Genomic DNA, 57,671 nt, shown 5'->3' with positions numbered 1-57,671 from the left:
GACAAAGTCTCACGGAGAGCGTCCCGCTCTGGTATGAGGCTTCGCACGGGAGACCGATAACTCAGCGAGATCCGGGACACGATCAGGAAAGAAGTCGATCAGAGCTGGTCAGAGGTGATCTCAACGGGGCGGCGCGGGCCGGGGAGTCTCCCTCCACCGACCCGCGCCGCCGAACCTTCCGCCGGCCCCGACCGGACCTCCGGAACGACATCCGGCGGGCTCTTCGCTCCAGTCCGCACCCTACTGAATGTCACGCACCGTATCGGTCGTGGCCTTGACTTCGGGCCGGTCTCGGGTCGGCCGCAGCCGTGCTGCTGCTGTCTACAACGTGGCGTCGGCCCGGGAGCCGTGCCCCGCCGCGTCCCCGCCGGGCCGGGGCTCGGGCTGCTCGCCGCCGCCCGTCGGAACGCGGACCATGGCGAAGGCGAGGACCGCGGCGACGGCCCCGAGTACGGCTGCCACGCCGAAGACGACGTTCAGACCGGAGGCGAACGCGTCGCGCACCAGCTGCTCCATCCCGGCGCGTTCACCGGCCGGCGCACCGGCGATGACCGACTGGGCCTGTCCGCCGCTGAGCGCGACGGCCGCCCCGTGCGGGTCGGCCACCCGTCCGTCGTCCTCGAGCACGCTCTCGATCCGCGACTGGAAGATCACGCCGAACACCGCGATGCCGAACGCGAAGCCCAGCTGCCGGAACGTGTTGACCGCACCGCCCGCCATGCCTCCGCGCTCCAGCGGCACCGAGGCCAGCGCCGCCGCCGACAGGCTCGGCGTCACGAGGCCGACCCCCAGGCCGGAGACGACGAGCCCCGCCACCAGGGCGTTGCCGGAGGACTGCGCGTCGAGCATGGCCTGGAGTCCCGAGCCGAGGGCGATGAGCGCCAGCCCCGCCGCGAGGGACGTCCGGGCCGGCCAGGGGCCGAAGCGGCCGGCCAGCGCCGAGACGACGAACGCGGCGGCGCACAGGGGCAGGATGTACAGGCCTGCCTTGACGGGCCCGTAGCCCAGCACGGACTGCATCCACAGCGACTCGAACAACAGGTAGGCGAACGCGGCGGTGTGCAGGATCAGGGCGCTGATCATGATGCCGGTGAACGACGGCCGGCGGAACAGGGACAGGTCGAGGATGGGGTGCTCGTGCCGCGACTCGACCACGACGAACAGAGCGAGAGCGACCACGGCGACGGCGAACATGACGAGGGTGAGCGTCGCGCCCCATCCGTCGGAGTGGGCGCGGATCAACGCGAAGGTGAGTGCCCCGCTCGCCACGGTGAAGGCGAGGGTGCCGAGGACGTCCGCGCGCTGCCGGTCCGCGCTCTTGGCCTCGCGCAGCACGCGCAGCGTGATCAGGACGGCGATGAAGGCGATCGGCAGGTTGACGAAGAAGATCCACCGCCAGTCCAGGTACTCGGTGAGCAGTCCGCCGACCACCGGGCCGGCCGCCGCCGCGATCGCGTTGGTGGCGCCCCACAGGGCGAACGCCACCCCGCGCTCCCGGCCGCTGTAGTGCATGCCGAGCAGCGCGATCGTCGTCCCGAACATCCCCGCGGCGCCGAGCCCCTGGACCGCCCTGGCCGCGATCAGCACCTCCGCGTTCGGGGCGACCGCGCACACCAGTGAGGCCGCGGTGAAGACGAGCAGACCGAAGAGGTACACCTTCTTGCGGCCGATCCGGTCGGCGGAGGAGCCCACGCCGAGCAACAGCGACGCCAACGCCAGGGCGTAGACGTCGACCACCCACTCCAGGTCGGGGAGAGTGGTGTCGAGATCCGCCGCCATGTCGGGCAGCGCCACGGTCACGATCGTGACGTCCACCAGCAGCATGAAGGTGCCCAGGCAGATCGCTGCCAAGGGCCACCACTTACGCATACGAACCCCTTCCCCCGGTCCGGGACCCCACGGCCCCCGTCGACGTGTACTCACCTTCGGCGGCCGGTGCGCCGCGACCTACGCACCGTCGGTGAAGTGGCGGAAATCGACATGGCGGCGCTCACGGTGACGGAAACACGGGGTATCTCGTGGGAACGAGTCGGCCTGCCCGTTTGACCGACTGCAGCACCGGAGCGCTCTCCAGGTGGCTCACGGCCTTCAGCGCGGCGATCCGCGTGCTCAGATAGTCGTAGAAGGCGCCGATGTCCTTGCACACGACGATCGCCACCAGGTTCGACGGCCCGGACGTCGCCGCCGTGAAGGCGACCTCGGGGTGCCGGGACAGTTCTTCGGCGACGTTCACCAGTTCCGCCGGCGGCACGGTGAGCCAGAGCATGATCTTGGCTTCGTACCCGAGGAGCACCGAGTCGATCTCGACGTCGTAGAACAGGGCCCGCATGTCGCGGAGTTGCTCCAGCCGGCGTCTGACGGTCGACTCCGACCAGCCGGTGGCCAGGGACAGTTCGGCGTATCCGGCCCGGCCGTCGGAGGCGAGCACGGCGAACAGCTCGCTGTCGCCCTCGCGCATCCGCAGGCGCAGGCCCCGTGGCGGCGGCTCGGGCAGCCGGGGCCGCAGCAGTTCGGCCTCCTCGTCGGTCAGCGCTCTGGCCTTGCCGTGCCAGCCTCTGGGCCCGCCGAAATAGGTGTGCAGGATGGAGTACGCGCAGACGTCCACCACCCGAGGCGTCCGCGGCAGCTTCTGCAGCAGGAAGGACACGCCCTCCGCACGGGGGGCGCGGGTGAGGCAGACGATCTCCGTGCCGCCGGCGGTGAGACTCACCCAGGTGGTGTCGTCACGTCGTGCCAGTGCGCCGGCGACGCTGCTCACGGCGTCCGGTGTGCACCGGACCCGTACCATCCATTCGTCGTGCCCGAAGCGGCCGACGTCGGCCAGCCCCAGCACGCGCATCGCCCCGGATCCGCGGAGCCGACGGTAGCGCCGCGCCACGGTCTGGTCGGAGACGCCGAGGACGTCGGCGATGCCCTTCAGCGGTGCCCGCCCGTCGAGCTGCAGGGCATGCACGAGGCGGCGGTCCAACTCGTCCAGAGGCTTGACTTCCATCCCCCAAAGGCTAGTTGGGGTCGTCGGCGGGCACGAGGGACAGGCCGGACAGGACGCACGGACGCGACCCCGGTGCGTGATCACAGGCTTTCCGAGCCCTCGTCACCAGAGGTCGCGTCCGCCATGTCCGGCAGGAACCGGACCCCGGCCTCGGCCGGACCGCTCCCGAGCACACGCTGGAGACAGAGGGACACGAAGTAGAAGGCCGAGGCGGTGGCGCCGCCGAGGAGGAAGATCCAGGCGTTGGCGTCGGCGACCGAGCGGTTGGTGAACAGGCCGAGCCGGATCATCGGGTCGCGGGTGGTGCTCCGCTCGACGTAGACGAACGCGACCAGCAGGAGGACGGCGACCGCCAGGGTCGTCAGGGTGGTCGACGAGGTCCACGGATGCCGGTCGGTGCGCACGACACCGAACACGAGCAGGCTCATGCCGCCCGTGGTCAGGACGGCGCCCAGCACGTCCGGGGCGCCGCGGCGCGCGGCGGGCCGGCCGTCGGCGACGCCGCGCCAGGCCAGGGCCGACGCGACGGCGACGATCGGGACGTTGACGAACATCACCCATTTCCAGCCCGCGTACTCGGTGAGCAGGCCGCCGACCAGGACGCCGAGGGCGCCGCCGGCGGCGTTCATCGCGCTCCACACGCCGAAGGCCTTCACGCGCTCCTTGCCGCCGGGGAAGGTCGAGGCCAGCAGCGCCAGCGCGGCCGGAGCCAGCGCGGCGGCCCCGACGCCCTGCAACGGCGCGAGCGGCCCCCAACTGGCCCGGTTCCTGGGCCAGACCGCCGGCGAGCGAGGCGAGGCCGAACAAGGGAGCCCGACCAGCAGGATCCGCTTGCGGCCGAAGAGGTCGGCGACCTTGCCGCCCAGGAGGAGGAGCCCGCCGAAGGTGAGGGCGTAGGCGTGGATCACCCAGGTCAGGCCCAACTCGCTGAAGCCGAGGCCTTCGCCGATCTCTGGGAGTCCGATGCTCACGACCGACAGGTCCAGCGACACCATGATTTTTCGAACTCGTTCTGAAATTCTCACCGGAGCTGCCCGCTGTCGAGCACAGAGGTCGAAGCCCACCGTTTTCGGCGGGGCCTGAACAGAAGGGCATGATGGGACGGTGCCCCAAACCAACGCACCGCACGGCCGGGTCGGCCGACCACCCGTGACCTCCCGCACGCAGATCCTGATCGCGGCCCGTCGGCTCATCGACCGGGACGGCTGGGAGAAGCTGACCATCCGTCGGCTGGCCGCCGAGGTCGGGATCGGGGCGACGACCCTGTACCACCACGTACGGGACAAAGAGGACCTGCTGTTCCTGCTGATCCAGGAATACGGGGACCAGATCCCGCACCCCGGTCTGCCCGGCGAGCCGCGGGACCGGATCATCGCGGCCATCACCGCGGTTCACGACGCCCTCGCGGAGTGGCCGTGGGCCGCGGAGGTCCTCACGGCCGACGGGTTCCTCGTCCGGCTCGGGGACTCGGCCCTGTGGCTCGTCGAAACGATCGTGGCCGGGGCCATCGACCACGGATGCACGCCCGAGCAGGCCGTCTACGTCGTGCGCAGCCTCTGGTACTACACGGTGGGCGAGATCCTCGTCCGCGCGCACTCCGCCCGCCGGCGGGCGCGCAGCGAACAGCCCGCCGACCGCGACGACTTGTCCGACATCCTCGACGCGTCCCAGGTGCCCCGCCTGGCCGCGCTCGGCGACCAGTGGTCGACACTGGCCTCGCGGGACGACTATCCCCAGGGGCTGCAGGCCTTCGTCGACGGACTGCTGGCACAGGCCACGGCGGCGACGCCACCGTCCCCGGGTCGCTGATCGCCGAAGTCCGCACACCCGAAGACCTCCTGCACGGCAGGAGCCCGAACGCTCCCCCGCACCGGAGGTCTTCGCCGTGTTCAAGACCCGCCAGCGTCAACGACGCTCGCGATCAATACGCCCAGCTCGCGGCCAGGGTTGCCGGGACTGTGCGTGCCAGGGCGGTGAGCAGGTCGTCCAGCATCGCCTGGAAGCGGTGGCGAATGAAGAAGTTATCGCCCGGATACTCGTGCAGCGTGAAGGCCTCCGGAGCAGTCGCCCACGCGTGCCAGCCCGCCATCTCCTTCGGCTCGGCGAGGGGGTCGTGGTCGCCGGCGAACGCGGCGATCGCGCACCGCAGCCGGACGGGCTCCTGGATTCCCAGCCCGGTGTAGAGGCGGGCGTCCGCGCGGATCAGGGCGTTGAAGGATTCGAGCATGCGGCGACGGGGTCGGCGATCATCTGCTCGGCGATCCCGGTCCAGTACGGGCGACGGTTGGTCCGGCGCCGAGACCCCGCAGACGCCCAGCAGCGCGGGGCCGCGGTTGGCGCGTTCGAGGGCCCGGCTGAGTTCGAAGGCGTAGCGGGCGCCGCCGGGGTGCCCGATCAGGGCGGTGGGGCGGCTCTCGCAGATCCCGGCGATCTCGTTCGCGGTCTGCCTGACCAGGCGCCGCAGGTCGGTGATCGGCAGCTCGGCGGCGCGGGCCTCGCGGCCCGGTGGCTGGACGGCGAGCACCTCCACGCCCTCGGCGTCGGCCCACGACTGGTAGAAGCCGGGCCTCCGCCGGGGTGCGGCAGGGCGATCACACAGGCCGGCGCCTCCGGGGCCGGCGCGATGGGGCCGGATTCGGCCAACTGCTCCAACCGGTCCAGCTCAAGCACGGCCGGCTCGATCTCACGTACCGCCATTTTCTGCTCGTCCTGCCAACTGAGTGGCTCGATACTTCGGCCTCAACGCACCGATCGAATATCCGCGCGCACCTGGACCGGCGTTCGTGAACCACATTCGTGGTGATCGACCCGAGGCACAGCTCCTGGAATTCCCCGGCGTTCGAGGACAGCCGCGCGGCCGGTTGCGCCTTGGCGATGTCGACGGTCTTGAGCGCACCGTCGTCGTCCTCGACCTCCACGCACGCGTGCGGCAGATCGAGGGCGCCGCCGAGCACGCCGCAGAACCAGCCCCGCCTCGCCTCGGCCCGGTAGCCGGCCGCGCGGAACCGCTCGGCCAGGGGCCGGCTCGCCGCGATGCAGCTCGTCGCGCCCAGCTCGTGCACCAGCTCGTAGTCGGCCTGCGTGGCGACGGGGATCATCTGCCAGCGGCAGCCGGCGTCGAATTACTCGCGGGTCAGTCGCCGCAGTTCGGAGGAGACCAGGGGGGTCCGCGCGCCCAGCGTGGTGAGCGTCGCCGCGTACTCGGCGGACCCCGAGCTCGCCTCCGGCGCCGCGCCGCCGACCACTCGGCCGCCGAACCGGTCGATCGCCGGCGCCTCGAAGCGCCAGGGCGCGACCCCGTCGCACTCGACGCAGTCCAACCGGACCCGGAAGTCCCATGATTTCTTGGAATTACATGCCGAGGGTGTACAGATCGTTCACGTCAAAATGGCGCACGCCCGACCGGTATTCGTACGGAAGACCCGCGTCGACAAGCCTGTCGATGTCAGCCGGTTCACATCGCAACATCTCCTGCGCGACGGACTACGACTGATCCTTGCCGGAATATTCGGCGGGAACGAACTCGATCGAATTCGCCACTTCTTCCCGGGGCGTATTCAAGGTTACAGCCTGGCCTGGCACAGTCCATCGTTCCAGGCGAAATGACCGCGCCGACGACTCGGCGTAATGACGAACATTCCCGCCGACGCCCCGCCATTTCTGACCCCTGACCGCGATCAAGGCCTCCCCAGCCCTGACCGCCAGAGGTCGCGTTTCCGACACCCTTTTAGCGCGGCCGACTACGATGCCGGCCGACTAGATCCAATGCGCATCCCTGGCGATGCGCAACGCGTCAATCCGGTTGCGTGCGCCCAGCTTTGCCACCATCGACGAAAGGTAGTTGCGCACCGTCCCCTGAGACAGATGCAGCCGCGCCGCTATCTCGACCACCGTGTCTCCCCGGGAGACGTGCTCGAGCACGGAGAACTCCCGCTGGGTCAACGGAGAGTCCCTGTTGACCAGCGCGGCGACGGTCAACTCCGGGTCGAACACCCGCTCTCCGCGATGCACCCGGTGGATGGCCTCGAAGAACTGGCGCGGGGAGACACTGCGCTCCACGATGCCGCCGATGCCGGCATCGAATGCCTGGCGGACGATCGACCGGGTGAACGTCGTGCCGAGCAGCATGCTTCTACAGCCCGGAAGGCTCGCGATCTTCTCCGCGATGACGATCGCATCGCTGTCCGCGCCTTCGAAGCTCACGATCACCACATCCGGGCTATGACACTCGGCGAATTCGAGCGCACCGAGATTACTGTCCACCGAGCCGACGACTCGGATCTCCTCGTGCCGCTCAAGTAATGCGGTGAGCGCGAAGCGGGACAGGTCCAGGTCGTCGGATACCAATACGTCGATTCCCACTCGATCCCCCAATGTAGTCACTCGACTTCAGTTACTCGACTTCAGTTACTCGACCGCCCAAGGCGAAACGGCCCGCCGGTGGAACCGGCGAGCCGTCGGGAAAAGGGGCGCCCAACAGGAGCAGCCGGCACGTTCGGTGCCTTTTTCTCGACTGTCCCGTACGAGCATGCGACTCCCCTGAGGCTTGCCGGTGAATCACTCGGACACGCGCGACGGCGGTCCGGCGCAGGCGTCGTCATTCTGAGACAGCTCGGCTGGGCGAAGTATGGACGCCTTCTGTATGACCGCTCCCACCGCCCAGAACGGCAGCGTTCCTGCTCACAGGGTTGACGAACAGGTCCCAAAAGTCGCGCCGAGTGACGTTCGCCTTACGGAGAGTGGGAGGGATCAAAGGTCGTATACAACGCATTTTGATGCTTGGCCGGAGGCCGCCGTCATCCAGGTTTTCGCCAGTCGCCGCGTGTGAAGCTTTCGCGAGCTCTGTCCGCGTCCGGGACGGAGACCGGTCGATTCCGCGGAATGAGAGGCCCAGCGTGGTGCGTGTCCCGGAGTACGTTGCCCGACTCACCGCAGAGGGCGTCACACTGCACGAAGAGGAAGGTCAACTCCGCTACCGGGCACGGAAGGGAATCCTCACTCCGCAACGGCTGGCCTGGCTGCGGGAGAACAAACAGGCGGTCCTGGACCACCTGCGGGCCGACGACCTGGGCCCGGGGCTCGTCCCCCACCCCGACGCCCGGCACGAGCCGTTCCCCCTGACCGATGTGCAGTCCGCCTACCTGCTCGGCCGTAGCGAGGCCTTCGACTACGGAGGCGTGGCCTGCCACGGGTATCTGGAGTTCGCGCTGGCCGACATCGCCGAGGACACGGTCGAGGAGGCCTGGAACACCCTGATCCTGCGGCACGACATGCTGCGCGCGGTGGTGTCGGCCGAAGGCCACCAGCGCGTCCTGCCCCGGGCGCCCCGCTACGAAGTGGCTCACACGGACCTCGGCGGGTGCGACGAACAGCACGAACAGCGTGCCGTCGACTCGATCCGCACGCAGATGTCGCACCGGACCGCACCGACCGACCGGTGGCCCCTGTTCGAGCTGCGCACGACCCGCACCGGCCGCGGCCTGCTGCTGCATGTCGCCGTCGACCTGCTGATCTGCGACTACGGCAGCATCCGGCTGCTCCTCGCCGAACTGCACGAGCTCTGCACGGCGTCGGGCGCCGGGCCGGGCACGGAGCCCGCGCCGCCGGACGTACCGGAAGCGACCTTCCGGGACTACGTCCTGGCGGCGCGCGGCGCACGGGAGGGCGCCCGCTACCGGCGCGACCGGGACTACTGGTGGGACCGGATCGACTCCCTGCCACCCGCCCCGGAACTGCCGCTGCGCACGGGGGCCCGCCATGCGCCGCCCCGATTCCGCCGGCACGGCGCCCGCCTCGACGCGCAGCAGTGGGAGGCGCTGAAGCGGCGGGCGGCCGCCGCCCATGTCACCGCCTCCGGCGCGCTGCTCCAGGCGTTCGCCGAGACGGTGGGCCGGTGGAGCCGGCGCCCGCGGTTCACGCTCAGCCTCACCCTGCAGAACCGGCTTCCGGTGCACCCCCGAGTGGACCGGATCATCGGCGACTTCAGCTCCACCAGCCTGCTCGCGGTGGACCTCGCGGAAGGGGCGAGCCTGGCGGAGCGCGCCCAGGGGGTGCAGGCGCGGCTGTGGGACGACATGGACCACCGGCTCTGCAGCGGTGTCGAGGTGCTTCGGGAGATCGCCCGCCGCCGCGGGCGGGCCGAGGCCCTGATGCCGGTCACGTTCACCAGCACGGTCAGCGGCTCCGGCGGCCCGGGCGAACCGGCGGGAGCCGGCTCCCTCATGCCCGGCGGCGCCCTCGTGCACGGCATCACCCAGACCCCGCAGGTGTGGATCGACTGTCAGATCATGGAGGACGACGGCGGGCTGCTGGTCCACTGGGACGTACGCGAGGGGCTGTTCCCCGACGGCATGGTCGAGGACATGTTCGACTCCTTCGCCCGGCTCGCGCACCGCCTGGCCGACGAGGACGGCGTCTGGCGATCCGCCGACCCCGTCGAACTGCCCGCCGCGCAGACCGGGCGCCTGGCCCGGGTCAACGCGACCCGTGCCCCGCGCTCCCTGGAACCCCTGCACGCCCAGGTCGTGGCGCAGGCCGCGCGCACACCGCGGCGCACGGCCCTCATCACCCCCGGGCGCGACCTGGACTACGCCGAACTCCTCGGCCGGGCCCGGGTCGTGGCCGCCGCGCTCACCCACGGCGGGCTGACGCCCGGCGAGCGGGTGGGCATCGTCATGGACAAGGGCTGGGAGCAGGTCGTCGCCGTGCTGGGCGTCCTGCTGGCCGGCGGCGCCTACCTGCCGGTGGACACCACCCAGCCCGCGTTGCGCCGGAACGCCGTCCTGACCGACGCCGCGGTCCGGCAGGTGCTCACCCAGTCCTGGCTGGCGCCCGGCCTGGACCTGCCGCACGGAATGCGGGCTTCGGCGGTCGACACGCAGCCGGCCGCCGAGAGCACGCCGTCGGCCGACGGCGAGGCTGCGCCCGGGACGGCCCTCGGAACGGCGCCCGGCCCCGACGACCTGGCGTACGTCATCTACACCTCGGGCTCCACCGGCACTCCCAAGGGGGTGATGGTCACTCACGCGGCCGCCCGCAACACGGTGGACGACATCAACTCCCGCTTTGCGGTGGGCGCCGGCGACCGGCTCCTGGGGCTCGCCCAACTGGGCTTCGACCTGTCCGTGTACGACGTCTTCGGGCCGCTGTCCGCGGGCGGCGCCCTGGTCCTGCCCGAGGCGGCACGGCGCGGCGACCCCGCTCACTGGGCCGCGCTGATCGAGGAGCACGCGGTCACGCTGTGGAACTCCGTGCCCGCCCAACTGCAGATGCTCCAGGAGTGCCTGCGCACCGAACCCGCCCTCGACATGGGCCGACTGCGGCTGGCTCTGGTCTCGGGCGACTGGATCCCGGTGACGCTGCCCGACGCCGTGCGGGCGCGCATACCGTCGCTGAGCGTGGTCGCCCTGGGCGGCGCGACCGAGGCGGCGATCTGGTCCATCCACCACCCGGTCACCGACGTCGACCCGGATCTGCGCAGCATCCCCTACGGCCGACCGCTGGCCAACCAGACCTTCCGCGTCCTGGACGGGCGGCTGCGGGACTGCCCCGAGCACGTCACCGGAGAGCTGTACATCGGCGGAGCGGGCCTGGCGCTGGGCTATCTCGGCGATCCGGAGCGCACCGCCGAGCGGTTCATCACGCACCCGCGCAGCGGTGAACGGCTGTACCGCACCGGCGACATGGGCCGGCGGATGGCCGACGGCGAGATCGAGTTCCTGGGCCGGTCCGACGGCCAGGTCAAGCTGCACGGTCACCGGGTGGAGCTCGCGGACGTGGAGGCCGCCCTGCAGAGCCACCCCGCGGTGCGGCTGGCCGCGGCGCTGGTGCAGGGCGAGGCGGGCGCACGCAGACTGGTGGCCTTCGCCGAGACCGCCCGCACCGAGCGGCCCGCGCCCGACGCGGACCTGGCGCGGCGGGCGGCGCAGCGGGCCGGTCGCGCGGCCGGCTTCGACGAGGCCGAGCACGGGGACGCGGTGCGCGCGATGTGCGCGGCACTCGATGATTCCGCCCTGCAGGCGATGACTTCGCTGCTGCGCGAGCGCGGCCTGTTCGCCTCGCCGCGGGCCGCGCACACCGCGGAGGAGATCGTCGCGGCCTGCGGCGCCCACGCCGAGCACCAGCACCTTCTGCGGCGCTGGCTGGGCGCTTTGCAGGGGGCGGGCCGGGTGGCTCGCGACGCAGCCGGCGCCTACCGCGACCTGGCCCCGGTGGACGAACAGAGCCGCGCGGAATTGCGGGAGCGTGTCGACGCGCTGGAGCGCGCCGTCGGCTGGGGCGCCGACCTCGTCCGCTTCCACCGCGACTGCGAGGCGCGGCTGCCGCAGCTGCTCAGCGGTGAACTCCCGCTGAAGGACCTGCTGTTCCCCGAGGGCCGCCTGGACACCGCGGCGGCCGCCTACCGCGCGAACCTGATCAGCCGCTACAACAACGCGGCCGTGGTCGGGGCCGTACGGCACATCGCGCAGGCGCACCGGGGGCCGGGGCCGCTGCGTGTCCTGGAGCTCGGCGCCGGCGTCGGAGGCACCAGCGCCGAGCTGATCCCGGCGCTGGCGGACCTGCCGGTCGACTACCACTTCACCGACCTGTCGCCCTTCTTCCTCAACGCGGCGCAGGAGGCCTTCGCCGCCCACCCGTGGGTGCGCTACGGACTGTTCGACCTCAACGAGGACTACCGGCCGCAGGGAATCCAGCCGAACGGCGCCGACGTCGTCGTCGCCGCGAACGTCCTGCACAACGCGGTCCACGCGGGCCGGATGCTGGAGCGGATCCGCGAGCTGACGGTGCCGGGCGGGTGGCTGGTCTTCGTCGAGGCCACCCGCGACACGGCCCGCGCCATGACCTCCATGGAGTTCAACGACGGTCTCACCGGCTTCACCGACGCACGGGAGAAGACCGGCGCCCCCTTCCTCGACCGGCGGGAATGGCTGGACCTGCTGCGCGAGGCGGGAGCACAGACCGCGCTGTGCCTGCCACCGGAGGACAGCGCGCTCGCGGAGGTCGGCCAGCAGGTCTTCGTGGCCCGGTTCAAGGCCGACCGCGCCGCCCTGACCGCTGCTCAGCTGCGGACGCACCTGGCCGAGCGGCTGCCCGGGTACATGATCCCGGCGGAGCTCCAGGTGGTCGACGCGATCCCGCTGACCGCCAACGGCAAGGTGGACCGCGGCCGCCTGGCGGGCCTCACCCACGCGACGCCGGGCGGCGGCGAGGAGAGCGGCGCGGCGCCCGCGGACGACCTGGAGCGCGCACTGGCCGACCTGTGGTCGCAGGTGCTGCGCGTGCCCGTCGTCGGCAGGGACGCCGACTTCTTCCACCTCGGCGGGGACTCCCTGCTGGTCGCGCAGCTCGTCGGCAGGATGCGCGAGCAGCTCCCGCAGACCGCGCGGATGAGCTGGGACGACCTGCTGCGCGCCGTCCTCAACCGGCCGACCGTCGGCGCGCTCGCCGCCCTGCTGCGTCCGGCGCACCCACGGACCGCGCACCGCCCGGGCGCGACCTCCCCGCTGGTGCGGCTCGGCGACGGCCCCCGCGCACCCGGCGGCGCCGACGGCCCGGCGACTTTGCTTCTCGTGCACGACGGAACGGGCACCGTCGGCCCCTACCGCGCTCTGGCCCGGGAGCTCTCCGGGCGGCTGCCGATCGCCGGACTCGTCGTCGACGACCTCGACGCGTACCTGAGCGGCGCCCCCGAGAGCCTGGTCGGCGCCCTCGCCGACCGCTACGCCCAGGTCCTGCCGTCCGAGGGCCTCACCAAGGTTCACCTGGTGGGCTACTGCATGGGCGGCCTGCTGGTCACCGAACTGGCCGACCGACTGACCCGGGCGGGCGCCGAGGTGAGCGGCGTGTCCGTCATCAGCAGCTACCGGGTGCCCTATGTGGTGGAGGACGATCTGCTGGCCGAGTACGTCTTCGCCCGCATGATGCGCGCCGACCCGGTCGAACTGGGCTACCCCGCCGACGAGTCGGCGACCCGCGCCCTGGTCACGGCGGTCACCCGGCGCCACGGCGACCGGGTGCCGCAGGGCAGCCTCACCGAGGAGTCCCCCGCCGCGCTCGGCCCGGCCGGGACGCGTGCGCTGCACGCCTTCAGAGCTCTGGCGGCGCGGCCTCACGAGGAGCGGCTGCGGGCCATCGGCGCGTATCTGCCGCAGGAGAGCGCGGAGTTGAGCTCGCGTGAACGCCTGGAGCGGGCCTACCGCACCGTCAAGCACAGCCTGGTGGCCGTGGCCACCCATCGGGCCACCCCGTACGCGGGCGCGACCACCCTGATCCGGCAGTCGGGCGAGGCGGAGATCTTCCCCGGCATGCACCGCGACATGGGGGCCTACTGGCAGGGGGTGTGCACCGGCAGCCTGCGTCTGGTCGACGTGCCCGGCGACCACTTCAGCTGTCTGCGCCCGCCGAACACCGCAGCGGTGGCAGACCTGTTGACGCGCGCGACGACAGCAGGCACGGCATGAGTCCCCGGAGCGGCAGACCGCTGATAGGCGTCATCGGCGGCTACGGCGCGGTCGGCCTGAGCGCGGCGCGCAGCCTCGCCGCCCAGGGCCGCTTCCGGCTGCGGATCGGGGGCCGCCGCATCGAGGCCGCGCGCGCCTGCGCCGCCCGGCTCGACGCCCCCGCCGAGGCCATGGCGGTGGACGCCGCGGACACCGACAGTTTGGTCCGCTTCGGCCAGGGCTGCCGCATCGTCCTCAACTGTTCCGGCCCGGCCTATCTGCTGGCCGACCGGGCCCGCCGCGCGGCCTTCGCCGCGGGCGCCGACTACGTGGACGTCATGGACGACGGCAGCGCGGCCGCTGCGGACCCGGATCGCACGGCCGTCCTGTCGGCCGGCCTGTCGCCGGGGCTGTCCGGGCTCCTGCCGGAGCTGCTCGCCCAAGGCCTGTGCCGTGGAGGGGAGTTCACCGGGTGCTACGCGGGGCTCGGCGCCTTCACCCGCACCGGGGCCCTCGACTACCTGCTGAGCATGGAACGCGGCTACGGCACCCCCATGGCCGTATGGCGCGGCCGGGTGGCGCCCGGGGCACTCGGGGTCCTGGAGCACTTCACGGTGCCCGGTGTGCCCCGGCCGCTCACCGCGCATCCGTTTCTGACCGAGGAACTGGTGGGCCGGGCCCGTGTGCTCGGCCTCGACGAGGCCCGCTGGTACAACGCGTTCGACGGCTCCGCGCTGCTCGACGCCCTGAACCGGTCACAGGGCGCGCCTGCGGCGGCGCGTGACCTCGACGCCGGGGCCGAGGCGCTGGTGCGTGCCAGCGCCCTCGACGCGGCCGGACGCACCCCCTACCACGTGCTGTGGGGGCGTCTGGAGGCCTCGGACCAGGAGGGGCGCGCGGTCAGCAGGAGCGTGCTGATCCGGGGCGAGGACGGCTCCCTACTGACCGGCGCGGTCGGGGCGTTCGCCGCCGCCGCGGTGTGCGACGGGCGGGTGCCGCCCGGGGTGCACCGTGCGTCGGCGGTCCTGTCGCCGCAGGCCGTGACGGACTGGCTGCACCGCTGCGTGCCAGGGGTGACCGTGCACCGGACCACCGCATCGCCCTCGGCGGACGTGCCGGACACCGGCGATGGGGCGCAGGTGGAGGAGGGCGTCCTCTGACGCTTCACTCCGCCCGCGCCCCGCCCCTCTACCCGGGGACCGTGCCCACGGCGAGGACGTTGCCTTCGCTGATGTAGCCGTCCGGATGGTCCAGCGGGTTCCCGCTTCCCTCCGCGTCGAGGAACAGCTCCCATTCCTTGCTCAGGCCAAGTGCCTGTGCCTGAGCGGCCAGTTGGGCGCAGGCCGGTCCGTAGAAGTCCCGGGCCGCCGCGGAGAGCGGGGCGAAATGCTCGATGAGGACGGTCTGTTGCCGTACGTCGGCGAGGCCGGCGCGCTTCAGCCAGCGGTACAGCTCGCGGGTGCGCAGCAGCTGGTGTGCGTAGCCCGGTGCGGCGCCCGCGGTGCGGAAGAAGTCAGTGAACAGATAGGGGTCCGCGGGCCGTGCCGTGATCAGGTGTGCGTCCAGGTCCTTGACGGCGACGACACCGCCCGGGCGCACGACCCGACGCATCTCCGTGAGGGCTTGCGCGAGTTCACCGTCGTCGAGGTACTGGACGGTGTTCGAGCACCACACGGCGTCGAGCGAGTCGTCCGGATAGGGCAGCGCCAGCACGGAGCCCTGCCGGACGTCGATGCCGCAGGGGACGTCCAGGGCGCTCATCCGCTGCCTGGCCAGTGCCGCGTTCTCCTCGGCGAGGTCGAGGCCGTCGACGTGCCCCCGCGGGCCGACGAGCTCCGCCAGCCAGGGAAGGAAGTCCCCGCTGCCGCAGCCCGCGTCCAGGACCCGCCATCCCGGCTGGATGCCCGCCTGCCCCAGCAGACGGCCGTATGCGTCGAGGCAGGCGCGGAAGTGTGCGTCGACGATGGTGTGGTGGGTGAAGCCGAGGCCGGTGGAGCTGGTGTAGCCCCATGCGCTGTGATCGTCGGTCAGCATGTCACTGCCCTGGTCCTGGCCAGCAGGGCAGCCAGTTCGCCGTGGAATGCCGTGGGCTGTTCCCACGACGGCAGATGGCCGGCGCCGGGCACGGTCACGAGCCTGCCCTGCGGCAGCGCGTCGGCGGCGGTGCGGGCGTCCTCGGGCGAGATCAATGCGTCCTCCTGGCCGGTGATCACCACTGCGGGCAGGTCGGCGGACCGCAGCACGTTTACGGAGTCGGGCCGTCCGGCGATGGCTCGCTGCGCCCAGGCCAAGGACGCTCTGGGGGCTGCGCCGGCCAGGTCGGACACCTGTCGGACGACGTCGGGTCGCTCGGCGCGGGTGGTGGCGCCGAGCATCTGCGGAGCGGTGGCCGCGACCAGGGCGGGCCCCTGCTCCGGATCGGCCATGGCGGCGGCGAACCGCTCCCGGTTACCGCGCACGGCTTCGGCGTCGGCCGTCGCCCGCGCGGAGACCAGGCCGAGGGCCAGGGTCCGTCCGGGGTGGCGGCGCAGGAACGCCATGGCGGTGTAGCCGCCCATGGACGCGCCGACCAGGACGACGCGGTCCAGGTCCTGCGCGTCGAGCAGGCGGGCCAGGTCGTCGGCGACGACGTCCAGCGACGGGGCGTCCTGGCCGAGCGGGGTTCCGCCGAATCCTCGCTGGTGGGGGGTGAGAACGGGATGGCCCTGCGCTTCGAGGGTCAGCCGCTGGGCGTCCCACATGGTGCCGTCCAGGGAGAGTGCGTGCAGCAGCACCACCGGCGGCTTGGTCGGTGTGGTCATCGCGTCGTGCCTCCCGCCTCGGCGGCGGCGACGAACTCGACGACGTCCGGGGAGGGTTCGGGGTCGCGCAGCCAGGCCAGGGCCACCGGGGCGGGCGGCAGGTCGTGGACGGGGATCACCTCGACACCGGGCGGAGCGATGTGCTCCAGGGACTGGAACGAGATGTGGATCGCGTCGCTCGAAACCAGCAGGGTCATCAGGTCCGCCACCGTCGCCATGTGGTGGGTGCGGCGGATGGGGCGTCCCGACGGGGTGTGGCGGGGCACGACCTTGTCCCACACGTAGTCGGGGAACGAACCGGGGCAGTGGAACGCGTCATGGTCGGCGAGTTCCTCCAGGGACACCGATCCGCGTCCGGCCAGCGGGTGCTGAGCGCCCACGACGACGGCACGCCCGTCGTGCCCCACCGGGGCGCTGACCGCCAGATCGGGCTCTCGCAGCCCGTACTTGACGATCATGACGTCCGTTTTCTTGGCCCGCAGTCCGTGAAAGGGATCGGCGACGTCGTACGGCACCAGCCGCACGGTCGCCTCGTCGTAGCCGGCTGCCTGCACGATGCCGGCGGCCAGATGGGGGGAACCATGGATGCCGATGAGGATGGGCGAGGTGGTGACGGTCGGGTCGGGCATCGGAGATCTCCTCGATCGGTCCGGCAAAGGCCTTCGTGTCGGTGTGCTCAGAACGAGACGGCGCGCACGCCCTGCCAGTCGCCGTCCCGGGCCGAGGACCGTGGCTGCGGGACGGTCGAGACCAGCTGGGCCAGCCGGCTGAGGGCTTCCTGGCGACGGGCCGGCGGCTCGCGCTCGGCGCACTCGGCGGCGTAGACGGCGATGAGGCTGTGGAAGCGGTACTGGTGGCCCGGTTCCTCCTCCAGCAGGTGGTTGGCGGTCAGGAGCGAGAGGAGCCGGCGGGTGGTGTCGCGGTCCGTCTCGGCGAGCGTCGCGGCGATCTGCACCGTGAACGGGCCGCTGTACAGGCCCAGATGACGGAACATCCGCGCCGCGTCCGCGGGTAACGCCTGGTACGACGCCTCGAAGACGCTGCGCATGCTGGCCACCGCGTCGTCCTTCACGGTGAGTCGGTCGAGCCGGCCGTGTTCGGCCGCGTACTGCTCGACCAGCGCGGTCAGCGGGACGTCGGGGTTGGCCGCCAGCCCGTCGGCGACGATGCGCAGCGCGAGCGGCAGTCCCCCGCACAGCGCGACCAGGCGGGCGGTGGCCTCCTCCTGTCCCCCGAGCCGTCCCCCGCTGAGACCGGCGAGCAGCTGTGCCGACTCCTCGTCGGCCAGCGGGGCGATGGTGACCAGGTGAGCGCCGTCCCGGGCCGCGAGCCCGCCGAAGCGCTGCCGGCTGGTCGCCAGGACGCAGGACGAGCCCCGGGGGATGAGCGGCCGCAGCTGATCGGCGCTGAGCGCGTCGTCGAGCACGACCAGCATCCGCTGGCCGTGCAGCAGGCTCCGGTAGAGGGTGGCGCGGGCGGCCAGGCCCGGAGGGATCCGCGAGGCGTCGATGCCCAGGCTGCCCAGGAGCTGGCCGAGTGCGTCCGCGGCGCTCACCGGCCGGCCCTGCAGTCCGGTGCCGCGCAGGTCGACGTACAACTGGCCGTCGGGGAAACGGTCGATGAGCCGGTGCGCCAGCTCCAGCACGAACGCCGACTTGCCGACGCCGGCCGGGCCGTCGACCACCGCCACCGGAGTCGTCGCGCCGTGCCGCGAGCTCTCGTCGTCCAACACGGCCTCCAGCTGCGCCAGTTCCCTGGCGCGGCCGACGAACCCGCGGGCCAACGGTGGGAGTTGCACCGGCTTGGGGGTGCCGCGGAAGGCGGCCTCGCGACCGGCGAGCAGCACGGGCGGGGCGTCCCCGACGGGGGAACACAGCTCCGGGTGCCCGGACAGGATCTGCTGGTAGAGGTTGCGCAGGTCGGCGCCGGGCTCGATGCCCAGCTCGCTGCTCAGCAGTTGCCGGGTCTCCTCGTACATCCGCAGGGCGTGGGCCTGTCGTCCGCTGCGGTACAGCGCCAGGATCAGCAGCCAGCGCAGCTTCTCCCGCAGTGGCTCCTCGGACACCGCGCCCGTCAGTTCGGTGACCATCTCGGCGTGCCGTCCGGCGGCCAGCATGTCGGCGGCCCACTCCTCCACGGCCGTCAGCCGCAGGTCCCGCAGCCGGGTGCGCTCCATCGAGGCGAAGGGGCCGGGGACTCCGGAGTACGCCTCGCCGTGCCAGAGCGACAGGGCCTGTTCGTACAGGCGCAGGGTCGCGTCGGCGTTGCCCTCGCCCCGTGACCTACGCGCGTCACCATGACTGCGGACGAAGAGAGTGGCGTCGACGTCCGAGGGGTCCAACCGCAGGCAGTACCCGCCGGATTCGGAGGTGAGCACCGCCCCGGCCGCTCTCCTGCCGCGTCCGGGCTCCAACGCCCGGCGCAGGCCGCCCACATACGTGTGGACGCCGTTGGCGGCCGTCTGCGGCACGTCGCCGCCCCACAGGGCGTCCACGATGTTCTCGACGCCGACGACGTCGTTGGCGCGGCTCGCGAGCAGGCCCAGCACGGCCCGCTGCTTGGGCGGGCCCAGCGCCACCTCCACCCCGTGCCGCCAGGCACGCACCGGCCCCAAGAGCTGTATGCGCAGCTGTGCTCCCGTGGTGGCCATGGAACATTCGCCTCCTGAAGTGGTGTTCCGTCCGTTGCCCGTGCCGACTCGCGCGCCGTCAGCGCGGGGGTGCGGACAGGGCGGTTATTCCGCCGGATATGGACCAACCACCGGGTTCTTTGTATGTCGTATGCGCGATAAAAATGTCGGAGGTAATGATTCCGGTTGCGGTACCGAGAGGCTCGCGTCGCGCCTCCGCGACGACGGTGCGGTAACGGCTTTCCATGTCTCTCCTTGGAGTAGAGGCAGTCGCGCCGAGGACCTTCACCCGTAGGACGTATTCAGAACGAGACGTCCCTGCGGGCGGCCCTTAATTCATGATCCGCGCATGCAAGAAAGAGGACGCACCGTTGCGTCGCGAGGTTGCGACAGCGGCACAGGTCAGGAACAAGTGAATGAGCAGGAAAATCGAGAAGAGGACGCACCGAAAGACTTGGGCCGGAGCATCACGAAACCGCCACCACCTGCGGAAACCCGTGCCGTCGACCACCGGGGTCACGAACGGGGACGGCCGGAGACGAAGCCTCACGAACGCGCACGAATGCGACGCGGACTACATGACGGAAGCGGCCTGCTCATTCATCGGAGTCGACACCGGATCAGCCGGGGACTTTCGCCGGATCAACACCGCTCGCGGAGGCCGGCGGCGGCCGGTCATGATGTCACGTGCCGCCGTTTTCACCGGACTTTCCTGCATCGGCGCCAGGGCATCGAACTTGTCGACTAAACCATCCGTCAGAGATTGGCTGACCACGTTTCCCCCGTATATTTTACTCTTAGGTGTACGCGTAAGGTCACACTAGCGGGGGCGTGGTTGATTGTCACCCCCGGTCCGTTCAGCTCCCCCTGTGCCTGCGGCATGTGCCGTGCGACGCCGTGGCTCGTGAAAGGCCTCTCCTGACTCCGCCGCCCGTCGGGCTCGGCTCCCACACCGGCGGGTCTCGGCTCCGTCCCCGTCGAGAGCCTGACGCTCCCCTCGACCGGCCGTGAGCACAGTCGTTACGTCGTCGGCAGTACACGGGAGGGCTCTGCGAGACTACGGTCTTGCCACGCAGTCCGGCAGACACCGCTTTCCGGCAGTGGTGCGCCCTCGGTCAGGCCACGTACCTCGGTCGGGCCAAGAACAGAGAAGGCTGGATCCATGCAGTCCCCGAACCACCAACGCAGCAGGCCCGAACGGGCCCGCCTGTCTCGGGAGACGATCCTCGTCGCCGCGCAGCAGATCGTCCGTGAGGAGGGGGCCCAGCACCTCACCATGCGCCGTCTGGCCAGGGAGATGTCCAGCACGGCCATGGCCCTCTACCACCACGTGCGGGACAAGGACGAGCTGCTGATGCTCCTGCTCGACGCGCACGCGGAGAGCTTCCCGCGGCCCGAGCTGCCCGAGGATCCGCGGCTGCGTCTCCTCGAGAGCGCCCAGGTGCTGCATGACATCCTCGCGGACTGCCCCTGGATCATCGAAGTGCTCGCCTCCGACACCTTTGTGAGCGTCTCCGCGCTGTGGATCGTGGAGAGCATGATCGATGCCGCGGTCGGCTGCGGGCTGACGCATGAAGAGGCCGCGTACGCCTACCGCGTCATCTGGTACTACACGATCGGCGAGTTGACCGTGCGCTTCAGCCGCGAGCGCGCTCAGAGCGAGGCCAAGCACCCGCCCCAGCGCGAGCGGGTCATGGCCGCGCTGGACACGGGGGCGTTTCCCCAGCTCGCCCGACTGGGCGAACGCTGGGCGGGGTTGACCACGGCGGACCGGCACCGCCAGGGGCTCGAAGCCGTCGTCGACGGGCTCCTCGCCCACAGCCGCAACTGACCTCGTTCCAGGACGACTTCGGGGCCCGGCGGGTGCGGACGCGACGGCAGCGGTGCGTTCAGCCCTGCAGCCGGGCCCTGAGCGCCTTCTTGTCGATCTTCCCGACGCCGGTCACCGGCAGGCCGGGCAGGACGACGAGCCGGTCCGGCAGTTTGTAGGCGGCGATGCCGCGCTCCCGAAGGACGGCCTGCACCTCGAGCAGGGTCGGCGGCCGGTCCTGGTCCTGCGCCACCACGCAGGCACAGGTCTGCTCTCCCAGGTGCGGGTGCGGCAGCCCGACGATCGCGGCCTGCCGGATGCGCGGGTCGGCCAGGAGGTGCTCCTCCACCTCCTGCGCGGGCACCTTCTCGCCACCCCGGTTGATCACGTCGTTGACCCGGCCCACCACCTCGAAGTAGCCCTCGGCCGTCCGCTTCACCACGTCACCGGTGCGGTAGTAGCCGTCCTCGGTGAACTGGACCCGGTTGCGCTCCTCCGCCCGGTAGTAGCCCCGCAACGTGTACGGGCCGCGGGTGAACAGCTCTCCCTCCTCTCCGGGTTCCGCGTCCCGGCCGTCCTCGCGCAGCACGCGTATCTCGTCCGCCGGGGAGAGCGGCCGGCCCTGGGTGTGGAAGACGACGTCCTGCGGGTCGTCCAGGCGGGTGTAGTTGAGCAGGCCCTCCGCCATCCCGTACACCTGCTGCAGGGTGCAGCCCAGGCCCTCGGGCACCTCGCTCGCGGTGGCCGGGTCGAGGCGGGCGCCGCCGACCTGGAGGAGTTCCAGGGAGTCCAGGTCGTGTTCGGTCCACTCGGCGGCGTCCAGCCAGAGCGGCACCAGCGGCGGGACCAGGGACGTGGCCGTCACGCCCGCGCTCTCGACGAGCGGGAAGCACGAGTCGGGTGTCGGGGCCGGGGCGAGGACCGCGGCGCCGCCCATGTGCAGGGCGCCCAGCGCGCCCGGGCAGGCCAGCGCGAAGTTGTGCCCGAGCGGCAGGGCGCACAGGTAGCGCGTGTGGGGGCCGAATCCGCACAGCCGCGCGGTCTCCCGCAGTTGGTAGGCGTAGTCGGCGTGGGTGCGGGGGATGAGCTTCGGCGGCCCCGAGGTGCCCCCGGAGAGCAGGAACAGCGCCACGTCCTCGGGATCGGGTGCGGGCAGCTCCACTGGGTCCGCGTCCACCTCGGCCAGCGGGGTGAAGGGACCGGCGTCACCGGTCACGAAGATCTCCCGGAGGGAGGCCGTGCGGTCCTGGACCTCCTTGGCGAGGGTGCGGTAGTCGCAGTCGAGCACCCGGTCCGCGCAGAAGTAGGCAGCCGCTTCCGAGGTGTTCACCAGGTGGGTGATCTCCGAGGTGCGGTGCGCGGGCAGTGCGAAGACCGGCAGCACGCCCAGGCGGAAGAGGGCGAAGCACAGCACCACCGCCTCCACGTCGTTGGGCAGGTGGACCACCGCGCGGTCGCCTGCGGCCAGGCCCCGGGCCGCGAGGCCGGCGGCGAGCCGGTCGGCCGCCCGGTCCAGTTGCCCGTAGGTCAGCTCCCGGTCGCGGGTGACCACGGCGCTGCGCGTGTCGGCGTCCGGCATGGACGCGGGCAGGCGGCCCAGCACGTCACCGTTCCAGTAGCCCTGGGCACGGTAGGCGGCGGCGAACGAAGCGGGCCACGGCACACAGCCTTCTCGCATGGATCGGTTCCCATCCTGTTCTCGGTCCCAAGGGGTCAAAGGGCGTCGCGAGGGGTCGGCTCGCCGGTCAGGGCAGGGCCGGCCAGGTCGTCGAGGGTGCGGGCAGGGCGTCCCGCACGCTCGCCGCCACCCGGGCGAGCACGGCTTCTCGCTGGTGCTCCAGATAGAAGTGGCCGCCGCGGAAGGCGTGCACCGTGCACGGGCCGTCGGTGCTCTCGCGCCACGCCTCGGCCTCCGCGGCGTCGACCTCCGGGTCGGCGTCGGCGTACAGCACGCTCACCGGGAGATTCAGCTTCCTGCCCGGCAAGGGCCGGTAGGTCTCGATGAGTCGGTAGTCGCGCCGGACGGCGGGCAGCAGGGCGGCCAGCAGCGCGTCATGGCCCAGGACGTCCGCCCCGGTGCCGCCGAGCCGCCGCAGGTCCGCCAGCAGCTCCTCGTCGTCGGCCTGGTGCAGGGCGCCGCCGCGGGTCAGGTGCGGCGCCGGCTGGCCCGAGACCACCAGAGCGGCCGGGGCACGGCCCAGGGCGGCCAGCGCCCGGGCCGTCTCGTACGCGACCGCGGCGCCCATGCTGTGGCCGAAGAGCACCAGGGGGCACTGCGGCCGGGCGCTCTGTTCGCGGACGAGGTCGGCGCAGATCCCGGCGACGAGTGCGCTCATGTCACCGGCGGCCTCTTCGCCGTAGCGGTCCTCGCGGCCCGGGTACTGGACCGCGCTCACCTCGACGTCCCACGGCGCGTCCAGCGACCACAGCCGATAGCTGCTCGCGGCTCCCCCGGCGTGCGGGAAGCACACGAGGCGGGCCCGGGCGTGGGTGCGGGCGGACGGGGTGCGCAGACCGGTCACAACTCCCCCTCGTCGTAGGCGTCATGGGCGTCGTACCCATCGGCGCGGTCGTTGTGCGTCGCATCTCGCCGCGGGTCCGTCTGCTCGCGCAGTTCGGTGATCAGCGCGCCCATGCCGGCCACCGTCGGCGCCTTGAGCACCTCGCGCATCGGCAGGTCGACGCCCAGCCGCCGCCGGATGCCGGTCACCAGGCGGGTGGCCAGCATGCTGTCGCCGCCCAGCAGGAAGAAGTTCGCCTCGCGCGGCACGTCCTGGCTGCCGAGGACCTCGGCCCACAGTCCGGCCAGGGTCTCCTCGACCTCGCCCCGGGGCGGTTCGCTGCTCTGCGGGGGCCGGACGGCCGAGCCGGAGAGGATCTCCTCGACGCGGCGGTGGTCCACCTTGCCGTTGCCGCTGAGCGGCAGGGCGGGCAGGGCCGCGACCGTGCCGGGGATCATGTACGCGGGGAGGTAGTCCGCGAGCCAGGCGCGCAGCGCCGCGGCGTCGAGGCCCGGTCCGTGCGGCGGGTACCGGGCGGTGATGAGCGCCACCTGGTCGGACTCCGTGCCGGCCACCCGGGCTTCGGCGAACCCCTCGCGCGCGAGCGCCCGCAGCCACTGCTCGGCGCGGAAGGGGCGCGGGCCGTGCGAGGTCGCGGTGGCGGGCAGTGCGAGCGGTGACGGCTCGGACCGGGCCAGCAGCCAGAGCCGGCCGCCGGCCGCGCCGAGCAGGGCCAGCGCGGCGACGGCGGTGTCCGGGTCCGGGATCCTGCTGAGCGCGTCGTTGACCACGACCGCGTCGAAGCGGTGCAGACACGCCTCGGGGACGGCCGAGGCGTCCCGCAGCTCCGTGCGCACCGTGTGCGCGGAGCCCGCCAACCGTGCCTCGGCCGCGGCCAGTTCGGGGCCGGAGGGGGCGAGCAGCGTGTACGTCACCCTGCCCGGCTCGAGTTCTTCGAGGAGCCGGCCGGCGTTCCTGCCGCCCGCGGCGCCCCACTCGGCGACGTCGAGCGGTTCCGTCCTGTCCTGGGCGAGCTCGGCCCACTCCCGCGCGACCTGGGCGAGGCAGGCGCGGACGCCGGGCAGCGCATCGCCGAGTCCGTCCGGGGAGAGCGCGGGGTCCTCGAGCAGCGACTCCGCTCGGGCCTCGCCCCTGACCACGGCGGTGAGCAGGGGGACGGCCCGCGCCCAGGCGTCCGCCACGCTCTCCAGGTGGGTGCCGGCCGTCTGCTCGCGCAGGCGCGCCGGCCGCTGCGGGTCGCGTACCCGGGCCCAGCGCGGTCCGGGCACGGGCGCGTGCGCGGGGCCTGCGAGGACCTCGCGCCCCGTCAGGTACTCGATCCATCCGCAGAGCAGGGCCCTGTGGTCGTCGGGGACCGGCGGCCGCCGCACGGGGCCGTCGGCGGCCTGGAAGCCGAGCGCGACGAGCACGTCGGCCAGCAGGGTCTCCGTCAGGGCGTGTTCCTGGTCGACGGCGCCGTGCGGGGGGCGCGGGGGGTTCAGGGAGGTGGCGCGGTCGAGCAACAGGGCCGGTGCGCGGCGTTCGACGACGGCCGTCACGAGTTCCTTGCGCCGCTCGCCGACCGCCACGGTGACCGCGTGGGCCACGCCGGGGTGGCCCTGCAGCACGGTCTCGATCTCGCCGAGTTCGACGCGGAAGCCGTTGATCTTCACCTGGTGGTCCACCCGGCCGAGGAACTCCAGGGTTCCGTCGGGCCAGTAGCGGCCCACGTCGCCGGTGCGGTACCAGCGTTCGCCGCGGTCGGACACGAAGCGCTCGGCGGTCAGCGCCGGGTCGCCGCGGTAGCCGAGCGCGAGGCCGTCGCCGCCGATCCACAGCTCGCCGGGCACCCAGTCGGGGCAGTCGCGGCCCCGGGCGTCGACCACCCGGAAGCGCTGGTTGCCCAGCGGGGTGCCGTAGGGGATGGAGTGCCAGTGGGCCGGCACCGCCTCGACCTCGTAGCAGGTGGACCAGATCGCGGCCTCGGTGGCCCCGCCGAGTCCCACCAGTGCGCACCGCCCGTCGGAGGCGTCGTGCAGGGCGCCCGGCAGGTCGAGGCCGATCCAGTCGCCGGAGAGCAGGGCCAGGCGCAGGGATTCGGGGAGCGGGGCGTCGTCCGTGGCGGTCAGGAGCATGTCCATCAGGGCGGGCACGGAGTTCCACACGGTCACCCGGTGCCTGCGGCACAGGTTCAGCCACTGGAGTGCGTCCCGGCGGTCGGACTCCGGCACCAGGACGAGCGCGCCGCCCGCGCCGAGCAGGCCGAAGATGTCCCACACCGAGAGGTCGAAGTCCAGGGCGGACACCGCGAGGACCCGGTCGTCGGCGGTGACGGCGAACCGGTCGTTGACGTCCTCGACGGTGTTGACCGCGGCCCGGTGGCTGATCTCCACGCCCTTGGGGGTGCCGGTGGACCCCGATGTGAAGATGACGTAGGCGGTGTCCTGGGGGTCGGCGGGCGCCGGCGCGGCGAGCGGCTCGGCGCGCAGGGCCTGCTCCACCGACAGGACTTCGGCGCCCGGCCACCTGGGCAGCGGGTTCTGGCTGCCGTCGAGGACGAGCCGGGCCCGGCTCAGGGCGAGGATCCGCTCGCGGCGCTCGGCGGGCTGGTCGACGCCGATGGGGACGTACGCGCCTCCCGCGGCCAGCACGCCGAGCACCGCGGCGATCTGATCGGGTCCCTTGGGCACGGTGACGACGACCGGTGTGCCCCGGCCGACCCCTCGCCGGGTGAGGCCCGCGGCGATGCGCAGGGCGCGCCCGGCGAGTTCTCCGTGGGTGAGCATGCCGTCGGCGTCGTCGCCGGTGTCCCACAGCAGCGCCGGTGTGCTCGCCCGCTCCCGGGCGCGGGCGAAGAAGGCCTCGTGCAGCAGCCGCCCGCTGTGCTCGCGGGGCACGGAGTTCACCGCGTCGCGGCAGCGGCGCTGGGCGGCGGGGAGCGGAATGTCGGGGGTGCTCCCCCAGTCCGACGTCGTCAGCTCCCCCAGCAGCGCAGCGCAGGCGCTGAGCATCGTGTCGAGCACTCCCGGGGGGAAGAGCTCGTCCACCGCGTCCCAGGCGAGCAGCAGGCCGTCGTCCCGGGTGCGGTAGACCTGGCAGTCCAGCCAGACCTGCGGGGTCTGGGACACCATCCAGGTCAGGTCGCCGAAGAGGGCGGCGAAGGCGTCGGGGACGAGCGGTGCGTCCACGTTGCAGGCGAAGACGACGGGGGCGGTGCGGGGCGCCTCGACGTCGGCCCTGATGAAGTCGCGCAGCACGTCCACCCCGGTGTGCGCGGCGTGCCCGACGTCGTCGTGCAGGCGCTGCTGCAGGGCCCTGGCCCGCTCGGCGAAGCCTGCGCCCCGGGTCAGGTCGACCTCGAGCAGGATCAGGCTGGTGAAGTCGGCGACGACGGCCTCGATGTCGGGGTGCGCCTCGTGATCGCGGTCGAACAGGGGCAGGTTGAGCAGGAAGTGCTGCTCACCGCTCCAGCGCGCGAGGACCTCGGCGAAGGCCGTGGCGATCACCACGGACGGGGTGAGGCCGTGCTCGGTGGCCCGGCGCCGCAGCAGGGCCCACTGCTGCGGCGACAGCCCGCGGGTGCGGCGCACGAAGCGGGTGACGGCGACGTCGTCGGGGTCGGCCTGCAACGGCAGTCCGGGGCCGCCCGGCAGTCCGGGCAGTCGTTTGGTCCAGTACTCCCTGGCCCGCTCGGCTTCGGGGCCGCGGTCGGCGGCCGCGCGGTCCGCCAGGTACTGCGGGAAGTCGTAGGCCAGCTCCGGCAGGGCGTGGGGGTCTTCGTACAGCGCGGCCAGGTCCGCCAGGATCACCCGGAGGCTGTGGACGTCGGAGACGAGCAGGTCCACCTCCAGGTGGATGCGGTCGCCGCCGTCGGGAAGGCGGCTCAGCTGGACGTCCATGACCTCGCCCCGGGCCACGTCCAGACGGCGGTGGGAGAGGGTGTCGCGCAGGTCGTGCAGCGCCTGCACGGCGTCACCCGGGGTCCTGTGGCAGTGGACGGTGAGTCCGGGCCAGGGAGAGGTGTCGAGCACGCGCTGGGTGGCGTCGTCGTCGAAGCGGGCGCGCAGCATCGGGTGACGGCGCATCAGGGCGCGGACGGCGCTCTCCAGCCGGGTGGCGTCGACGTGCGAGGTGTCGAACTCCAGGTAGACGTGACAGCCGACGCCGCCGAGCGGCCTGCCGTCCTCCCGGCCGATCCAGTAGGCCTGTTGGACGGGCGTCAGCGGGAAAGGGGCACGGCCGTCGACGCGGGGGGCGACGGCGGGCGCGGCGGTCGGCTCGCCTTCGGTGGTCTCCCGGCGCGCCCGGCTGAGTAACTCGTACCAGCGCGACAGCCGGGCGTCCTCGGCCATCTGCGGGAAGTCGACCCGCAGGCCCGCCCGGTTGAGCCGGTTGACGAACTGCATCAACTGCAAGGACTGAAGGCCCAGTTCGAACAGGTTGGCATCCTGGTGCTCGACCCCGAGCTCCATGCCGAGGAACGCGGAGAGCTGCCTGCTGAGTGCGTCCGGGCTCCCTGCCAGAGCCTGGGGGTCCACGGCCCCGGACGAGCGTCTCGACGTGCGCTTCTGTGACATCCATTCCTCAGTTCGTCGGGAGGTGCCCTACACAGCGGGGTCGACTGCGGTCGACTGCATCTTTCCGTTCAGACGCTGCCGCTGCGGCGATCTTCCAGAATTGTGCGTACCGCGGTGGTTCGGGCGTCCTGGGAGACCTCGCGGGCATGGGTCGGCACGGCCGGTCGCCGGCGAGGTCGCGCACAGCGACGCCGCCGACGCCCGCACCGCTCATCTCGTACGGGCACGCGGTCGGTCAAGCGACCGGCCGAAGGTCACGGACTCCGACCCTCGACAGGCAGGGCTTGAGCGACAGTCGCGCCCTCGGGCCGCCGTGCCGGTCGTGGCCGGGGCGGCGCTGTTGCTCATCCGACGCCGTGCCGGACTTCCGATGCGTCCGCCCCGACCCGCCGAACGCCTTCACCACCGAAATGCCCTGCACGAACTCGACCACAGAAGCAGAGATCCGGCCCATCGCCGCATCGAACTCCTCCTGCTCGCGCAACCGCTTCGGCGTCATCATCAACGGCACCACGAACGCCGACACCAACTCACCGGTCCGCCGCCGGGAGAGCCGGCCGATCGGCCCCCGCCCCAGCCGCGCCGCCAACCGCCGACGAAACGTCAACTGCACCCGCCCGTCCAGGATGTGCTCGATGCCCGACGACGCGGCCGTGAATACCAGCCGCACGAACAGACCGACCGCGCCCAGGATCACCACGTCCCACACATGGCCGTGATCGACCGGACCCGGCTTCAGCAGAGTGCGCCCCAACTCCACCGCCGCCGGCAACGGCGCCAACCCCGCCACAGCACCGATGACCTGCAGGACCACAACAGCCGCGAAACTCCCCACATGGGGGCGCAGTAGCCGTCCCATGCTCTGTTCCACCGCTGCATCGGCGTCCGACAACGGCTTGGAATGCTCCCTCGCCGCATCTGGGTCGATTGCGTTCATCGCACTCCCATCGATTTAGAAACATGTTCCGATATTACTGTACCTCGGGTTGCGGAGGCTGACGCGTCCGCGGTATCAAATCGAGCCGACCCGAAAAGCCGGTCGGCGCATTGACCGTCCAAAGCTTCCGAAGCCCGTGCAGCATTAACGCCAAGTCGTGAGAAATTCACATACGCATACCCGGGACGGGCGCTGACGGCGTGGGCTATATTCCGATGAAACGCTCATGGCAGTGGCGAGTGAACTCGTTGGGCGAGACTATCGTGTGAACAGATAGGTGCTGGTACCCGTCGGCGGACATCTCTCAGTATTCCGCGATGCCGCGACAACCGGGTCGGCCCGGCATTTAACTGTCCGAGAACTCTCTACTCGACGGGCATCGAACTCGGAGGAAGTCAGACAATGAGTACCCCTGTCTACATCACGTCGGCCGCGTCCTGGATTCCGCCCGGGGAATCGGCGAAGGAAGCGGTGGCCTCCGGCAGGTACACCGAAGACGATTTGAACACCGATAAAATCGCCTGCCTCCCGGTCGCCACGGATGAGATATCGGTTCCGGACATGGGAGTGATCGCCGGGCGCAAGGCTCTCGACCGGGCCGTGCACGTGGTCGGCGGCCAGGTCGATCTGGTCATGCACGCATCGATCTATCACCAGAGCCGCGACCACCACTGGAATTCGGCGCCCTACATCCAGCGTGAGCTGGGAATCACCGACGCCTTCGCGGTAAATGTCGACGGAATGTCGAACGGCGGTATGCCGAGGCTGGATCTGGCGATGGGTCAGCTCGAAGCGGGTCGAGGGACGAGCGCCCTGGTCACCACCGCGGATCGCTTCTGCCCGCCCGGCTTCGACCGGTGACGGGGTTCGTACGGCATCGTCTTCGGCGACGGCGGCACGGCGATGGCGCCCTCCACGACCGGCGGCTTCGCCCGCATCCACTCCATCGCGTCGCTCACCGACACCACCCTGGAACAACTGCACCGGGGCACCGCCCCGTTCTCCAACGCGTACGGGGCGGCCGACGAGGAGAGCCTCCGCGCCTCCAAGAAGTCGTGTCTGGAGCAGGTCGGGCGGGAGTCGGACTGGCCGGAAATCACCACGGATTTCGCCCTGCCCGCCGACGTCACGGAGTGACGCCATCGGCGGGCGTGCCTGCGCTGAATCCTCCGCAGGTGTAACCCGAGGAGAGTCTCGTGCCCTTGGACCGTTTCATCCGTGCCCTGATCAAGTGGCAGGCCGCCGATCGGCCGGCGCCGGCGCGCACGCTCAGCGTGGAGGAGGTACGCCGCCGCTACGCCGCCGGCGCCACCCGCTCGCGCGGCGGCGCCGCGCCGGAACCGGTCGCCGCGGTGGCGGACCAGCTGATCGACGGCCGCGGCGGCAGGTTCGGGGTCCGGACGTATCTGCCGGTCGCCGACCGCGGCCGGCTCGTGACGTATCTGCACGGCGGGGGCTGGATGACCGGCGATGTCGACACCCACGATTCGGTGTGCCGTCGCATCGCCGCCGCTCTCGGCGCGGTCGTCGTCTCCGTCGACTATCGCCGTGCGCCCGAACACCCGCATCCCGGCCCGCTCCAGGACGGGATCGTCGCATCCGAATGGGCTGCCGCCGCCTATCCCGGGCGTGACCATGTGATCGGCGGCGACAGCGCAGGGGGAGCTCTGGCGCTGGCCGTCGCGATGCACCACCGCGACCGCGACGGAATCAGGTTCGCCGCGCAGATGATGGTGTATCCGCCGGCCGATCCGGGCATGAAGTCGGATTCCATGCGCGCCTACGGAACGGGCTACCTGGCGGAAGCCGATGATCTGCGCTGGTACTACGAGCAGTACGTGCCGAATCCGGAGCACCTCACCGACCCGGCGATCGATCTGCTCAACGCCGACCATCGCGGGCTGGCGCCGACGGTGATCGGCACCGCCGAGTTCGACGCGCTGCATGACGAGGGCGTCGAACTCGCGGCTCGTCTGGCCGCCGTCGGCGTTTCCGTGCAGCACGTTCCGGCGCCGGGCCTGGTGCACGGATATCTCCTCATGGCGGACGTCGTTCCGGCGGCAGCGGAGGCGACGTCCGCAGTACTGGCGGCAGTGGAACGGACGTTGACCTCGGTGCCGATCTCGAAGTAGTGGGGGCGCCACGGGAACGGCGAGCCGACCGCTCCGACCGCGTCTGCCGCCCCCACGACCGGAAGGGAAGCGTGATGGGACAGCTCCGTACGCCCGAACGACGACTCGGGGCCCGCATCCTCGGCATCGGCGTGTACCGCCCGACCCGGATCGTGGGCCACGACGACATGCCCGCCCGCGTCGACGCAGGCGACACAGGCGACGCGAGCGACGCAGGGACCCACGGCCGGTCCGGCGTCGTCAGCCGGCGCGTCGCCGGCCCCGACGAGACGGTCGTCACGATGGCGGCGGAGGCGGCCCGCAAGGCGATGGCCCAGTCCGGCGCCCACCCCAGCGAGGTCGACATGGTGCTGTTGGCCACCATGTCCTTCCCGGGGCAGGCCCCGGCCGCCGCAACCCGCGTCGCCCGCCTGCTGGGCGCCCGCTCCGCGGGGAGCCTGGACATCGACGCCGCCTGCTCGGGCTTCTGCTACGCCCTCGGTCTGGCCGACTCGCTGGTCCGCTCGGGCGACGCCCGTACCGTCCTGGTGGTCGGCTCGGAGAAGATGAGCGACCTCGTCGACCCCGCGGACCGCGGCGCCGCGTTCGACTTCGGTGACGGCGCCGGCGCGGTGGTGGTCGGCCCGTCCGACGTCCCCGGCCTCGGCCCGGTGGTGTGGGATTCCAGCGGCGGGCGTCGTCACAGAATCGCCCACGACCTCACCTGGCCTGCCGCCCCGAAGGCGCAGCCGGCCGCCCCGGAGATGTTCCGCTGGGCGACCCGCGTCGTGCCGGAGCTCTCCCGGCAGGCCCTGCGAAAGGCGGGGGTGGAGGTCGCCGACCTCGCCGCCTTCGTCCCCCAGCAGGCCGGCGCCCGCATCGTCGACGTCGCCGCCGCATCCCTGGGCCTGGCCCCGCACACCGTCGTGGCCAAGGACGGCGTCACCGCCGGCGACACCTCCGCCGCGCCGATCCCGCTGGCCATCGACCGACTCCTGTCCCAGGGAACGGTCTCCAGCGGCGGCCTGGCCCTCCTGGTCGGCTTCGGCGCGGACCTCGCCCACGCCGCCCAGGTGGTGACCCTGCCGTGACGAGGCCCGCATACCGCTCGGCTCCCCCGCAGGCGGGGTCGTACCCGTGGGAGGCCGGGCTCGCCCGCGATGCCGTGGACCGCCGCACGCGCCGCCGCCCGACCGAGCGCTGGACGCCGCTCCCTGCTCGGCCGCACCGCCAGGCGCCCGCGGTCTCGTCCCCCGCATCTCGCGGACCGCACAGAACACACGAGAGGCGATGACATGACATCCGACGATGCCTGGAACGATCCGGCCCGTGTACAGCAGTACCGGGACCGGGTCTTCGGCGAGCGGGCGAACCTGCGGGCCGCGCTCGCGGACGCGCAAGGCCACCAACACCGGGTCCTCACCGAGTTACTGGAGCACAACGCCGACACCGAGTACGGCCGCGCCCACTCGTTCGGCGCCATCCGTTCCCTGGACGACTTCCGCAAAGCGGTCCCGATCAACGACTACGCGGCGCTGGCGCCCTGGATCGACCGGATGGCGGCGGGCGAGAGCAACCTGCTGACGGCGGACGACCCCGCGGTGTACTTCACCAGCAGCGGCACCACCGGCGACCACAAGAAGATCCCGGTCACCCCCCGCTTCATGCAGCGCACCTTCTTCCCGTTCTACTACGCGGCCTGGGCGCCCCTGATCGAGCACTTCCCCGATGTGCTCGACCGGCCGGACGCGGTGCTGAACCTCAAGCACGACCCGCGGCCGGTCCCCCCGACGACCGCCTCGGGCCGTCCCCATGTCGGCGCCAGCCAGGTCGACTTCGGTGCGAAGTTCGGCGAACCGCTGTCCGCCGAGCCCGGCACGTCCGCGCCGTGGGGCACGCTCGCGGTGCCCGTCGAGGAGAACGACCACCTGGAGAAGACCTACCTGCGGCTGCGCCTCGCGGTGGAGCACGACGTGCGCTGCGTCATCGGCATCAACCCGGCGATGGTCGCCGCCGTGCCCTACCAGCTGAACCTGTGGTGGCCCCGGCTGGTGAAGGAGATCCGCGACGGCACCCTCGGCGGGGTGCCGTACGGCAGCCCCGCCCCCGAGCGGGCCGCCGCGCTGGAGCGGCTGGCCGACCACTTCGGCACCGTGCGCCCCGCCCATGTCTGGCCCCGTATGCGGGCGTTGTTCTGCTGGACGACCGGCATGGCCACGCTCTACATGCAGCGGCTGCGCGAGGAGTACGGGCCGGGCGTGGCCGTCCTGCCCGCGCCCGTCGCCGCGTCCGAGGGGCCGGTCGGCGTGGCCTTCGACCGACACGGCTCGGCCGGCTCCCTCGTCGTCACCGCCTCGGTCTACGAGTTCCTGGACGCCGAGTCGGACATCCGGCCCGACGCGCCGACCTTGACCCTCGACGAGCTGGAGGCCGGCCGCGACTACCACGTGGTCTTCAGCCACATCGGCGGCCTGTACCGGTACGCGGTGGGTGACGTGGTGCGGGTCGTCGACCGGGTCGGCGGGGTGCCGAGGGTGGAGTACGCGGGCCGTGGGACCCGTTCGGACGCCGTGGGCGAGCGGCTGCGCGACGCCCAGGTCATCCGGGCGCTCGCCGCGACCGCCCGGGACACCGGGCTCGACGTCCGCAACGCGGCCTGCCGGGTGAACCCGGCAGGCGGCAGCGCCGCACACTACGAGTTCGCCGTCGCCGCCCCGGGTGCCTGGAGCGCAACAGAGTCGGATCGTTTCGCCGCCCTGCTGGACAGCGCCATCGGCCGCGAGGCCCCGGCCTACGCGACGGCCCGCTCCACCGGCCGGCTGGACCCCCTGGTCCTGCGGCGCGTCGACGGCGAAGCCTTCCTGCGGGACTGGCACGCCGGCGTCGCCTCCGGCATCCGGCCGACCCAGGTCAAGGACCGGCTGTTCAGACAGGATTTCGCGCTCTGGGAACGACTGACCGGGACCGCGCGGGTCGACGAGGGAGGACAGGCATGACCGAGACACTGGACGCCGTCGAGCGGACCGCGCTGCTGACGGCGGCGCTGCGCGCGGCGGAGAGCAGCCGGGAGGACCGGCTCTACAACGACCCCTACGCCGCTCGGCTGGCCGGCGAGGCGGGCCCCGAACTGCTCGCCGAGATCCGCGAGGCGACGTTCCCCAAGGTCGCCCGGCGGACCCTGCCGAGCACACCCGACTACAACGCCATCCGCACCCGGTTCTTCGACGACTTCCTCCAGCAGGCGGCGCAGGATCCGGACATGCCGCAGATCGTGCTGGCGCCCGCCGGGATGGACTCACGGGCCTACCGGCTCGACTGGCCCGCCGGCATCCGCTACTTCGAGGTGGACCGGCCCGCGGTGCTGGCCTACAAGCAGGAGCGGTTGCGCGGGACTGGGCCCCGGGTCGACCACCACTCGGTCGCCGTGGACCTGACCTCGCCGGACTGGGAAAGCAAGCTGGTGGCGGCCGGTTACGACCCCGACCAGCCGTCCACCTGGCTGTTGGAGGGGCTGCTCTACTACATCCCCCGCGACGACGCGCACCGCATCATCGAACGGGTGGCGGCGATCATGAAACCGGGGAGCCGGATCGCCGCGGACATCGTCAACGAGGCGGCGCTGACCCTGCCGAACATGCGCGGTCTGCTGGACGTGTTCGCCGGCTGGGGCTGCCCGTGGCTGTTCGGCACCGACGAGCCGGAAGCGCTGTTCGACGCGCACGGCTTCACCGTGGAGGCCGCCCAGCCGGGCGATCCGGCCGCCGACTACGGCAGGTGGCCCGACCCGGTGCCGGACCGTGCCGAGACCGGGGTACGCCGGGTGTTCTTCGTCCACGGCAGGAAGGACTGAGATGGCGGACGCCATAGTCGTCGGCGGAAGTGTCGCCGGTCTGGCCGCCGCACTGGCCCTCAGCGGCGCCGGGTACCGGGTCCGGGTGCTGGAGCGTTCCGCGCCGCCGCCTGACGGGCCGGTGGAACAGGCCGTGCGGGAATGGCGCCGGCCGACCGTGCCGCAGGCGGTCCACTCCCACACGCTGACCTCGGTCGGCGTGCAGGTGCTGCGCCGCCGGGCCCCGCAGCTGCTGACCGCGGCGCTGGAGGCAGGCGCGGAACTGCTGGACCTCATCGAGGCGTTGCCTGCGCCGGTCACGGACCGTGCCCGGGAGGTCGGCGACGACGACCTGGTGGACCTGGCCTGTCGGCGCACCGTCCTCGAACTGCTCCTGTACCGGACCGTACGTGACCTGCCCGAGGTCCGCGTCGACCATGCGACGGCGGTCCGCGGGCTGGTGCTCGACGCGTCGTCGCAGCAGGTGCGGGGCGTGCGCACGGACAACGGCGACGTGGTGGAAGCCCCGGTCGTGATCGACGCCACCGGCCGGCGCACCGAGTCCCGCGACTGGCTGACCGCGGCCGGGATCCCGGTCGCCGGGGACCTCACCCAGAGTTGCGCCATCACCGGCTACAGCCGCCAGTACCGGCTGCGCGGCGCCGGCCGTCCCGGGCCGCTCAACCGCGGCAACGCGGCCGGCGGAATCTGGGACCACTACGCCGGCGCGCTGCATCCGGGAGACAACCACACCTTCGCCGTCGCGGTCATGGTGCTCCCCGGCGACCGGGCGACGGACGGCCTGCGCACGCCGGACGGGTTCGCCGCCGCCGCCCGGGCCACCCCGGGCCTCGGCGCCTGGCTCGCGCCCGGTGTCAGCGAGCCGCTCACCGGGGTCCATGTGATCGCTTGCCCGCCGAACGTGCTGCGCGGCACGGTCACCACCCGGCAGCGGGCCGTGGCGGGTCTGTTCGCGGTCGGCGACGCGGCCTGTGTCACCAACCCGCTGTACGGGCGCGGGATGTCGCTGGCCCTGGATCACGCCTTCCGGCTGGCCGACCTGCTGGCCGGCGCGCCGGTGGACGGGGCCCTGAGTCTGACCGCGGCCCGGCTCGCCGAGGAGCTGTTCACTCCCTGGTACGAGTTCTCGGCGCAGGAGGACCGCGACCGCACCGCCCGGTGGAGGGCTGCGAGCGGCGACGATGCGGCCCAGGCGGCGCGAACACAGCCCTCCGGCGGCCGCACGAGCCCCGAACAGCTGCGGGCCGCGGCGCTGACCGACGGGCTGGTCTGGCGGTCCATCACCCGCGTGATCATGGGGTTGACGACCCCGGCCGTGGCCTTCGGCGACGAGAAGTTCCTGGCCCGGGTGGCCCAGGCGCCGCCCATCGACCCGGCGCTGCTGCCGGCGGCGCCCGACCGGGACGAGTTCGTCCGCGTCATCGCGGCGGCGAAGGGAGCGTAGCGGTGTCAACCCTCCAGGCGACGTCGGTGCACGACAGCAGCCGGCCCGAGGCGACGGGGCCCGGGTCTGCCGGGACCGTCCGGCGGCGGGTGCTGCTGGCCCCGATCACGGTCACCCCGTCCAAGCCCCTCACCCCGAGCCATCTCAAGGGACTGCTGTGGACCGATGTGATGTACCGGGCCACCGGGCGGCTGGCTGACGTGACCTACCGGTACAGCCCCACCACCTACCACCTCACCGAGCAGACCCTCGGCTTCTGGGAGTACCTCGACCGCACCGTCGGGGACGCCGACTACTCCGGCCTCTCCGAGGAGCGGATCGGGGAGATGTACGTCGGTCACCGGGCCGAGGGGCGTCGGGTCGGCGCCGCCGCGCTGCGCCCGTACGCCGAGGCGGTCGAGCACCATGGCTGGGTCCATCCGGCGAGCGTCCGGGTGCTCGAACTGTGGGCGGCGCACTACCGGCAGCTCGGCATGCACGACCCCGGCCTCCTCGCCCACCAGCCGCCGGGCCTCGGCCTGGAGGAGGTCATCGATCGTCTCGGCGCCCTGGCCATGTGCCTCGACCAGCGCGTCTACGGCGGTCCGGTCTTCCTGGACGCCACCCGGTACGGGCTGCCGCTGCGCCAGCTCGTCGACGCGCAGGGCCAGCCGAACTATCTGGCCTGCGCGCTCAGGGAACTGGTGCCGCTGGCACCGCGGTTCGACGAGATCGTGCTGCTGTACGACCGCGAGCTGGAATCCGACTACTTGCTGCTGGAGCGCGTCCTGTCCGCCTTCGGCGCGACCGTCCGCCGGGTCACCCTCGGCCGGGTGCCGATCGACGGGCAGATCCGTTCCGCGCGGCACGGCGACTGGCACGACCACACCGCCGCCGCCCTGCTGGGCAAGGCCGCGGCGGAGTACGAGGAGGAGGTGCTGCGGCTCGGCATGCGGCTGTACTTCATCGCCGTGCTGGGCCCCGGCCAGCAGCAGTCCTTCGACCATGACGTGCTGCGGCACAGCCTGACGCGCGCCGCCCGGCTGCTGTCCGGGGGCCGGGACACCGATCCGGCGCCGCTGCCGGACGTCATGGCCCGCCATCGCGGCGACCACCTGTACGTCAATCCGTACCGGCTGACGTCCAGCCTGCTCGCCAAACACCGGCCGGCGCCGACCCCGGACCTGCTCACGGCGGTCTACCTGTGACGATCTCCCAGGAACTGCTCCGTGAAGAGGTGGCCCGGCGTATCGGCGCCGCACGGCCGGAGCTGGCCGCACGGCTCGACCTGCTCACCCCCGACGGGCTGTCGGCCGCACAGGAGGAGATCTCCCGGGCGGCGCAGGACGCGCGGGTGCTGGCGATCTGTGTGCTGCGCGGTTTCGACCTGCCGACGTGGGTGCGGGCCACCTGCGCCTTCGCCGGCCGGATCGACCGGGCGGCGGCCGCCGACTGGCGCCGCGACTTCACCCGTACCGTCTTCCTGGCCGGGAACCCGGACAACCTCAGGGACCGGTTCGTCTTCGGGCATCTCGCCGACGACGGGTCGGCGGCCTGGCAGGACCCGGCGCCCCTGGAGAACAGCGCCACCCTGCGCCGTCTGCTCAAGCTCTTCGACGGGACGGCGGAGCTGCCGACCCGTCCCCCGGCGGTGGTGCGGGTGCTGGCCGACCAGGACCCGCAGGGACGCGTCCCGGTCCGACGTGAGCTGTATGTGGCGACCGCCGGGGTGACCATCGCCGACTGCCTGGTCCACCTCAACCACCTGTTGGTCGAGGCCGTGTTGGACGACGTCGTCGGCCCCGGCGACCAGTTGATCATCCGTCAGGCGCCGTGGCTGCCGGGCCTGGCCGGTCCGTTCGCGGCCCTGCGGATCGCCAACGCCCCCGGCAGGCCGGACCAGTTGCGTGCCTACGCCGCTCTCACCGAGGAAGTCCCCCATGTCTGACCCGACCGCCGGCCCGGACCGCCCGATCCGTCTGGGCTACCCCAGCTCCCCGCAGACGGCCCTCGACCTCCTCGCCGGCGCGGGGCTGAGCGAGGACCGGGCGGTGCTGGAGCCTTATGACCTCACCGACCCGTTCTCGGCCCTGCGCAAGGGTGAACTCGACGTCCTCGTGGTCAAGTTCGGCCCGCAGGAGGCCGACCTCGCCACCAGCGGGGTCCTGCACCACGAGGCGCGCGCCGTCGTGGTGAGCGCGAGCCATCCGCTGGCCGACCGGGACACCGTCTCCGTCGAGGAGGTCGCCGACTACGACGCCTTCGACCGCCCCGGCGCCTTTCCCGCGTACCTGTGGGACGAGATCGTGCCGCCCCGCACCCCCGGGGGGCGCGAGATCCGCCGCCGACACCGGGTGAACACCATCCCGGAGATGATGGCCTTGGTCGTCGGCTCCCACGCGGTGCACCTCTCGGTGGCCTCGCTGGCCGACCTGGCGCCGCCCGCCGTCCGGGTCGTCCCCGTTCCCGATCTTCCGCCCGCCCCGGTCTGCCTGGCCTGGTCCCGCGGGGCGGAACTGCCGGCGCCGGTGGCGCGGTTCATCGCCGCGGCGGAGGCCGCGAGCTCGGTGGCGCCCGGACGGTGACACCGGGCCCCGGCCTCCGCGGGCTTCGCGTCAGCCGTGCAGGATCCGGCGGATCGCGTCGATCTGGTCGCGCACCATCCGCTCCGACACCGCGGCCTCGGTGATCCCCGTGCACGCGTGGAACGTGCCGGGGTAGTGGTGGAGTTCGGTCGGCACGCCCGCCTCGATGAGACGGCGGGCGTAGCCGAGGTCCTCGTCGCGGAACGGGTCGAACTCGCAGGACGAGAGGAACGTGGCGGGCAGTCCCGTCAGGTCCTCGGCGCGGCCGGGAGTGGCGTAGGGCGAGACGTCGGAACGCTCCGAGGCGTCCTTGCCGCCGAGGTAGTGGTGCCAGCTCAGCAGGGCGCTGCCCCGGTCCAGCACCGGCGTGTCGACGAAGGCGAGGGCGGAGGGGGTCTCCAGCCGGTCGTCCAGGGCCGGGAAGCTCAAGCACTGCATCCGCAGCGGCACACCGCGGTCGCGGGCGAGCAACGCCAGCCCGGCGGCCAGCGCGCCGCCCGCGCTGTCCCCGGCGACGCCGAGCCGGTCGGTGTCCACGCCCAGTTCCGCGCCGTGCTCGACGACCCATTCGAGTACGGCGAAGCAGTCGTTCAGGCCGTTGGGGAAGGGGTGTTCCGGGGCCAGCCGGTAGTCCACCGAGAACACCATGACCCGGGCCTGTTCGGCGATGCGCAGCACCGCCGAGTGGTTGGTGTCCAGATCGCCGCTGATCAACCCGCCCCAGTGGGTGTACAGCAGACCGGGCACCGGTTCGGTGGCCCCGTGCGGTCGGTAGACGCGCACGGGCACCTCGGGGGCGCCTTGCGGCCCCGCGACCTTGCGGTCCGTCACCTCCACCGGCTCGGCCGGCGCGTACACGGGCAACTGTGCGATCAACGAGGTCAACTCGGCCCGCACCGCGGCCACATCGGTGTAGTCCGAGGGTTTTAAGTGCGGTGCCCAGGGGGCGAGTTCGGGATCGTACGGGTAGGTCATCGAGTTCCTCTCACTGGGCTGGCGTACCCACGGCCGACGGCACGGCGCCGTGCGCGGCCGGGGCGCCGGGACGCTGTCGTTCGATTCGTTCCCGCGCCGGTCCGCGATCAGCCCTCGCCCACCAGATCGAGGTCTTCGCGGGTCGTCTTCGGCGCGATCACCGGGACGGGCCAGCGACGGTTGAGGGGCGCCGAGACGTCCCGCCACCAGGGATGTGCGGGAAGGTCGCCGGCAGGCTCGAACGGCAGGCCCGGGACGGGCAGGGCGACGGCCTGCCCGACCGCCTTCGCGGCGGCCAGCGTCCACTCGCCGGGCTCCGCCCAGGGGTGCAGCGAGAGGTTGAACGAACCCCAGTGGATTGGGAGCAGGGCGCCGCCCGGCTCGCCTCCCTGCAGGTCGAGGTGGGTCTGGACGCCCTGAGCGGGGTTCATGTGAATGTCCGGCCAGCCGCCCGGCAGCGGCTCGGTGGCCGGGTCGTCGTCGGGCCAGAAGTCCGAGTACGCGCCGATCTGGATCATCGTCGCGTCGAACGGGCCGTGGTCGGCGCCGATGTCCTTGAAGCCGTCGAAGTAACCGGTGTCGCCGCTGTGGTAGATCCGGTGCTCCTCACCGGCGACGACCCAGGAGGCCCACAGGGTGTGCTGGGTGTTGCGGATGCCGCGGCCGCAGAAGTGGCGGGCCGGTGTGGCGGTCAGGGTGAGGCCGCCGACCTTCGTCGCCTCGTGCCAGTCCAGCTCGCGCAGCCGGTCGGCGGAGACGCCCCAGCGTTCGAGGTGGGCGCCGACGCCGAGCGGCACGGCGAACAGGGTGTCCGTGCCGGCCAGTGCCTTGATCGTCGGCATGTCCAGGTGGTCGTAGTGGTCGTGCGAGATCACGATGACGTCGACCGGGCCCAGCGCGGCCAGCGGGAGCGGGACCGGGTGCAGCCGCTTGGGTCCCGCGAAGGGGAACGGGGAGCAGCGCGAGCCCCAGACCGGGTCGAACAGGACCCGCTGTCCGTCGATCTCCGCGAGCACACTGGCGTGCCCCATCCACGTCAGGCGCAGGCCCGTGGGGGGCGACTCCGCCAGGTCGGCGAGGGTGGTGGCATGCACCGGGATCCTGCCCGTGGGGGCCCGGCGGGCACGCTTGTCCTTGTCGAAGAAGTTCTTGGCGAAGTCGATCATCCCGCCGCCCGAGGGGCGGATCCGCGCCGGGCCGCCTGGGTTCTGGAACACCCCGTCCTTGAAGTGGGGCGATCTGCGGATGCGCGCCATGCGCTCACCGCTTGGGTCCGCGCCGAAGGCCTCGGGCTGCGGAACACGGAGCCCGGGGCTCGTGGAACGGGAACCGGACACGGTACCTCCAGGTGGAGTCGCTGAGGCATTCCATTATGGTCGCCCCCTCCGACAACGCGGGGTCGCCCTGGTCACCCTGGGCCCGCGAGCCCGCGTTGACACGGTGCGCACGGCCTTCCGATACTGACCCACTGTTCAGTACCAGCCGTTTCCCGGCACCGCCCGCGCCGGTCGAGGAGCCCGTATGACCGCCCCGTTCCTGTCGCTCACCTGGACCGACCACGTCACCGGCCGCCAGGGCTTCCTGGTCGTCGACCGGCTCGTGCGCAGTGTGTGCAGCGGCGGGCTGCGGATGCGGCCGGGCTGCACCCTTCAGGAGGTGGCCGGGCTCGCCCACGGCATGAGCCTCAAGGAGGCCCTGCACTACGACCCCGAGGCCCGCTACGTGCCACTGGGCGGCGCCAAGGGGGGCATCGACTGCGATCCCCGGGATCCCGGGGCGTACGGGCTGCTGGTGCGCTACCTGCGCGCGGTGCGGCCGTACGTGGAGAGCTGCTGGACCACCGGCGAGGACCTGGGCCTGACCCAGGACCTGGTGGACCGGGCCGCGATCGAAGCGGGTCTCGTCTCGACCGTGCAGGCGGTCTACCCGCTCCTCGACGACGAGACGGCCGCCCGCGGGCGGCTCGCGGCCGCCTTCGCCGTCGAGGTGGACGGCATCGGCCTGGACGAGCTGGTCGGCGGCCTGGGGGTCGCCGAGTCCGTGCTGACCGCCCTGGACCGCGCCGGGGCGGCGTACGACGGAACACGGGTCGCCCTGCAGGGGCTGGGCACGATGGGCGGGGCCACGGCGCGCTTCCTCACGCGCGCGGGGCTGACGGTGGTGGCTGTCGCCGACGTCAAGGGCGCGATCGCCAACCCGGCCGGTCTCGACGTGGAGGCGCTGCTGGCCGCGCGGGACGCGCACGGCGCCGTGGACCGCGCCGTGCTGCGTCCCGGGGACCGTGAGCTGCCCGGCGACGCCTGGCTGTCGGTGGACGCGGAGGTGCTCGTGCCGGCCGCGGTGTCGTACGCGATCGGGGTCGAGGAGCAGGAGCTCATCGGGGCCCGGTGGATCGTCGAGGCGGCCAACATGCCCGTCCTCCCCGAAGCGGAGAAGCTGCTGCACGCGCGCGGGGTGAGCGTGCTGCCCGACGTCGTCGTCAACTCCGGGACGAACGCCTGGTGGTGGTGGACGCTGTTCGGCGACATCGGCGCGGACGCCGAGGAGGCCTTCGCCCACACGCGCCGTTCGATGCGCGCCCTGGTGGAACTGGTGCTGGCCCGGGCGGAGGCGGACGGGACGACGCCCCGGGCCGCCGCGCACACGATCGCCGCCCGGCGCCTGCCGGTGATCGCGGAACGCTTCGGCCACCACATGCCGGCGCCGAGCGGGTCCGCACCGGCGGGGCGCGCGCCGACGGATTAGGGTGACGGCGTGGCGAGGGTCCGGTTGAGTGTGGCCGAGCGGCGGGAGGAACTGCTGCGGGCCGCCATCGAGCAGATCGAGGCGCGGGGCGTGGCGGCGGTCAGGATCGCCGACGTCGCCGCGGCCCTCGGGGTGAGCAATGCGCTGGTGCTCTACCACTTCTCGACGAAGGAGAAGCTGGTCGCCGACGCGTTCGCCTACGCGGCCGAGGACGATCTGGCGCGGCTGCGCAAGCTGGTCGGCCGCCGCACCACGGCGCTGCGCCGGCTGCGTTCGGCCGTGCGCTGGTACGCGCCCACGGGGCAGGCCAAGGGCTGGCGGCTGTGGATCGAGGGCTGGGCGGTGTCGCTGCGCGAGCCCGCGTTGCGGGAGGTCGCCCGGGACCTGGACAGGGAGTGGAAGGCCGCGCTCGCCGAGGTGATCGCGGAGGGTGTGGCCGCGGGCGAGTTCCACTGCCCGGACCCGGCGGGCACGGCCCTGCGTCTGACGGCCCTGCTGGACGGGCTGGCCGTACAGCTGACGTCCTACGCGGGCGCCGTGCCCCGCAGCCGCGCACAGGAATGGGTCGACGAGGCCCTGACCCGGGAACTCGGTCTGCCCCCGGACACGTTGACCCCCCAGAACCGCTGAGCACCCCCCACGGTCACCGCCCCGGGCTCACACACGGGCACGGGACGCGTTTTTCCGGGGTGTCACCGAGCAGGGCGCCCAACAACACCCACGACCGCAACGACCAAGCCGCGCCCACCGGCCACGCACCCCCCGACGCAACCACTGCCGCCCCCCACAACAGACCTCCGGCACAGCCCACGAGAACCACGACTCAACACCGACCAACGCCCTGCCCCACCCAACCACCCCGCCCAGCCCCGCCCCCACACCCGACCCTCACCACCCGACCCCCACACACCACGGCACCACAGCCAACGGCACGCAGCGCACCGAGCCGGACCGACCCGGCCGGGGCCGTCCGGCGGGCCCGCCCGCAGGAAAAGCCCCGGCACCTCGTCAACTGCGGCCAACACCCCGACCCACCCAACCGCCTCACCCAGCCCCGCCCGCACACCCGACCCCCGCCCACCACGGCACCACAGCCGACGGTACGAAGCGCATCGAGCTGGACCGAACCCTCGGGGCCGTCCGGCGGGTCACGGCGCGGGAAAGGGCGCGCCGCCCTCATCGGCGCCGACCGGCGGTCGCCTGATCCGCCGGACGACCCCGGGTCAGTCCAGTTCGTACACCGCTGTCACCGTCGCTGTCGCGCGGATCTCGCCGGGAGCCACCGGCACGGCGCTGATGCCGGGAGTGTCGGCGGAGGCGGGGGCGGGGTGCGGGGAGGTGGAGGCGTCCTCGCTGAGTGAGACGAGGCGGCCGAGCCGGCGGCCGCTGAGGCGGGCGTACTGCTCGGCCTTGGCGTGGGCGTCGTCGTGCGCGGCCTCGCGGGCGCGGGCCCGCAGCGGGGCGGGGTCGGAGAGGTCGAAGGCCACGGAGGTGATGCGGGCCGCGTCGCCGGTGGCGTCGGTGATGGCCTGCAGGACCGCGCCGGTCCGCGCCACCTGGCGCACCTTCACCGAGAAGGACTGCGCGGCCTGATAGCCCTTCAGGCGCGCGGTGCCGCCCGTGTAGTCGTAGACGGGGTTGAGGGAGACGCTCTGCGTGCGGATGTCCCGGTCGGCGACGCCCTGGGCGCGGACGGCGGCCAGCAGCGCGGCGGCCGCCTTGTTCTGTGTCTCCAGCGCGGCCTGCGAGGTCTTGGCGGAGGCCTCGACGCCGGCGCCGACGACCGCGAGGTCGGGCGCCGCGCTCGCGCTGCCCTCGCCGCTCACCGTGACGGTGGCGGTGGCGGTGGCGTGGCCGGCCGGTGCGAGCCGGACGGCCGCGGCGGCCGGGGGCGCGGCGAGCGCCGGGACGCCCAGGGCGAGCAGGGCGACGAGAGCCGCGGCGACGGGCGTACGGGAAAGGGGCATGCGGCACCGGTCCTTCGAGGTGTCGGGCGGGGGGGGGGGGGGGGGGGGGGGCGGCCCGCCCCCCCCCCCCCCCCCCCCCCCCGCCCGCGCACCACTCCCGTGTGCTCACCTCACTGGTGGAGCGGCCCAGGCGGTCACCCGCTCCGGCCCGCTCAGGAGCGCTCAGGCCACGGCCGCGATCCGCATCCTGATGTCGTCCGGCGACAGCGCGCCCTTGGCGGTCACGTGGTCGCCGGAGGACTCCCCGCGCAGCCGGCGTCCGATCCACGGCACCAGGTACTCGCGCGCCCAGTGGACGTCGTCGCGCCGCACGTCGAGGGTGCCGCGCGGCGGGAGCGGCGGCCAGGCCTGCTCCGGGTCGGCCGGTACCTGGAGGCCGAGGACCTGCCCCGCGCGCAGCGCCACGCGCGTGTGCCCCTCCGGGGAGAGGTGGAGCCGGTCGCCGTCCCAGGCCCTGCGGTCCTGCACGGACTTCAGGGACCACAGGTCGAGCACCGGGCAGCCGTACCGGTCGGCGACGGCACGGACATGCCCGTTGTAGGTGGCGATCTTGCCGCGCAGATGCTTGAGCAGGGGAACGCCACGGGTGTCGAAGCCGGTGGTCACCATGACCGTGCCGGCTGCGGCGGTCAGGGACGCGATCGCGCGCTCGAAGCGCTCGGCGACCTCGTCCGGGTCGGTGCCGGGACGGAGGATGTCGTTGCCGCCCGCACAGAAGGAGACCAGGTCCGGGGCGAGCCGCACCGCCCTGGGGAGTTGGTCCTCCACGATCTGGTCGAGCAGCTTTCCACGGACCGCGAGGTTGGTGTAGTTGAAATCGCCTTCGGGCCGCCGGTCCGCGAGAAGTACCGCGAACCGGTCCGCCCAGCCGACGAACGCCCCGTCGGGGCCGGGGTCGCCGACGCCCTCGGTGAAGCTGTCCCCCACCGCCACGTACGACCCGATCACTGATCTGTTGTCATTCTTCGAATCGTCTGCCACAGCAGTTCATGATTCACCTTCGAATGTGACTTACGCGACCGTAGGAAGGGGTTGACGGACGGTGAGATAAGCCACTCCTAAAGAGTTGGCCAATCAGGGAATAAGGGACCACACCCGGAAGTCGTTGATGCGGAAGTGGCTCCACGTGGTCCGGAACGCGAAGTGCCCGCCGGTGTACGGCTCCGGGTCGGTGTAGTCGAAGACGAGCCGCCCGTTGTTCCACCAGCGCACGGCCGAGCCGTCGGACACGATGCGCACCTGGTTCGGCTCGTTCGCGACGAGCAGCGGCTCGGTGTAGTCGTAGACCAGTGGGCGCACCCCGGCCTCGCCGACGTAGCGGCGCAGCCGGGTGGTGGTGTTGGTGTTGGCGCCGTAACCGACGTAGTACGCCTTGAGGTAGTCGTACTCGGCGAGGGCGCCGCCGCGCGGGGTGGCGAAGAGGTCGTCCGGGGAGCGGACGTCGACGGCGTTCCAGAAGTTGTTCAGGTCGGACACACGGTCGTTGACCCCGCCCGCGGAGACGGGCGTGGCGACGTATTCGAGGACGTACGGTCCTTCGAACGGCCGCCTGAACCAGATCGTGGCCCCGGCGGGCACGTCGACCTCCAGGGCGCCGCGGGAGGCGGTGACGGTCCCGCCCTTCTCCAGTTCCACGGCCCACTGGCGCAGACCGTGCCGGAAGTCGTCGTGGGCGATCAGACGGCGGTGGCGGGGCGTGGCGCTCGCGGCGCCGGCGGGGGCGAGGGCGGCCAGGGCGGCTCCGGCGGCGAGGGCTCCGAATGCTCTGCGCGTGGTCGTCACGGGAAGCGACTCCTTCAGTGGGCGGGGTGGTGAGGGACGGCCTGGGCACCTGTTGGCGCCCGGCGGGTCCAGGTGCGGGGACCGGAGACGACGCCGGCTCTTCGGCGTCGGGTGACGTTCATCGGTGCTCCTTCGCGAGGTGTCCGATGAGGGCGACGAGGCGGTCGGCCGCCTTGCGGTGACCCTGGGCGCTCGGGTGGACGGCGCCGTGGAAGTCGCCGTCCGCCGCCGAGAGCCAGCCGGTCGTGTCGACGAACTCCGTGCGAGTGTCGGCGAGTTCGTCGACCACCGCGGCGATGTCGGCGGCGCGCGACCCGTCGAAGGGGCGCAGGGCGAGGATGCGGGCGTGCGGGGCGGCCGACCGCAGGCGCTCGAGGTAGGAGCGGTAGGCGGCACGGAACTCGGTCGAGCCGTAGGCGGTGTCGTTGGTTCCCTGGCTGACGACGATCACGTCGGCGTTGCGGTCCGGGCGCGCCGGGGAGCCCGCGAAGTTCCAGCCGTAGGCGTCACCGGCGGTCGGCACTCCCCCGTTCCCGGTCTGGATCACACCCTGCCGCCCGAACCCGACCTGGGTGAGCGCGGCGTGCAGGGCGTCGGCGACGAGGGTCGGGTACGCGGCCGTGCCGTCGGCGCAGTCGGAGGTGTTGACCTCGCAGAGCGCCATCACACCCTGAGTGACGGAGTCGCCGTAGAACGCCAACTCACCTTTCTTGACCGCATGGTGGGCGAGGAGCCGGCCTTTGATGCCGGTCAGCACGACTCCGGTCTCCAGCGGGGGCGTCCACCGCCCGGCCCGCGAGTAGACGTCCTTCAGGGACAGCTCGACCGTGTGCGGACCCCGCCCGGTCGCCGTGATCGCGAGGTCGGCGCGGTCGACGGCGTACAGCGTCTTCGGGCCCCCGTCGACCGAGACGTACACCTGCGCGGGCACGGTGACCGACGAGACGTCGAACAGGGCGTGGACGGCGCCGCCCGCGAACCGGAACCGCAGCCGGGAACCGGAGTTGACGGTGATCGCGGCCTCGGCGGTACGGCCCCAGTGCCCCTCGTAGGCGAGCCGCCGGTCGTCGGGGCGGACGAGGTCCGTGCCGCCGGCCGCGGCCAGGGCGGGCGGTGCGGCGCCGACCAGAAGCGTCACGGCCGCCGCGGTACTCAGGAACCGGTTGATGACGGTGCGTCGGTCGGCGCCGGGCACGGGACCTCCGAAGAACGGTAGAAAGCGCTTGCCCCCTGACGGAGATCACTGTGGCCCCACCGTGCCCCGCCTGTCGAGGGGACGAAAAGGGCTGCCACGCGGCCGCAATGAAACGATCACGAACACGCAAGGTCCGGTCGGCGGGGCCGGCATGCGGAAACACCGAAGGCCGGACCCGGGGATCGGGGTCCGGCCTTCGGCTGCGTGTCAGGCGTGGTCAGGCGTGTGGCGTGCGGTCGTCGGCGGGGTCAGCCGACGGCGACGCCGTGCGAGCGGAGGTAGGCGACCGGGTCCACGTCCGAGCCATAGTCCGGCGTGGTGCGGATCTCGAAGTGCAGGTGCGGGCCGGTCACGTTGCCGGTCGCGCCGGACAGGCCGATCTGCTGGCCCGCGGTCACGGTCTGGCCGGCCGAGACGGAGAGCTGCGAGAGGTGACCGTACTGGGCGTAGTAGCCGTCGGCGAGCTTGATGACGACCTGGTTGCCGTACGCGCCGCCCCAGCCCGCGGAGACGACGGTGCCCGCGCCCACGGCCTTGAGGGAGGTGCCGGTCGGGACGACGAAGTCGACGCCGGTGTGGTAGCCGCTGGACCACATGCTGCCGGCCACGTGGTAACCGGTTCCGATGGTCGCGCCGGCCACGGGGAGGACGTAACCGCTGGAGGTGCTGGTGGTCTTCTCGGCGGCCTGGGTGGTCGCCTTCGCGGAGGAAGACGAGGACGACGACGAACCGGACGACGACTTGGTGCTGCCGGTCGTGGCCTTCTTGCCGATCGAGAGCTTCAGGCCGGGGTGGATCAGCGACGGGTCGCTGCCGATGGCCGCCCGGTTGTCCTGGTACAGCTTCTGCCAGCCGCCGCTGACGTGCTGCTCGTCGGCGATCTTCGAGAGGTAGTCGCCGGACCGCACGATGTACGTCCGGGTGTTCGTGGCAGCGGTTTTCTTCTGCGCCACCGGAACGGACTGCACGGCCTTTTCGGAAACGGACTGCGCAACCGTCTGCGCAACAGACTGGGAAGCCGACTGCACGGGGGCCGCATGGGCGCCGGTGGCGCCTATGAGCGGAAGGGCGAGCGCGACGCCGCCGGTTCCGGCGACGGCGATGGAACGGGTGAAGCGCTGGGACTTGGGACGGCGGTGCTTACCCTTCGCGGGCATGACGAATTCCTCTCCGGCGCCTGCGAGGTGAGCTGTCGGGTGCGGACTGGAGATGTCCGGCCGCGCCGAGGCACGGCTTTACCCCAAGCCTGTTCCGGGACCGGAACAGGCGGTTCTGCCTGTGGGTCCCCCGCTCCTGCCGGGTACGGGTGAGTGTGCGGACACCGGACGGCGGCAGGATTAGGCGTCCGTCCGGATTGGTGTGGAACGTAAGCGACCAAGACGCACAGGGACAAGCAGAGGTTGCACGGACAACGCAATTCTCTTGATCCGCTGTGCGAATTCCCAGTCACGCTCCGTCAATCAAAAGGACCGCTTTTCGCCGAACCCCCTGGAAAGGCATGCGAATTACGTGAGCATGACGCACGACGTACGGTCACGAATATGACGCTGCTCACGTGAGACTTCCCCAGGTTCCCTTATTCCGCAGCGAGTTGGAATTAAGGCTCCAATTCGGACAGACTCCTCAAATGCGACGCAGTCGGATAACCGTCGCATCGAGGTCGCCTCGCAGCCCAATCCGCAGCCCGTGGTGCAGCAGCACGGCCCCTCGGTGCACTTCGCCCGTTTCACGGCATTCGTACGATGCTGTCGGGTCGAGTCCCCGCAGCCGCAGCGCCGGAACGGGCTCGCCGAACCGCTGCGCCTGGAGCCAGGCGAGGACGACCGCCTCGTCGCCGCGCACGTACTGGACGGCGCTCAGGCCGCCGGCCGGGGGCCGCAGCCGGTAGAGGTCGCCGTGCTGCACGAGGGGCCGGATCTCCTTGTAGAGCTCCACCCACTCCCGGGCCTCGGCGAGCTCCTCCTCGCTCCACTCCGAGAGGTCCCCGCCGACGCCGAGCACTCCGGCCATGGCGCTGACGAACCGGAAGCGCAGCGAGCTGACCCGGCCGTTGAGCTGGGCGTTCGGGCTGTCCGTGACCCAGGCGGCCATGACCCTGGCGGGGTGGATCTGACTGAAGCCGTGCTGGATGTCGAGCCGGTCCAGGGGGTCGGTGTTGTCGGAGGTCCACACCTGGTCGGTGCGGCTCATGATCCCGAGGTCGATGCGTCCGCCGCCGCCCGAGCAGGACTCGAAGGCGACGCCCGGGTGGGCGGCCCGCAGCCGGTCCAGCAGGGCGTAGAGGGCCCGCACATGGTCCACCCAGAGGCGCTGCGGGTAGGGATCGTCCGGCCAGCCGGCGTCGGTGAAGCAGCGGTTGAAGTCCCACTTCACGTAGTCGACGGGGGCGCTGGACAGGAGCGCGTCGAGCTGCTCCCAGAGGTACTCCTGGACGTCCTCGCGCGCGAGGTTCAGCACGAGCTGGTTGCGGAACTCCGTCCGCTTTCGTCCCGGTTGGAACTGCACCCAGTCGGGGTGCGCCCGGTACAGCTCGCTGTCGGGGTTGACCATCTCGGGCTCGACCCAGATGCCGAACTGCATGCCGAGGGCGTGCACGTAGTCGGCGAGCGGCTTCAGGCCGTTCGGGAAGCGGTCGGGGTTGGGCCGCCAGTCGCCGAGTCCGGCGTGGTCGCCGGTGCGCGCCCCGAACCAGCCGTCGTCCACGACGAACAGCTCGACGCCGATCGCCGCGGCGCGCCGGGCGAGGGTCGCCTGCTGCTCCTCGGAGATGTCGAAGTAGGTGGCCTCCCAGGAGTTGAACAGCACCGGCCGGTCCTGTCCGGCGTCCGGGATCACGTGCGCCCGCTGGTAGGCGTGCCAGGTGCGGCTCGCGCCGCCGAACCCGGCGTCGCTCCACAGACCGGCGAAGACGGGCGTGGTGAAGGACTCCCCCGTCGCGAGGCGCAGCAGGCCCGAGTCGTCGTAGCCGGCGCCGCCGGTGATCTGCACGCGTGCGTCGGGGAGTTGGGCGACGGCGATCCGCCAGGAGCCCGACCAGCCGAGGGCGCAGCCGTAGACCTCGCCGCGTTCCTCGGTCGCGTCGGTGTCCAGGGCCACCCAGGGCAGGTGCTGGTGTCCCGTGTGGCCGCGGCGGCTGCCGATGACCTTCTCGCCGTAGGCGAGGGGGGAGACGGTGAGCCGGGACTCCGCGGCCCAGCGGCCGTGCAGCTGCGACAGCCGCCAGCCCTCGCGCTCGGGCAGGGTCCAGGCAGCGGAGTCGGCGCGCAGCAGCTCCAGCGGCTGCTCGCCCTCGTTGCGCAGGGTCGTCCAGCGTTCGACGACGTCCCCGCGCATCCGGTAGTGCAGGGTGACGGCGAGCCCGCCGTCCCCAAAGCGCAGCCGCAGCCCGTCGTCGTCGGCCTCATACGCCTCGAAGGTCCACTCGGTGCCGCGCCGCTCGTCGGTGCGCACGGACAGGGCGGGCCGGACGAAACGGGGGCCGCCCTCGACCGGGTACTCCTCGCGGCCGTCGAGCGGGGACTCGAAGGACGCCCCGCGCTCCGACGGCGGCAGCGCGGCGAGCGCCTCGGCGTCCGCGAGCGCGATGCCCGGGCCCCAGTGCAGGTGGACCAGCTCGTCGGCCTCGGTGAGGTGGAGGGCGTAGCTGCTCGTGGGCCCCGAAAGGAGCCAGGTACGGCCGTTGTCGGCGATCTCGGGCATCAAACCCCCACTAATTCGAACAGGTGCGATCAAGCACCAACATCATCGAATGCGGTCGGCCCGCCCGGCAACTCCGCACGGGCCACCCTGTGGACAACTCTTCACCTGGGCGGACGTCCGGTTCGCCGGCCTGTGGACAACCCGTTGCCCGGGGAATCCATGTCGTATGGTCGAGAAGGTGTCCCGTCGGCCACCCCGAGCCGCGCCGACGGTGACCGACAGGGAGGGAGCCCCAGTGACGCAGCAGATCCCGTCGACCGAGCCCGAGCTGGCCGGCGTGCGCAACTTCCGGGACGTGGGCGGCCTGCCGACCGTCGACGGCCGGCGGGTGCGCCACGGCATGCTGTTCCGCAGCGGCCACCTCGCGCACGCGACCGACGAGGACGCGGCGTTCCTCTCCGACCTGGGCCTGCACACGGTCTTCGACTTCCGCAACGCGGCGGACCAGAAGCTGGAGGGTCCGGACGTCGAGCTGCCGGGCGTGCGCAACGTGAACCTGCCGCTGTCGGACCCGGCGGACGGCTCCGAGTTCTGGAAGATGGTGCGCGACGGCCACATCGACCAGCTGCGCGAGATACTCGGCGACGGCAAGGCCGCGGGCCGGATGATCGCCTCCTACCGCACGATCGTCAGGGAGCGGACGGCGGAGCACTCACAGGTGCTGCACTCGCTCGCCGAGGACAGCGTCCCGGCCCTGATGCACTGTGCGGCGGGCAAGGACCGCGCGGGTCTGTCCATCGCGGTGACGCTGCTCGCCCTGGGCGTGGAGCGCGAGGCGATCCTCGCCGACTATCTGGAGTCCAACGCCAAGCACCGCCGCTACAAGGTGCGTCGCAGCGCCACCTCCGCCGAGGCCTACTCCCCCGAGGTCATGGAGCTGCTCAGCCCCCTGTTCGACGCCCGCGCGGAGTACCTCACGGCGGCGTTCGAGACCATCGAGGAGACCTGGGGCAGCGTCGACGCCTACCTGGAGCAGGGCCTCGGCCTCTCCCCCGAGACCCGCGAGCGGCTGCGCGAGCGACTCCTCGACTGACGGCCGCTCTACTGGCTGGCCCCCACCTCGAACAGCAGCCAGAGGAACCCGGCGAAGAGGTGCCCCACGGCGATGTAGATGATCAGCCGGATCCACAGGGTGCGGGGGAACTTCTCCTCGAAGTCGCTCATGACGTCTCTCCGGTCTCGGAAGGGGTCGGCCCCAGGCACAGCGTGGCCGTGGGGCTCTGCAGCAGGGTGTGGACGAAGAGGAGCTCGACCCCGTCGACGTCCTGCGCGGCGATGCGGTGCGGGGTCAGCGAGTCGAAGTGCGCGCTGTCACCGGGCCCCAGCAGGTCCGTGGTGTCCCCGAGCCGCAGCCGCAGCCGTCCCCGCAGGACGTGCAGCCACTCCTCCCCGGGGTGCACCCGCACGATGTCGCCCTGTGAGCCGTACGGGACGTGGACGCGCAGGGCCTGCATCCCGCGCCCGGAGGCGCCGGCCTGCCAGTACGTCCAGCCGCCCGCACGGGTGGGCTCCATGTCGGCGGCGCGCACGACGGCGTCCCGGTCGGCGACCGTCTCGCCGAGCAGCTCCGAGACCGTCGTACTGTAGATGCGGGCGAGCGCCAGCAGCATCGGCAGCGAGGGCTGGCGCTGACCGGTCTCCAGGCGGGAGAGGTGCCCCGGCGACAGCCCGGCGGCCCGCGCCGCGGCCTCCAGGGTGAGGGCGGTCCGGCGGCGCAGGGCGCGCAGCTGGGGGGCGACGACGGGAAGAGCCTCGGCGTGGTCCGCCGAGGGCTCGGACTCGGGCGAGCTCATGCCTCCATTTCACGCCCGCTTTGCCTCCAGGGCAAATTTCTTGCCCCAGAGGCAAAACCGCTCCGAGCGGCTCAGCGGTTGGCCACCGCCTGCTTCACGAGGGTCTTGCTGAAGTCCCACATCAGACCGCCGCCGCTGTGCGCGTCGTCCATCACGGCGGTGAAGGCGTCGACGAACCGGTCCACCTCCCGCTCGCCGACGACCAACGGCGGGATCAGCTTGATCACCTCCAGATGGTCGCCGGAGACCTGGGTGAGGATCCGGTGCCGCTGCAACAGCGGCACGACCACCATCTGCGCGAACAGTCCCTTACGGGCCGCCTGGAGCATGGTCCAGCGGCTGCGCAGCTTCAGCGACCTGGGCTTCCCGAACTCGATGCCGATCATCAGGCCCCGCCCTCGGACGTCGGCCAGCAGCTCGTACTTGTCGACCAGGGCGGCGAGCCGGGACTTCAGACGATCGCCCGTCGCGCGGGCGTTCGCGACGATCTGCTCGTTCTCCATGACGGACAGCACCGCGAGCCCGGCCGCCATGGCCTGCGCGTTGGAGCCGAAGCTCGCCGAGTGCACCAGCACCCGGTCCATCGACGAGTAGACCTTCTTGAAGATCCAGTCCTTGCCGAGGGTGGCGCCGACCGGCACATACCCGCCGGACAGCGCCTTGGCCACGCACACCAGGTCCGGCTCGACGCCCTCCTCGTGCTGGTAGGCGTAGAAGTCGCCGGTCCGGCCGAGGCCCGTCTGCACCTCGTCGGCGATGAGCAGCGCTTTGTGCTTGTGCAGCAGTTCCTGGGCGGCGCGGAGATAGCCGGGCGGCGCCTCGTGCACCCCCTTGCCCTGGATCGGCTCGACGATCAGGGCGGCGACGTCGCCCTTCATCAACTCCCGTGCCAGCGCGTCGAGATCGCCGAGCGGGACGGCCGTGTCGGGCAGCAGGGGCGCGAACCCGTCCCGGAAGCCGTCCTCGCCGTTCACCGACAGCGAGCCCGTGGTGAGCCCGTGGAAGGCGTGGTCGCAGTACAGGACCCTCGGTCTGCCGGTCGCGTACCGGGCGAACTTCAGCGCCGTCTCCACCGCCTCGGTGCCGCTGTTGCCGAAGAACGCCCGGTCCAGGTGCGGGCTGTGTGCGAGCAGCTTCTCGGCCAGCAGTCCGGGCAGCGGCTGGCAGTCGAAGCGGGTGAGGTCGGCGAGCTGGGCGTCCAGGACGTCGTGCAGCGCCTTGCGGACGACGGGGTGGTGACGGCCCAGGCCCATCACGCCGAACCCGGCGAGCATGTCCAGGTAGTCGTCGCCGTCCGCGTCCCAGAAGTACGCGCCCTCACCTCGCTCGTAGACCTTGTCGAAGCCGATGGTGTGCAGCATGCGCGGCAGTTGGTGGTTGAGATACCTGCCGTGCAGCTCGTATCGCTCGGCTCCGCGCTCGGCCAGGAGGGCGCCGAGGTCGAACTCGGTGGTCATTCGGCTTTCTCCTTGACTGCGCCGGCGAGCGGACCGTCGGCGGACCTGACGTCCCGGACGGCCAGGCTCGCGCTGATCCGGCCGGCGACCTCGACGGGCGTGAGACCGATGTCGGCGAGCACCTCACCTCGCTTGGCGTGCGCGAGGAACTGCTCCGGGATCCCGAACCGCCGTACGGGCACGTCGACTTCGGCGTCTCCCAGGGCCAGCGCCACGGCCGAACCGACGCCGGCGGCACGGCTGTTGTCCTCGACCACGGCCACCAAGCGGTGCTCGGCGGCGAGGCCGGGCAGCGCCGGGTCGACGGGTTTGACCCACCGCGGGTCGACGACGGTGCTGTTGACGCCCCGGGCCGCCAACAGCTCGGCGGCCTGCAGACACACCGGCGCCATGACGCCGACGGCCACCAGGAGCACCTCCGCCCGCTCGCCCCGGTGCAGTACGTCCATGCCGCCCACCCGGCCGACCGCGGGGATCTCCGGCCCGACCGACTCCTTCGGGAAGCGCACCAGCGTCGGCGCGTCGTCCACGGCGACCGCCTCCCGCAACTGCGCGCGCAGTTGCTCGGCGTCGCGCGGGGCCGCGATGCGCAGTCCCGGGACGACCTGGAGCACGGACATGTCCCACATGCCGTTGTGGGAGGCGCCGTCGACGCCGGTGACCCCGGCCCGGTCCAGCACGAACGTCACCCCGCAGCGGTGCAGCGCCACGTCCATCAGCAGCTGGTCGAAGGCACGGTTGAGGAACGTGGCGTAGACGGCGACGACCGGGTGCAGGCCCCCGGTCGCCAGGCCGGCCGCGCTCACTGCCGCGTGCTGCTCGGCTATGCCGACGTCCCACACCCGCTCCGGGAAGCGTTCGGCGAACTTGCCGAGCCCCACCGGGTGCAGCATGGCCGCGGTGATCGCCACGACGTCGTCCCGTTCCTCGCCGATCGCCAGGATCTCGTCGCCGAACACGGACGTCCAGGACGGTCCGCTGGAGGGGCTGAGCGGTGCGCAGGTCAGCGGGTCCATCACGCCGACGGTGTGGAAGTGGTCCTCCTCGTGCGCCAGCGCGGGCTCGTAGCCCCGCCCCTTCTCGGTGAGGCAGTGCACCAGCACCGGCCCGTGGAAGCGCTTGGCCCGGCGCAGGGCGGACTCGACGGCCTTGATGTCGTGCCCGTCGATCGGGCCGACGTACTTCAGGCCGAGGTCCTCGAACATGCCCTGGGGCGCGAACGCGTCCTTGAAGCCCTTCTTCGCGCCGTGCAGCGACTCGTAGACCGTGTGACCGACCACCGGGGTGCGCAGCAGGACGTCCTTCCCCCAGGCCAGCACCTTCTCGTAGCCGTCGGTCGTGCGCAGGGTCGCCAGGTGGTTGGCGAGCCCGCCGATGGTCGGCGCGTAGGAGCGCTCGTTGTCGTTGACGACGATGATCAGCGGCCGGTCCTTGGCGGCGGCGATGTTGTTCAGCGCCTCCCAGGCCATGCCGCCGGTGAGCGCGCCGTCGCCGATGACCGCGACGACATGTCCCTTCTCGCCCTGCACCTGACGGGCCTTGGCCAGTCCGTCGGCCCAGCCGAGCGCGGTCGAGGCGTGCGAGTTCTCGATGACGTCGTGCTCGGACTCCTCACGGGAGGGATAGCCGGACAGGCCGCCCTTGCCGCGCAGCTTGGAGAAGTCCTGACGTCCCGTCAGCAGCTTGTGCACATAGCTCTGGTGGCCGGTGTCCCACAGGATGCGGTCCACCGGCGACTCGAAGACCCGGTGCAGGGCGATGCTCAGCTCCACCACGCCCAGGTTGGGCCCGAGGTGTCCGCCGGTCCTGGCGACCGCGTGCACCAGGAATTCCCTTATCTCTTCGGACAGTTCACCGAGTTCCGCCTCGGACAGCGCCTTCAGGTCGCGTGGTTGCCGGATGTTCTCCAGGATCGTCACGTCGGGCCCCCTTCGGTCCGTGCTGTTCAACTCACGGTGACGGCCGGCTCCCCCGACACGCCGTCCTCTTCCATCTGCTCGGCGATCTTCATGGCCTCTTCGATGAGCGTCTCGACGATCTTGGACTCGGGGACGGTCTTGATGACCCGCCCCTTCACGAAGATCTGGCCCTTGCCGTTGCCGGAGGCGACGCCGAGGTCGGCCTCGCGGGCCTCACCGGGGCCGTTCACCACGCAGCCCATGACGGCGACGCGCAGCGGGACCTCCATGCCCGTCAGGCCCGCGGTGACCTCCTCGGCCAGCTTGTACACGTCGACCTGGGCGCGGCCGCAGGACGGGCAGGAGACGATCTCCAGCCGCCGCTGCCTGAGGTTCAGGGACGCCAGGATCTGGATGCCGACCTTGACCTCCTCGACCGGCGGCGCGCTCAGCGACACCCGGATGGTGTCGCCGATGCCCTGCGACAGCAGCGCGCCGAAGGCCACCGCCGACTTGATCGTGCCCTGGAACGCCGGGCCCGCCTCCGTGACGCCGAGGTGCAGCGGGTAGTCGCACTGGGCGGCGAGCTGCCGGTAGGCCTCGACCATCACGACCGGGTCGTTGTGCTTGACCGAGATCTTGATGTCGCGGAAGTCGTGCTCCTCGAAGAGGGACGCCTCCCAGAGCGCCGACTCGGCCAGCGCCTCCGGGGTCGCCTTGCCGTACTTCTGGAGCAGCCGTCGGTCCAGCGAGCCGGCGTTGACCCCGATGCGGATCGGCGTGCCGTGGTCCTTCGCGGCCCGCGCGATCTCCTTCACCTTGTCGTCGAACTGCTTGATGTTGCCGGGATTGACGCGGACCGCCGCGCAACCCGCCTCGATCGCCGCGAACACGTACTTCGGCTGGAAGTGGATGTCCGCGATCACCGGGATCTGCGACTTGCGGGCGATCGTCGCGAGCGCGTCCGCGTCGTCCTGCGTGGGGCAGGCGACGCGGACGATCTGACAGCCGGACGCGGTGAGTTCCGCGATCTGCTGGAGGGTGGCGCCGATGTCCGACGTACGCGTCGTCGTCATCGACTGCACCGACACCGGGGCCCCGCCCCCGACCGACACCGGACCGACCTCGATCCGCCGCGACTCACGTCGTGGCGCAAGGGGCCGGACCGGCATCTCGGGGACGCCCAGGGAGACAGCGGTCACGGCCGTCACTCCCGGTTTCCGTTGACGGTGTCGCGCATGGCACGCAGGGACTCCTTGAGGGAGCCCATGGTGGCGAGGACGGCGGTGGGCTCGTAGCCGCAGTGCGCCATGCAGTTGGCGCAGCGCGGGTCCCGGCCACGGCCGTATTTGTCCCAGTCGGTGTCCTCGATGAGTTCGCGGTACGTCGGCACGTACCCGTCGCTCATCAGGTAGCAGGGCCGCTGCCAGCCGAAGAGCGAGTAGTTCGGGATCGCCCACGCGGTGCACGGGAAGTCGACCTTGCCCTCCAGGAAGTCCAGGAAG

At 72.0% G+C, this 57,671-nt stretch carries 47 protein-coding genes and 1 riboswitch (1 of these 48 only partly in view); of the genes, 18 read left to right on the top strand and 29 right to left on the bottom strand.

The window, feature by feature from the left end:
• Positions 1-321: 321 nt before the first annotated feature.
• From ACIBAF_RS09555 to ACIBAF_RS09545, 3 genes are all read right to left on the bottom strand, one after another.
• On the bottom strand, positions 322-1,869 hold the full coding sequence (locus tag ACIBAF_RS09555; protein ID WP_399462580.1) for an MFS transporter: 1,548 nt from the start codon (positions 1,867-1,869) through the stop codon (positions 322-324).
• A gap of 121 nt (positions 1,870-1,990) precedes the next feature.
• Positions 1,991-2,992 carry an Lrp/AsnC family transcriptional regulator gene (locus ACIBAF_RS09550; protein WP_399462579.1) on the bottom strand — a complete coding sequence of 334 codons (1,002 nt, stop codon included), beginning with the start codon at positions 2,990-2,992 and terminating at the stop codon, positions 1,991-1,993.
• Between the two features lie 80 nt (positions 2,993-3,072).
• Positions 3,073-3,987 (bottom strand): MFS transporter, encoded by a 915-nt coding sequence (locus ACIBAF_RS09545; protein WP_399462578.1) that lies wholly within the window; start codon positions 3,985-3,987, stop codon positions 3,073-3,075.
• Between the two features lie 109 nt (positions 3,988-4,096).
• Between ACIBAF_RS09545 and ACIBAF_RS09540 the strand changes: the two genes are divergently transcribed.
• Positions 4,097-4,801 carry a TetR/AcrR family transcriptional regulator gene (locus ACIBAF_RS09540; RefSeq protein ID WP_399462577.1) on the top strand — a complete coding sequence of 235 codons (705 nt, stop codon included), beginning with the start codon at positions 4,097-4,099 and terminating at the stop codon, positions 4,799-4,801.
• A gap of 112 nt (positions 4,802-4,913) precedes the next feature.
• Here the strand turns inward: ACIBAF_RS09540 and ACIBAF_RS09535 are convergent, their stop codons facing one another.
• Genes ACIBAF_RS09535 through ACIBAF_RS09525 form a run of 3 tightly spaced genes read right to left on the bottom strand, consistent with a single transcriptional unit; the run spans position 4,914 to position 6,312 of the window.
• On the bottom strand, positions 4,914-5,591 hold the full coding sequence (locus ACIBAF_RS09535; protein ID WP_399462659.1) for a thioesterase II family protein: 678 nt from the start codon (positions 5,589-5,591) through the stop codon (positions 4,914-4,916).
• Complete coding sequence (locus tag ACIBAF_RS09530) at positions 5,584-6,090, bottom strand: hypothetical protein (RefSeq protein ID WP_399462576.1); 507 nt, start codon at positions 6,088-6,090, stop codon at positions 5,584-5,586. The genes ACIBAF_RS09535 and ACIBAF_RS09530 overlap by 8 nt, the downstream gene beginning before the upstream one ends.
• 24 nt (positions 6,091-6,114) lie before the next feature.
• Entirely contained in the window at positions 6,115-6,312 is a 198-nt protein-coding gene (locus ACIBAF_RS09525; protein ID WP_399462575.1) for a hypothetical protein, read from the bottom strand.
• A 25-nt stretch (positions 6,313-6,337) separates the two neighbouring features.
• Here ACIBAF_RS09525 and ACIBAF_RS09520 point away from each other — a divergent pair, with 25 nt between their 5' ends.
• Positions 6,338-6,598 carry a hypothetical protein gene (locus ACIBAF_RS09520; protein ID WP_399462574.1) on the top strand — a complete coding sequence of 87 codons (261 nt, stop codon included), beginning with the start codon at positions 6,338-6,340 and terminating at the stop codon, positions 6,596-6,598.
• Between the two features lie 150 nt (positions 6,599-6,748).
• On the opposite strand, the gene ACIBAF_RS09515 is transcribed toward ACIBAF_RS09520, so the two are convergent.
• Entirely contained in the window at positions 6,749-7,354 is a 606-nt protein-coding gene (locus ACIBAF_RS09515) for a response regulator transcription factor (protein ID WP_399462573.1), read from the bottom strand.
• Positions 7,355-7,887: 533 nt separating this feature from the next.
• Here ACIBAF_RS09515 and ACIBAF_RS09510 point away from each other — a divergent pair.
• Together ACIBAF_RS09510 and ACIBAF_RS09505 are read left to right on the top strand one after the other, a co-directional pair.
• The gene (locus ACIBAF_RS09510) at positions 7,888-13,452 is read left to right on the top strand and encodes an amino acid adenylation domain-containing protein (RefSeq protein WP_399462572.1); all 5,565 of its coding nucleotides are present in this window, start codon (positions 7,888-7,890) and stop codon (positions 13,450-13,452) included.
• On the top strand, positions 13,449-14,591 hold the full coding sequence (locus ACIBAF_RS09505; RefSeq protein WP_399462571.1) for a saccharopine dehydrogenase NADP-binding domain-containing protein: 1,143 nt from the start codon (positions 13,449-13,451) through the stop codon (positions 14,589-14,591). Before ACIBAF_RS09510 ends, ACIBAF_RS09505 begins: the two co-directional genes overlap by 4 nt.
• A 28-nt stretch (positions 14,592-14,619) precedes the next feature.
• Here ACIBAF_RS09505 and ACIBAF_RS09500 read toward each other — a convergent pair whose 3' ends face one another.
• From ACIBAF_RS09500 to ACIBAF_RS09485, 4 genes are read right to left on the bottom strand one after another with little or no spacing between them, the layout of a single operon-like run.
• Complete coding sequence (locus ACIBAF_RS09500) at positions 14,620-15,465, bottom strand: class I SAM-dependent methyltransferase (RefSeq protein ID WP_399462570.1); 846 nt, start codon at positions 15,463-15,465, stop codon at positions 14,620-14,622.
• Positions 15,459-16,232, bottom strand: a complete 774-nt coding sequence (locus ACIBAF_RS09495) for an alpha/beta fold hydrolase (RefSeq protein WP_399462569.1) — start codon at positions 16,230-16,232, stop codon at positions 15,459-15,461. The genes ACIBAF_RS09500 and ACIBAF_RS09495 overlap by 7 nt, the downstream gene beginning before the upstream one ends.
• On the bottom strand, positions 16,229-16,861 hold the full coding sequence (locus ACIBAF_RS09490) for a LysR substrate-binding domain-containing protein (protein ID WP_399462568.1): 633 nt from the start codon (positions 16,859-16,861) through the stop codon (positions 16,229-16,231). Before ACIBAF_RS09490 ends, ACIBAF_RS09495 begins: the two co-directional genes overlap by 4 nt.
• Before the next feature lie 47 nt (positions 16,862-16,908).
• Positions 16,909-18,882, bottom strand: coding sequence for a BTAD domain-containing putative transcriptional regulator (locus ACIBAF_RS09485; RefSeq protein WP_399462567.1), 1,974 nt, complete (start codon positions 18,880-18,882; stop codon positions 16,909-16,911).
• Between the two features lie 1,141 nt (positions 18,883-20,023).
• Between ACIBAF_RS09485 and ACIBAF_RS09480 the strand changes: the two genes are divergently transcribed.
• A complete protein-coding gene (locus tag ACIBAF_RS09480; RefSeq protein ID WP_399462566.1) occupies positions 20,024-20,692 on the top strand; it encodes a TetR/AcrR family transcriptional regulator in 669 nt (222 codons plus the stop codon).
• Between the two features lie 58 nt (positions 20,693-20,750).
• Here ACIBAF_RS09480 and ACIBAF_RS09475 read toward each other — a convergent pair whose 3' ends face one another.
• The 4 genes from ACIBAF_RS09475 to ACIBAF_RS09460 form a co-directional block, all read right to left on the bottom strand.
• Complete coding sequence (locus tag ACIBAF_RS09475; protein ID WP_399462565.1) at positions 20,751-22,334, bottom strand: (2,3-dihydroxybenzoyl)adenylate synthase; 1,584 nt, start codon at positions 22,332-22,334, stop codon at positions 20,751-20,753.
• A gap of 82 nt (positions 22,335-22,416) precedes the next feature.
• Positions 22,417-23,193 (bottom strand): thioesterase II family protein, encoded by a 777-nt coding sequence (locus tag ACIBAF_RS09470; RefSeq protein ID WP_399462564.1) that lies wholly within the window; start codon positions 23,191-23,193, stop codon positions 22,417-22,419.
• A complete protein-coding gene (locus ACIBAF_RS09465; protein ID WP_399462563.1) occupies positions 23,190-27,749 on the bottom strand; it encodes an amino acid adenylation domain-containing protein in 4,560 nt (1,519 codons plus the stop codon). Before ACIBAF_RS09465 ends, ACIBAF_RS09470 begins: the two co-directional genes overlap by 4 nt.
• Before the next feature lie 235 nt (positions 27,750-27,984).
• Positions 27,985-28,686, bottom strand: a complete 702-nt coding sequence (locus ACIBAF_RS09460; RefSeq protein ID WP_399462562.1) for a hypothetical protein — start codon at positions 28,684-28,686, stop codon at positions 27,985-27,987.
• Positions 28,687-29,088: 402 nt separating this feature from the next.
• Between ACIBAF_RS09460 and ACIBAF_RS09455 the strand changes: the two genes are divergently transcribed.
• The 10 genes from ACIBAF_RS09455 to ACIBAF_RS09410 all read left to right on the top strand — a co-directional run bounded on the left by ACIBAF_RS09455 (position 29,089) and on the right by ACIBAF_RS09410 (position 38,655).
• On the top strand, positions 29,089-29,547 hold the full coding sequence (locus ACIBAF_RS09455; RefSeq protein ID WP_399462561.1) for a hypothetical protein: 459 nt from the start codon (positions 29,089-29,091) through the stop codon (positions 29,545-29,547).
• Between the two features lie 42 nt (positions 29,548-29,589).
• Complete coding sequence (locus ACIBAF_RS09450; RefSeq protein WP_399462560.1) at positions 29,590-29,823, top strand: hypothetical protein; 234 nt, start codon at positions 29,590-29,592, stop codon at positions 29,821-29,823.
• Positions 29,824-29,882: 59 nt separating this feature from the next.
• Positions 29,883-30,818 (top strand): alpha/beta hydrolase, encoded by a 936-nt coding sequence (locus tag ACIBAF_RS09445; RefSeq protein ID WP_399462559.1) that lies wholly within the window; start codon positions 29,883-29,885, stop codon positions 30,816-30,818.
• A 74-nt stretch (positions 30,819-30,892) separates the two neighbouring features.
• The gene (locus tag ACIBAF_RS09440) at positions 30,893-31,888 is read left to right on the top strand and encodes a beta-ketoacyl-ACP synthase 3 (protein ID WP_399462558.1); all 996 of its coding nucleotides are present in this window, start codon (positions 30,893-30,895) and stop codon (positions 31,886-31,888) included.
• 204 nt (positions 31,889-32,092) lie between these two features.
• On the top strand, positions 32,093-33,793 hold the full coding sequence (locus tag ACIBAF_RS09435) for a GH3 auxin-responsive promoter family protein (protein ID WP_399462557.1): 1,701 nt from the start codon (positions 32,093-32,095) through the stop codon (positions 33,791-33,793).
• Positions 33,790-34,647, top strand: coding sequence for a class I SAM-dependent methyltransferase (locus tag ACIBAF_RS09430; protein ID WP_399462556.1), 858 nt, complete (start codon positions 33,790-33,792; stop codon positions 34,645-34,647). The genes ACIBAF_RS09435 and ACIBAF_RS09430 overlap by 4 nt, the downstream gene beginning before the upstream one ends.
• A 1-nt stretch (position 34,648) precedes the next feature.
• Positions 34,649-36,091 (top strand): NAD(P)/FAD-dependent oxidoreductase, encoded by a 1,443-nt coding sequence (locus tag ACIBAF_RS09425; protein ID WP_399462555.1) that lies wholly within the window; start codon positions 34,649-34,651, stop codon positions 36,089-36,091.
• Positions 36,092-36,093: 2 nt separating this feature from the next.
• Positions 36,094-37,278: a hypothetical protein gene (locus ACIBAF_RS09420; RefSeq protein WP_399462553.1), complete on the top strand. Its 1,185-nt coding sequence runs from the start codon at positions 36,094-36,096 to the stop codon at positions 37,276-37,278.
• Complete coding sequence (locus ACIBAF_RS09415) at positions 37,275-38,018, top strand: DUF6182 family protein (RefSeq protein ID WP_399462552.1); 744 nt, start codon at positions 37,275-37,277, stop codon at positions 38,016-38,018. The genes ACIBAF_RS09420 and ACIBAF_RS09415 overlap by 4 nt, the downstream gene beginning before the upstream one ends.
• Positions 38,011-38,655 carry a LysR substrate-binding domain-containing protein gene (locus ACIBAF_RS09410; RefSeq protein ID WP_399462551.1) on the top strand — a complete coding sequence of 215 codons (645 nt, stop codon included), beginning with the start codon at positions 38,011-38,013 and terminating at the stop codon, positions 38,653-38,655. Before ACIBAF_RS09415 ends, ACIBAF_RS09410 begins: the two co-directional genes overlap by 8 nt.
• Before the next feature lie 30 nt (positions 38,656-38,685).
• Here the strand turns inward: ACIBAF_RS09410 and ACIBAF_RS09405 are convergent, their stop codons facing one another.
• Entirely contained in the window at positions 38,686-39,630 is a 945-nt protein-coding gene (locus tag ACIBAF_RS09405; RefSeq protein WP_399462550.1) for an alpha/beta hydrolase, read from the bottom strand.
• Between the two features lie 107 nt (positions 39,631-39,737).
• Positions 39,738-40,967, bottom strand: a complete 1,230-nt coding sequence (locus ACIBAF_RS09400) for an MBL fold metallo-hydrolase (protein ID WP_399462549.1) — start codon at positions 40,965-40,967, stop codon at positions 39,738-39,740.
• 184 nt (positions 40,968-41,151) lie between these two features.
• Here ACIBAF_RS09400 and ACIBAF_RS09395 point away from each other — a divergent pair, with 184 nt between their 5' ends.
• Together ACIBAF_RS09395 and ACIBAF_RS09390 are read left to right on the top strand one after the other, a co-directional pair.
• Positions 41,152-42,375 carry a Glu/Leu/Phe/Val dehydrogenase dimerization domain-containing protein gene (locus tag ACIBAF_RS09395; RefSeq protein ID WP_399462547.1) on the top strand — a complete coding sequence of 408 codons (1,224 nt, stop codon included), beginning with the start codon at positions 41,152-41,154 and terminating at the stop codon, positions 42,373-42,375.
• A gap of 9 nt (positions 42,376-42,384) precedes the next feature.
• The gene (locus tag ACIBAF_RS09390; protein WP_399462546.1) at positions 42,385-43,005 is read left to right on the top strand and encodes a TetR/AcrR family transcriptional regulator; all 621 of its coding nucleotides are present in this window, start codon (positions 42,385-42,387) and stop codon (positions 43,003-43,005) included.
• A 593-nt stretch (positions 43,006-43,598) separates the two neighbouring features.
• Here the strand turns inward: ACIBAF_RS09390 and ACIBAF_RS09385 are convergent.
• The 6 genes from ACIBAF_RS09385 to ACIBAF_RS09360 form a co-directional block, all read right to left on the bottom strand.
• Complete coding sequence (locus tag ACIBAF_RS09385; protein WP_399462545.1) at positions 43,599-44,342, bottom strand: SIMPL domain-containing protein; 744 nt, start codon at positions 44,340-44,342, stop codon at positions 43,599-43,601.
• A gap of 162 nt (positions 44,343-44,504) precedes the next feature.
• Entirely contained in the window at positions 44,505-45,290 is a 786-nt protein-coding gene (locus tag ACIBAF_RS09380; protein ID WP_399462544.1) for an SGNH/GDSL hydrolase family protein, read from the bottom strand.
• Positions 45,291-45,416: 126 nt separating this feature from the next.
• Positions 45,417-46,124 carry a DUF6250 domain-containing protein gene (locus tag ACIBAF_RS09375; RefSeq protein WP_399462543.1) on the bottom strand — a complete coding sequence of 236 codons (708 nt, stop codon included), beginning with the start codon at positions 46,122-46,124 and terminating at the stop codon, positions 45,417-45,419.
• A 118-nt stretch (positions 46,125-46,242) separates the two neighbouring features.
• Complete coding sequence (locus ACIBAF_RS09370) at positions 46,243-47,319, bottom strand: GDSL-type esterase/lipase family protein (protein ID WP_399462542.1); 1,077 nt, start codon at positions 47,317-47,319, stop codon at positions 46,243-46,245.
• Between the two features lie 248 nt (positions 47,320-47,567).
• Complete coding sequence (locus ACIBAF_RS09365) at positions 47,568-48,476, bottom strand: peptidoglycan DD-metalloendopeptidase family protein (RefSeq protein ID WP_399462541.1); 909 nt, start codon at positions 48,474-48,476, stop codon at positions 47,568-47,570.
• A 4-nt stretch (positions 48,477-48,480) separates the two neighbouring features.
• Positions 48,481-48,638, bottom strand: a riboswitch (cyclic di-AMP (ydaO/yuaA leader).
• 304 nt (positions 48,639-48,942) lie between these two features.
• Positions 48,943-51,018, bottom strand: a complete 2,076-nt coding sequence (locus ACIBAF_RS09360) for an alpha-galactosidase (protein ID WP_399462540.1) — start codon at positions 51,016-51,018, stop codon at positions 48,943-48,945.
• A 235-nt stretch (positions 51,019-51,253) separates the two neighbouring features.
• Between ACIBAF_RS09360 and ACIBAF_RS09355 the strand changes: the two genes are divergently transcribed.
• On the top strand, positions 51,254-52,051 hold the full coding sequence (locus tag ACIBAF_RS09355; RefSeq protein ID WP_399462539.1) for a tyrosine-protein phosphatase: 798 nt from the start codon (positions 51,254-51,256) through the stop codon (positions 52,049-52,051).
• Positions 52,052-52,059: 8 nt separating this feature from the next.
• On the opposite strand, the gene ACIBAF_RS09350 is transcribed toward ACIBAF_RS09355, so the two are convergent.
• The 6 genes from ACIBAF_RS09350 to hpnH form a co-directional block, all read right to left on the bottom strand.
• Positions 52,060-52,182 carry a DUF6126 family protein gene (locus ACIBAF_RS09350; RefSeq protein WP_079658247.1) on the bottom strand — a complete coding sequence of 41 codons (123 nt, stop codon included), beginning with the start codon at positions 52,180-52,182 and terminating at the stop codon, positions 52,060-52,062.
• Complete coding sequence (locus ACIBAF_RS09345) at positions 52,179-52,811, bottom strand: helix-turn-helix domain-containing protein (protein ID WP_399462538.1); 633 nt, start codon at positions 52,809-52,811, stop codon at positions 52,179-52,181. Before ACIBAF_RS09345 ends, ACIBAF_RS09350 begins: the two co-directional genes overlap by 4 nt.
• A gap of 71 nt (positions 52,812-52,882) precedes the next feature.
• Positions 52,883-54,268, bottom strand: a complete 1,386-nt coding sequence (locus ACIBAF_RS09340; protein ID WP_399462537.1) for an aspartate aminotransferase family protein — start codon at positions 54,266-54,268, stop codon at positions 52,883-52,885.
• Entirely contained in the window at positions 54,265-56,187 is a 1,923-nt protein-coding gene (gene dxs, locus ACIBAF_RS09335; RefSeq protein ID WP_399462536.1) for a 1-deoxy-D-xylulose-5-phosphate synthase, read from the bottom strand. Before dxs ends, ACIBAF_RS09340 begins: the two co-directional genes overlap by 4 nt.
• 26 nt (positions 56,188-56,213) lie before the next feature.
• The gene (ispG, locus tag ACIBAF_RS09330) at positions 56,214-57,368 is read right to left on the bottom strand and encodes a flavodoxin-dependent (E)-4-hydroxy-3-methylbut-2-enyl-diphosphate synthase (RefSeq protein ID WP_399462535.1); all 1,155 of its coding nucleotides are present in this window, start codon (positions 57,366-57,368) and stop codon (positions 56,214-56,216) included.
• A gap of 5 nt (positions 57,369-57,373) precedes the next feature.
• Positions 57,374-57,671, bottom strand: the end of a protein-coding gene (hpnH, locus tag ACIBAF_RS09325) for an adenosyl-hopene transferase HpnH (RefSeq protein ID WP_399462534.1). Its footprint extends 725 nt past the window's final position; 298 of the gene's 1,023 nt are visible here — the last part of the coding sequence; the start codon falls outside the window, past its right edge; the stop codon is at positions 57,374-57,376.

It is taken from the genome of Streptomyces sp. NPDC051677, assembly GCF_044453465.1.
Lineage (GTDB): Bacteria > Actinomycetota > Actinomycetes > Streptomycetales > Streptomycetaceae > Streptomyces.
This window is presented reverse-complemented; position numbering and strand designations above follow the sequence as displayed.

What these genes read in the sequence shown, in the direction of transcription:
- ACIBAF_RS09555 (WP_399462580.1), bottom strand. Translation starts at nt 1,869, where the DNA reads ATGCGTAAGTGGTGGCCCTTGGCAGCGATCTGCCTGGGCACCTTCATG.
- ACIBAF_RS09550 (WP_399462579.1), bottom strand. Translation starts at nt 2,992, where the DNA reads ATGGAAGTCAAGCCTCTGGACGAGTTGGACCGCCGCCTCGTGCATGCC.
- ACIBAF_RS09545 (WP_399462578.1), bottom strand. Translation starts at nt 3,987, where the DNA reads ATGGTGTCGCTGGACCTGTCGGTCGTGAGCATCGGACTCCCAGAGATC.
- ACIBAF_RS09530 (WP_399462576.1), bottom strand. Translation starts at nt 6,090, where the DNA reads ATGATCCCCGTCGCCACGCAGGCCGACTACGAGCTGGTGCACGAGCTG.
- ACIBAF_RS09505 (WP_399462571.1), top strand. Translation starts at nt 13,449, where the DNA reads ATGAGTCCCCGGAGCGGCAGACCGCTGATAGGCGTCATCGGCGGCTAC.
- ACIBAF_RS09500 (WP_399462570.1), bottom strand. Translation starts at nt 15,465, where the DNA reads ATGCTGACCGACGATCACAGCGCATGGGGCTACACCAGCTCCACCGGC.
- ACIBAF_RS09495 (WP_399462569.1), bottom strand. Translation starts at nt 16,232, where the DNA reads ATGACCACACCGACCAAGCCGCCGGTGGTGCTGCTGCACGCACTCTCC.
- ACIBAF_RS09490 (WP_399462568.1), bottom strand. Translation starts at nt 16,861, where the DNA reads ATGCCCGACCCGACCGTCACCACCTCGCCCATCCTCATCGGCATCCAT.
- ACIBAF_RS09485 (WP_399462567.1), bottom strand. Translation starts at nt 18,882, where the DNA reads ATGGCCACCACGGGAGCACAGCTGCGCATACAGCTCTTGGGGCCGGTG.
- ACIBAF_RS09480 (WP_399462566.1), top strand. Translation starts at nt 20,024, where the DNA reads ATGCAGTCCCCGAACCACCAACGCAGCAGGCCCGAACGGGCCCGCCTG.
- ACIBAF_RS09465 (WP_399462563.1), bottom strand. Translation starts at nt 27,749, where the DNA reads ATGTCACAGAAGCGCACGTCGAGACGCTCGTCCGGGGCCGTGGACCCC.
- ACIBAF_RS09460 (WP_399462562.1), bottom strand. Translation starts at nt 28,686, where the DNA reads ATGAACGCAATCGACCCAGATGCGGCGAGGGAGCATTCCAAGCCGTTG.
- ACIBAF_RS09455 (WP_399462561.1), top strand. Translation starts at nt 29,089, where the DNA reads ATGAGTACCCCTGTCTACATCACGTCGGCCGCGTCCTGGATTCCGCCC.
- ACIBAF_RS09450 (WP_399462560.1), top strand. Translation starts at nt 29,590, where the DNA reads ATGGCGCCCTCCACGACCGGCGGCTTCGCCCGCATCCACTCCATCGCG.
- ACIBAF_RS09440 (WP_399462558.1), top strand. Translation starts at nt 30,893, where the DNA reads ATGGGACAGCTCCGTACGCCCGAACGACGACTCGGGGCCCGCATCCTC.
- ACIBAF_RS09435 (WP_399462557.1), top strand. Translation starts at nt 32,093, where the DNA reads ATGACATCCGACGATGCCTGGAACGATCCGGCCCGTGTACAGCAGTAC.
- ACIBAF_RS09430 (WP_399462556.1), top strand. Translation starts at nt 33,790, where the DNA reads ATGACCGAGACACTGGACGCCGTCGAGCGGACCGCGCTGCTGACGGCG.
- ACIBAF_RS09425 (WP_399462555.1), top strand. Translation starts at nt 34,649, where the DNA reads ATGGCGGACGCCATAGTCGTCGGCGGAAGTGTCGCCGGTCTGGCCGCC.
- ACIBAF_RS09410 (WP_399462551.1), top strand. Translation starts at nt 38,011, where the DNA reads ATGTCTGACCCGACCGCCGGCCCGGACCGCCCGATCCGTCTGGGCTAC.
- ACIBAF_RS09405 (WP_399462550.1), bottom strand. Translation starts at nt 39,630, where the DNA reads ATGACCTACCCGTACGATCCCGAACTCGCCCCCTGGGCACCGCACTTA.
- ACIBAF_RS09395 (WP_399462547.1), top strand. Translation starts at nt 41,152, where the DNA reads ATGACCGCCCCGTTCCTGTCGCTCACCTGGACCGACCACGTCACCGGC.
- ACIBAF_RS09385 (WP_399462545.1), bottom strand. Translation starts at nt 44,342, where the DNA reads ATGCCCCTTTCCCGTACGCCCGTCGCCGCGGCTCTCGTCGCCCTGCTC.
- ACIBAF_RS09365 (WP_399462541.1), bottom strand. Translation starts at nt 48,476, where the DNA reads ATGCCCGCGAAGGGTAAGCACCGCCGTCCCAAGTCCCAGCGCTTCACC.
- ACIBAF_RS09360 (WP_399462540.1), bottom strand. Translation starts at nt 51,018, where the DNA reads ATGCCCGAGATCGCCGACAACGGCCGTACCTGGCTCCTTTCGGGGCCC.
- ACIBAF_RS09350 (WP_079658247.1), bottom strand. Translation starts at nt 52,182, where the DNA reads ATGAGCGACTTCGAGGAGAAGTTCCCCCGCACCCTGTGGATCCGGCTG.
- ACIBAF_RS09345 (WP_399462538.1), bottom strand. Translation starts at nt 52,811, where the DNA reads ATGAGCTCGCCCGAGTCCGAGCCCTCGGCGGACCACGCCGAGGCTCTT.
- ACIBAF_RS09340 (WP_399462537.1), bottom strand. Translation starts at nt 54,268, where the DNA reads ATGACCACCGAGTTCGACCTCGGCGCCCTCCTGGCCGAGCGCGGAGCC.